We start from the raw sequence: 55,170 nt of genomic DNA on the forward strand, positions 1-55,170 counted from the left end.
TCACGTCGATCGCCGGTTCGCTCGCGGCCGGCTCCGATCCGAATACGTCCGCCGCGCCCTCCAGCAGCCGGGATCGCCACTGGTTGATGAGGTTTGGATGCACGTCATACTGCTGCGCCAACTCGGCCAGCGTCTTCTCACCCTTCACGGCAGCCAGAGCTACCTTGGCCTTAAACGCCGGGCTGTGATTCCGGCGGGGTCGCTTGCTCATCTTGCCTCCTGGGGCGGCCAACATGGCCGCGGTCAGATCGGCAATCCACTTATCCCCGCTGTTCAGATTTCCCGAGCCACCTCTCATCCCCGCTGCCGCCCGGCAACTCAATCCTTCGTCAACCGCGGCCAGTGCCTGCGAACGCAGATCCATCGATAATGGCTTACCCATCCATGCCGACCTCCATCCAGCCAGCATGCCGAATCAGATCGGCACGCCTATTGGATTCCCTGAGCCACTCATATCTTGCGAAAGCCGCTCTAACGAAACGCAAATGCGTCGAGCGAGCACCATCTAGTCCTATCGCGGCAAACCGGTCAAGCACCAGCCACTTATGGCGAAGTGAACTGACAACGTGTTATTCGCGGGTCACCCCGCGCTCCAGATCCCGCGGGTGTCGAGGATTGCCTTGCCGCTCCGCTCGCTCGCGGGGACCGCGCGGAAGACATCGTGATCGACCAGGACAATCATTACCGGGCATGTCTCCAGCGCAGTGTCGATGTCGATCAGCGTCGCGCCGTGGCGGGCGAGCGGGTCGGGCAAGCGATCGGTGTGCGGTTCGACGATGCGGATACGGTCGCCGAACCGCGCCGCCAGTGCCTCGACGATCTCGATCGCCGGGCTCTGGCGGAAATCGTCGATGTTGGCCTTGAACGCCAAGCCTAGGCACGCGATCGCCGCGTCGGGATGCGCCTCGGCCAGCGCGATCGCCTGATCGACGACGTGTCGGGTCTTGCCGTCATTGACGCCGCGGGCGGCGCGGATCAGCGGAGTTTCGGCGGGCGCGGCGTGGACCAGGAACCATGGGTCGACCGCGATGCAATGACCGCCCACCCCCGGCCCCGGCTGGAGGATGTTGACCCGCGGATGGCGGTTGGCGAGCTTGATCACTTCCCAGACGTCGACATCCAGTTTGTCCGCGACGATGCTCATTTCGTTGGCGAAGGCGATGTTGACGTCGCGATAGGCGTTTTCGACGAGCTTCGTCATCTCCGCCGCGCGGGCCGAGGTCGTGACGCAGGCGCCGCGCACGAACCGGCGGTACAGGCTCAGCGCCTGGCGCGCGCATCGCGGCGTGATCCCACCGATGACCCGATCATTGTCGATGAGCTCGACGAGGATGCGGCCCGGCAGGACGCGTTCGGGGCAATAGGCGATGGCGACATCGGGATGGTCGCCCGCCGCGCTGGGAAACCGCAGGTCGGCGCGCGCGGCGCTGAGCAGGTCGCGGACCTGTTCGGTGGTCCCGACCGGAGAGGTCGATTCGAGGATGACCGTATCACCCTTCTTGAGCACCGGCGCGATCGTCCGGCTTGCTTCCAGCACGTACGCGATGTCGGGGACATGGTCGGGACCGAACGGGGTCGGAACCGCGATCACGAACACGTCGGCGGGTTCGATCACCGTCGACGCGCGCAGGTCACCGCGCGCGACCACGCCCGAGACGAGCCCGTCCAAATCGACTTCCTCGATATGGACCTTGCCCGAATTGATCGTGTCGACGACGCTGGGCGATACATCGACGCCGAGCACCTGCGCGCCGGTCCGCGCGATCACCGCGGCGGTGGGCAGGCCGATATAGCCCAGCCCGATGACGACGACCTTGAGTTCAGCGTGCGACTTCATCGGTCGAGATCATCCCTGATTATCCGCGCGATCCGCTCGCTGGCGTGGCCATCGCCGAACGGATTGTGCGCGCGCGCCATCGCGGCATAGGCGGCGTTGTCGTCGAGAAGCGTGAAGACTTCGGAAACGATCCGGTCTTCGTCGGTGCCGACCAGCCTGGCGGTGCCCGCGGTCACCCCCTCGGGGCGTTCGGTCGTATCGCGCATCACGAGGACCGGCTTGCCGAGAGCGGGGGCTTCTTCCTGAACTCCCCCCGAATCGGTCAGCGCCAGATGACAAAGGTCGAGCGCGCGGATGAAATGCGGATAATCGAGCGGGGCGATCCGCGCGATCGCGGGATGATTGCCGAGGATGTCGTCCATCACTGCGCCGACATGGGGATTGGGGTGCATCGGAAAGAGGATCGCCGTATCGGATCGCGCGGCGATGCGGCGCAGTGCGCGCGCGATGTTGCCCATCGCGTCACCGAAATTTTCGCGCCGATGCGTCGTCACGAGCACCAGCTTCTTGCCCGCGAACCGGTTGGCGATATCGTCTAGGCCTGCGGCAAGCGATGGGTGGACAGCGATCCGCTCGCGCGTCCAATTCAGCGCATCGATGACGGTATTGCCGGTGACGTGGACCCCGCGGGTCACGTTTTCGCGCGCCAGCGCCGCAGCGGCGGTGGCGGTGGGCGCGAAATGCAGGTCGGCGATCGGCGCCACGACGCGGCGGTTCACCTCCTCGGGCCAGGGGTGATAGATATCCCCCGACCGCAATCCCGCCTCGACGTGCGCGACGGGAATCTTGCGGTAATAGGCGGCAAGGGCCCCCGCCATCGCGGTCGCGGTATCACCCTGGACGATCACGCGGGCGGGCGTTTCGCGGTCCATCACGTCGCCGAGTCCCGTCAACAGCCGCGCGGTGAGCCGATCGAGCGATTGGCCGGGCTCCATCAGATCGAGGTCGATGTCGGGGACTAGGTCGGCGATCGCGAGCACCTGGTCGAGCAGGCCGCGATGCTGCGCCGTGACACACGTCCGCACGGTCAGGCCGGCATGCGCCAGCGCGCGAACGACGGGGAACACCTTGATCGCTTCGGGACGGGTGCCGAATATGACGAGAATCTTGGTCATTCCTACCATCATAACCCGATATGCTTAAAGCTGTATTGGGGCCACACATCCGAAATCCGGGTTGTGGGATCGGGGCAACGACATCTCCCCCCAATACCTCTGTTGGGCGTTCTCGCAACCTGTCAGTATAGATCGGACATGACGATACGAATCGGGATCGGCGGCTGGACCTACGAGCCATGGCGCGGGACATTCTATCCCGACAAATGGCCACAGAAGCGCGAGCTGGAATATGCCGCGGGAAAGCTCACCGCGATCGAGGTCAACGGCACCTATTATTCGGGGTTCAAGCCCGCGACCTTCGCGTCGTGGCGCGACCAGGTGCCCGACGATTTCATGTTCGCACTGAAGGCGTCGCGCTATTGCACCAACCGCAAGGTTCTGGCCGAGGCGGGGGCGTCGATCGAGCGCTTCGTCGGACAGGGGATCGTCGAGCTTGGCGACAAATTGGGGCCGATCTTGTGGCAGTTCATGGCGACGAAAAAATTCGATGCGGCGGATTTCGGCGCATTCCTGAAGCTGCTCCCGGCGAAGCAGGACGGCATCGCGCTGCGGCACGCGGTGCAGGTACGCCATGAGAGCTTCGCGGTTCCCGAGTTCGTCGCGATGTGCCGCGCGGCGGGCGTTGTGATCGTCTATGCGCAGTCGAACGACTATCCCGCGATCGCCGATGTGACGGGCGATTTCGTCTATGCACGGCTCGAAACCGCGACCGAAGACGAGCCGCTGGGCTATAGCACGGCTGAGCTCGATCGTTGGGCGACAGCGGCGGAGACGTGGCAGGCGGGCGGTCGGCCCGACGACCTGCACTATATCAGCGAGGCGCCCGCGCGGATTGAACGCGATGTCTTTCATTTCTTCATTGCAGGCGCGAAGGTTCGCAATCCCGCAGCGGCGCAGGCGTTGATCGATCGCGTCTAGATCGCGGGTTCGGGCGCGGTCGTGCTCAGTTGCTGGGGATCGGTCGCCGTTCCCCCTGCCGGCGGGGGCGGAGGCGCGGCGGCTCGACCGAGGATGGCGGCATTCTCGATCAGGTCAAGCGCGTGGCGCGCGGTAACGTAGCGGTTCGCCGCAGTCGTCCAGTTGGCGGCATCGCTCGCGCCGGGCAGGCGTTTCACTTCGCCAAGCGCGGCTTCCACCTGTCCCCCCTCGAGCAGGCGTTTGGCGCGAGCGAGGCGGTCCGCCGGGAGCGGCGACGGTGTTCCCGCCTTGCGCAATACGACAAGGTTCGACAGTTCGCGCTGGAGGCTGCGCCACCAATTGTCCGCGCGCACGGTGCTGATGTCGGGGGCGATCGCGTCGAGTCCCTGGCGCAGATCCTCCAGCGTCACCGGGTTGCGCGATGCCTGGATCACGTAGATCACCGCGCGCGGCTGGACGCCGCCGAAGCGATTGCGGAGCTGATCCTCGATATAACCGAGGCCCAGTCCGCGATCTAGCGCCCGGCGCGCGGCGAACGCGATCAACAGCCCTTCCGCGCGGGTTGCCTGCCCCCGCGCGGCGGCGGCATCGGCGGACACACCGGCGGTGCGTGCCTCGAGCGAGGTGAGTTGCGCGGCGAGCGCAGCTTCGCGCGTCGCGAGCAGCACCGGATCGGTCGGCGATGCCACCGCGGGCGACTCGCCGTTCGCGTTGAGCGGCGCGGCGGGGCTGAACCCAGCCGCCTCATCGCGCGTCTCGTCGTCCTTGCCGGACGCGACCGCGCTGATCTTTGAGCGCGCGCCGCCGAAGAATGGCACGTGCTTCATCGCATAGCCCATCAGCACGAGCCCGGCGACGAACGCCACCACGAACCCCGCGATGATGAAGCCGGTTCGGTTGCCGCGCGGCGCTGCCGGGTCGGTCGACACATAATCTGCCATGCGCCCGCTTATCCTCGTCCCGGGCTGGCCGGTCAATCGCGTGCGGACCCTGTCGCGATCACGGCAGCGATGAGGGCGTCGTCGTCGGGGGTCGCGGCGACGTGGACCGCGCGCCATCGCGCACCCGCCGCCGCGGCGACCGCGCCGCTGAGTGCCGCGATTCCGATGCGCCTGCGGTCGAGGCCGTCGCGATCGACCAGCGCGGTGACATGACGCGCGGCGCGGGGCGAATGGAGCAGCACCGTCCGATCGACGAACCGCGCGGTGGCCTCGGCGTCGATGTCGATTGCGTCGCTGGCATAGACGATGATCGCGTCGACGCCGGGGAGATCCACCCGGTCCCGCCCCGCGAGATGGAGCAGCCGGTCGAAGCCTCGGGTCCGCGCCAGCGCGACAGCAGATGCGGCATCGTGCGTGCCAACCACCGCGACCTCGAACCCCGCCGACCGCGCCGCCACGGCGCTTGCCTCGCCGACCGCGACGACCGGCCGATCGCGCAACGTGGCAAGTCCGATACCCCCGTGGCGCATCGCGTTGGCGCTCGTGACCAATATCGCATCGATCCGGGTCGACGAGGGGCACGTCCAAGGAACGGGCGCAACCGCGAACAGTGGCATCGCGATGGCTTCGCGTCCCGCAGCGCGCGCGCGCGCGACCGTGGCGCTGAGCCCCGGTTCGGGACGCACCACGACGAGGTTGGTCAGGGGCAGAAGAGCTTCCGGATCGCTGCGGGCGCGCGCGTCAGCAAATCCTGTGCGAGGCGCGCGCCGATCTCGGCGCCGTCGGTCCCTTCGGCATGGCCTTCGACCTGCTCGGTGCCATCTTCTGACAGCAATTCGGCGCGCAGCGTCAGCATTTCACCCGCCAGGCTGGCGAGCGCGGCGACGGGAGAATGGCAATCCGCCCCCAGCGCGGCGAGCAGCGCGCGCTCGGTCAGCACACACGCGCTCGTCGCGGGATAGTCGATCGCGCCGACGATCATCGCGGCGGACTCGTCGTCGGCGCGGACCTCGATCCCGACCGCGCCCTGTGCGGGGGCGGGAAGCATCAGGTCGGTCGGGATTGCATGGCCGACCTCGCGTCCGAGCCGATCGAGCCCGGCGGCGGCGAGCAGCGTCGCGTCGGCCTCCCCCGCCGCCAGCTTGGCAAGCCGGGTATCGACATTGCCGCGGAACAACACGACCGTCAGGTCGGGGCGCAACCGCAACAGTTGCGCGCGGCGTCGCGGCGAACTCGTCCCGACGATTGCGCGCTGGCGCAGCGCCGCGACGCTGTCGGCGCCGATCAGCCGGTCGCGGACGTCGGCGCGGGGCAGCATCGCCGCGATCGCGATCATCGCCGGGCGGATCGTTTCGACATCCTTCATCGAATGGACCGCGGCGTCGATCTCGCGCGCCTCGATCGCGCGGTCGAGCTCCTTGGTCCACAGCGCCTTGCCGCCGATTTCGGCGAGCGCGCGGTCCTGGATCCGATCCCCCGTCGTGCGGATGATCACGGTCTCGACCTCGTCCGCGTGCCAGCCATGCGCGGCGCATAGCGCATCACGGACCATCGCCGCCTGTGTCCGCGCCAGCGGCGAACCGCGCGTCCCTAGCCTGAACCGGATCATCGCCGCGTCATGCAGAATCGTGCCCGGTTCGACAAGCGGGGGGCCAGGCAATAGGGCGGGGGCATGATCATCCTGGGCATCGAATCATCGTGCGACGAGACCGCGGCAGCGCTGGTGACCGGCGATCGACGGGTGCTCAGCCATCGGCTCGCGGGGCAGGAGGCGGCGCATACACCGTTCGGCGGGGTCGTCCCCGAAATCGCGGCGCGCGCGCATGTCGAGGCGCTCGAGCCGCTAATCGCGGCCGCGCTGGCGGATGCCGAGCTGACGCTGGCCGAAGTCGACGCGATCGCGGCAACCGCGGGGCCGGGGCTGATCGGCGGGGTGATGGTCGGGCTCGTCACCGGCAAGGCGTTGGCGCACGCGGCGGGCAAGCCGCTGATCGCGGTCAACCACCTCGAAGGCCATGCGCTGAGCCCGCGGCTGTCCGATCCCGATCTCGCCTTCCCCTATCTGCTGCTGCTGGTGTCGGGGGGGCATTGCCAGTTGCTGCTGGTCGAGGGGGTCGCGCGCTATCGCCGCCTGGCGACGACGATCGACGACGCCGCGGGCGAGGCGTTCGACAAGACCGCCAAGCTGCTCGGGCTCGGCTTTCCCGGCGGTCCCGCGGTCGAACGCGCGGCGGCGCTGGGGCAGCCGACGGTGCCGTTGCCGCGCCCGCTGAAGGGCTCGCCAGAGCCGCATTTCTCGTTCGCGGGGCTCAAGAGCGCGGTGTCGCGCGCTGCCGGGCAGCATCCGGCGGAAGATCTGGCGGCCTCGTTCCAGCTCGCGGTGGTCGAGTGCCTGATCGACCGAACCGCACAGGCGCTCCGATCACTGCCTGCCGGGGGTAAGCGCCCGACCGCGCTCGTCGTCGCGGGTGGGGTCGCGGCCAACATGGCGGTGCGTTCCGCGTTGCATACGCTGGCGCGCGAACATGATCTCAGGTTCGTGGCGCCGCCGCTGTGGCTGTGCACCGACAATGCCGCGATGATCGCGTGGGCGGGCGCCGAACGGTTCGCTGCGGGGCTGACCGATCCGCTCGATATCGCGCCGCGACCGCGCTGGCCGCTCGATCCGTCGGCCGAACCGGTCAGGGGCGCGGGGGTGAAGGCGTGAGGGCGAGGTCATGAAGATCGGGGTGATCGGCGGCGGTGCCTGGGGCACCGCGCTCGCGCAGGTCGCGGCGCATGGGAATCGCGACGTGCTGCTCTGGGCGCGCGAGCCCGATGTCGTCGCCGCGATCAACGATCGTCATGAGAACAGCAGCTTCCTCGCCGGGGTCGCGCTGTCGCCGACGATCCGCGCTATGGGCTCGCTCGGCGATCTGAGCGGGTGCGACGCGCTGCTGGTCGTCACGCCCGCGCAGCACGTGCGCGCGGTGCTCGCCGAGACCTCCGTCGGTGCGACTCCGCTGGTGCTGTGCGCCAAGGGGATCGAGGCGGGGACGCGGATGCTCATCGGCGAGGTCGCACGGCAGGTCCATCCGCACGCCCCCGTCGCGGTGCTGTCGGGGCCGACCTTCGCGCACGAGGTCGCCGCGGGGCTGCCGACTGCGGTGACGCTCGCTGCAGAAGACGACGACTTGCGCGCAGCGCTGTCGGATCGCCTCGCCGCACCGCATTTCCGGCCCTATGCGAGCAGCGATGTCGTCGGTGCGGAGATCGGCGGCGCGGTCAAGAACGTGCTCGCGATCGCGTGCGGAGTCGTCGAAGGCGCGGGGCTTGGCCAGAACGCGCGCGCCGCGCTGATCGCGCGCGGCTTTGCCGAGATGACGCGCTTCGGCCTCGCCCGTGGCGCGCGCGCGGAAACGCTCGCGGGGCTCTCGGGGCTCGGCGACCTCGTCCTCACCTGCTCCTCGACTAGTAGCCGCAATTTCTCGCTCGGCGTCGGCCTGGGGCGCGGCGGTTCGGCGGGTGCACTCATGGCGGATCGCCGCACCGTGGCGGAGGGCGCGTTCACCGCGCCGGTGCTGGCCGAGGCCGCACGCGAGGCGGGGGTCGACATGCCTGTCACCGATGCGGTGTGCCACCTGCTCGCCGGCGCGGGAATCGCTGACGTCATCGCCGACCTGTTGGCGCGACCACTCCGTGAGGAAGGCGCGTGAAGTGGGCGGCGCTGCTCCGCGGCGTCAACGTCGGGGGTAATCGCAAACTGCCGATGGCCGACCTGCGCAGCTTCGTCGAAGGACTGGGCTATGGTGAGGTGCAGACGCTACTCGCCTCGGGCAACGTCGTGTTCGAGACCGACGAGCGCGATGCCGCCGCGATCGAATCGACGCTCGCGACCGCGGCCACGAAGACGCTGCGGCTCGACACCGATTGGTTCGTGCGCAGCCACGCCGATCTCGCCGCGATCATCGAGGCCAATCCGTTTCCCGATGCGGCGGAGACGCGCCCGAACCATGTCTTGGTGCTATTTCATGCCGAGGAATTTCCGGCCGGCAAAATCGATGCGCTGGGCGAAGCCTATGACGGACCCGAACGACTCGCTGCGGTCGGCCGCGAACTGTTCATCGATTTCCCCGATGGGATCGGGCGTTCGACGCTCCATCCCGCGATGGCGAAGGGCAAGTTTCCCAAGGTCGCGACCGGGCGGAACTGGAACACGGTGACCAAATTGGCGACGTTGACCGCCTGACCTGTCCGGATCGCCGGTCAGAAATCGATCGCGATGCCCTTGAGCTCCCAGTCGCCATAGCGAACCGGATCGCGGTCGAGCGGATCGTCCTCGGGGCGCCGCATCGGCTCGGGATCGGGGACCGGTTGGGTCTTCGAAAGATAGGCGGGCGGTTTGACGTGCGGGGGGCGGGTGCCCATGGCTGATCTCCTCGTCTTCATATGGCTTTCGCTCAACTGTTTTCCACCCCAGATTGTTTTCCAGGAGTATCGCCACCCTGTCTCGCCCTCCCGCCATTCTGGGCGCACCCGCCCGCCTCGCCGCCTTGCGGCTGCTCGACGCGGTGCTGCGTCGCGGCGAGCCGCTCGAATCGGCGCTGACCGCCGCGACCCGCCACATCCACGGCCCCGATCGCGGGCTCGCGCATGCGATCGCGGCGGAGGTGCTCCGGCGGTTGCCTGATCTCGACGCGCTGATCGATTCGGTCACCGAGCGCGCGCTGCCCGACGATGCGAAGGCCCGGATGGCGCTGCGGATCGCGCTGGTCCAGGTGCTGGTGCTGGGCACGCCTCAGCACGCCGCTATCTCGACCGCGCTGCCGCTGGTCGAGGGTGGCCCGCGCAAGCTGGTCCATGGTGTCTTCAGCGCGATCATGAAGAGCGGGGTGCTGCTGCCCGAAGTCCCCGCGTTGCCCGCGCCGGTCGAATATCGCTGGGACGCCGCGTGGGGCGGCGAGGTGGCGGACGCCGCCGCGCGTGCGATCGCCGCGCCGCCGCCGCTCGACGTGACGCTCGCCGACTGGTCTTCGACCGCGCAATGGGCGGAACGGCTCGGCGGGATCAGCCTGGCGCCCGGCCATGTGCGCATCGCCGATCATGCGTCGGTGGTCGACATGCCCGGTTACAAGGACGGCGCGTGGTGGGTGCAGGACCTTGCCGCGACGATCCCCGCGCGGATCATCGGGACGGGACCCGAGGGGGGCGAGGGCACCGCGATCGACCTCTGCGCCGCGCCCGGCGGCAAGACGCTCCAGCTTGTCGCGCAGGGCTGGCACGTCGCCGCGGTCGATTCGTCGCAGGCGCGGATCAAGCGGCTGCGCGAGAATCTCTATCGGACGCACAGCAAGGCCGAAGTCGTCCATGGCGACGCGCTGCTCTGGTCGCCCGCCGCGCCGGTCGACGCGCTGCTGATCGACGCGCCGTGCAGCGCGACCGGGATTTTTCGCCGTCACCCCGACGTGCTTCATCGCGTCCGCCCGAGCGTAATCGCGGAAATGGCAGCGGTGCAGGCGCGGATTCTCGCGCGCGCCGCCGACTGGGTGAAACCGGGGGGCACATTGGTCTATGCGACGTGCAGCCTGGAGCCCGCCGAGGGAGAGGTGCAGCTCGATGCGTTTCTGTCGGCGCGCAGCGATTACGCGATCGACGCGCCCGATGCGGCGATGCTGCCCCCCGGCATACCGGTTAGCGACCGCGGCTATGTTCGGACCCTGCCGGGCATGCTGGAGGCCGAGGGTGGGTGCGATGGGTTCTTCGTCGCGCGGCTCAGGCGCGCGGCATAATCGCAACGCTTCCGCCGCGGCGCATCACACGCTAGAGCACGCGGTCATGAATCCCGTCCGTATCGCGCCTTCCATCCTCTCCGCCGATTTCGCCCGCCTTGGCGACGAAGTGCGCGCGATCGACGCGGCGGGGGCGGACTGGATCCATGTCGACGTCATGGACGGTCATTTCGTTCCCAACATCTCGTTCGGCCCGGCGGTGATGAAATCGGTCCGCGGGATGACGACCAAGCCGTTCGACGTCCACCTGATGATCAGCCCGGTCGACGCGTATCTCGATGCGTTCGCCGAGGCTGGCGCGGACACGATCACCGTCCATGTCGAGGCGGGGCCGCACATCCACCGCTCGCTCCAGCACATCAAGGTGCTCGGCAAGCGCGCGGGGGTGGTCCTGTGTCCCGGCACGCCCGCCAAGATGCTCGATTACCTGATCGATATGGTCGACCTGGTGCTGGTGATGAGCGTCAACCCCGGGTTCGGCGGTCAGCAATTCATCCCGAGCCAGCTCAAGAAGATCGCGGCGATCCGCAAGATGATCGACGCCAGCGGTCGTGCGATCGATCTCGAGGTTGATGGCGGGATCGACCCAGATACCGCGGCGCGCTGCATCGACGCGGGGGCCGACGCGCTGGTCGCGGGCACCGCGGTGTTCAAGGATGGGCCGCACGGCTACGCCGCCAACATCGCTGCCTTGCGGGGCCAATGACCGACACCCCCGACGCGGAGGCCATCGACCCGCAGGCATTGGATGGCGTCGAGGAGGGCAAGCGGCTGATCCGTCTGGGTGGCGACACCGGGCTCAGCCTCGCCGAGCGGCTGTCCGAACGATTCCAGCGGCTGACCTGGCGGACGCCGATTCACACGATGCGTCTGCGCGGGCGCTATCCGCTGAAGCTGATCGCGGTGCCCGGCGACCCCGTCATCGGCGACATCAAGCGCGGGCAGGCGCTGCTGGCCGGCACCGTGTCGTTCCAGGGCGAACATCACGCGCTCGATGCGCTCGATTTTGGTCGCCGGGACTGGTCGCGCCCGTTTGCGGATTATGTCCACAGCTTCGCGTGGCTGCGCGACCTGTCCACCGTCGCGACCCGCCCGCAGGGCGCGCCGATCGCCGAACGGCTGCTGGCGCGCTGGCTCGATGCTTATTCGGACAAGGTCGATGCGCTCGCGTGGCGCCCCGATCTGTGGGGGCGGCGCATCCTGTTCTGGACGTCGCACGCGCCGCTCATCCTGTCGTCGACCGACCTGGTGTACCGATCGAGCGTCCTCAACACGCTCGCACGCGGCGCGCGGCATCTCGATCGCGGTGCCGACAAGGCCGCGCCCGGATCTCGGCGGATCGCGGCGTGGTGCGGCGTCGTCGCGGCAGGGCTGCTAATTCCCGGCGGCGATCCGCGCAAAAGTTTCGGTGAGGCCGGGCTGGCGCGCGCGCTGGCGGGCGGGCTGAGCGACGATGGCGGCGCGGTATCGCGCAGCCCCGCGATGCTGCTCGATGCGATCATGCTGCTTGCGATGCTGCGTGAAACCTATGCGGCGCGGCGGCTCGAGCTGCCCGACCCGGTGCAGGCGGCGCTCGCGCGGATGGTACCCGCCTTGCTCGGCACGACGCACGGCGACCGTGCGTTGGCGAGCTGGCAGGGCGGCGGCCCCGCCACCGCCGACCGGGTCGCGGCGGTGATCGAAGCAAGCGGGGTGCGCACCCGCCCGCTTCGTCAGGCGCGAGACTGGGGCTATCAGCGGCTCGCTGCGGGCAGCGCGGTACTGATCGTCGACGCCGCCCCGCCCCCCGTCGCGCGGCTGGTCGAAAGCGGCTGCGCGTCGACGCTGGCGTTCGAGTTTTCCGACGGCACGGCCCGGCTGATCGTCAATTGCGGTGGATCGCAGGCGGCGAGCACGCAATTGCCGAAAAAGATTATCGGGGGCCTGCGCACGACTGCGGCGCATTCGACGCTGATCGTCGGCGATTCGAACTCGACCGCGATCCACCCCGACGGCACGCTGGGGCGCGGCGTCGCCGAGGTCGAATTGTCGCGCCAGGAATCGGCTGCGGCGAGCCGGATCGAGGCCAGCCACGACGGCTATGTTCGGCGCTGGGGATTCGTCCATCGGCGGCAGTTGATGCTGACCGGCGACGGACGCGAACTGCGTGGCGAGGATGCGCTGCTGCCGAGCGGGCGCAAGCGCAAGGCACCGACGACACCCTTCGCGATTCGCTTCCATCTGGGAGCGCGGGTTGAGGCGTCCGCGACTGCCGACGGACTCGCCGCGATCCTGCGGGTTCCCGGCGGCGCGCTGTGGCAGTTCCGCTGTCGCGGCGGCATGCTCACGATCGACGATTCGCTCTGGATCGATGGGCAGGGGCGCCCGATTGCGACCCAGCAGCTCGTCGTTGTCGGTGAGGCGGCGGCGGGCGGCGCCAGCGTTAGCTGGGCCTTGAAGCGCGCCGCCTGAACCGCCAAGGGCCACCGGCATGACCGATATCCCGATCCGCCGCGCGCTCCTCTCCGTGTCCGACAAGACGGGCGTCGTCGATCTCGCCAAGGCGCTCGCCGCCCGTGACGTCGAACTCGTCTCGACCGGGGGCACCGCAAAGGCGCTGCGCGAGGCCGGGCTTGAGGTCCGCGACGTCAGCGACCTTACCGGCTTTCCCGAGATGATGGATGGGCGGGTGAAGACGCTTCACCCGATGATCCACGGCGGCTTGCTCGCGGTGCGCGACGATGCGGGGCATGCCGCGTCGATGGCGGAGCATGGGATCGGCGGGATCGACCTCGTCGTCGTCAACCTCTATCCGTTCGAGGCGACCGTCGCGAAGGGCGAGGATCGCGCCACGATCATCGAAAATATCGACATCGGCGGGCCATCGATGGTGCGGTCGGCGGCGAAGAACCATGCCTATGTCGCGATTGTCACTGACCCGGCCGATTATGCGCTGGTCGAACCAGGAACGACCACGCTCGATGATCGCAAGCGGCTGGCGGCGAAGGCCTATGCGGCGACCGCCGTTTATGACGGCGCGATCGCGCAATGGTTCGCGTTCGCCGACCAGGGCGAGCGCTTTCCCGACACGCTGCCGCTGACGTTGAAGCGTGCGGGCGACGAACTGCGCTATGGCGAGAACCCGCACCAGGCCGCCGCCTTCTACGCCGCCACCGGTCCTGCCACGCGCGGCATCGGGCAGGCACGGCAGGTGCAGGGCAAGGCGCTGAGCTATAACAATCTGAACGACGCCGACGCCGCGCTCGAACTCGTCGCCGAGTTTCGCGACGCCGAACCGACCGTCGTCATCGTCAAGCACGCCAATCCGTGCGGCGTCGCGACCGCGTCGACGCTCGCCGAGGCATACGACGCCGCGTTCGCATGCGACACGGTGTCGGCGTTCGGGGGGATCATCGCACTCAATCGCCGCCTCGACGCCGCGACCGCGCAGGCGATCGTGGGCATCTTCACCGAAGTCGTCGTCGCGCCCGATGCCGACGAGGACGCGATCGCGCTATTCGCGGCGAAGAAGAATTTGCGGTTGCTGCTGACCGGCGACCTGCCCGATCCGGCGCGCGGCGGGATCGCGGCGAAATCGATCGCGGGGGGCTGGCTGGTCCAGTCGCGCGATAACGGATGCCCGGGCGACCTCAAGGTCGTGACGAGGCGCCAGCCGACGGACCAGGAACTCGACGATTGCCGCTTCGCCTGGACCGTCGCCAAGCACGTCAAGTCGAACGCGATCGTCTATGCCAAGGACGGCAGCACCGCGGGGATCGGGGCGGGGCAGATGAACCGCCTCGAATCGGCGCGAATCGCGGCGTGGAAGGCGAAGGATGCCGCGGCGAAGGCGGGCTGGGATGCGCCCCGCACGATCGGATCGGCGGTCGCGTCGGACGCGTTCTTTCCGTTCGCCGACGGGCTGCTCGCCGCGATCGAGGCGGGTGCGACCGCGGTGATCCAGCCGGGCGGGTCGATCCGCGATGAGGCGGTGATCGCCGCCGCCGACGATGCGGGGCTCGCGATGATCTTCACCGGCATGCGCCACTTTCGCCACTAGGTCAGCGGATCGGCGCACCCAGGTTGGGCAGCGTCGCTTCGTCCGCGCTCGGCATCTTGCGGAACAGCGCACGATCGGCGGGGCCGAATGCGAATTTCCACAGGATGACGAGATACGTCGCCGCGATCGCGGGCACTCCGAAGACGATTTCGGTCCAGCGATACTGGTCGGGGAGGGAGGTGAACACCGAACCCACCGCGATCGCCGCCAGCGCCGCCCAGACCAGCGGCCACCGCCACGCCGATACCGGTGCGCCGAGGATGTGGCGGAGTAATCGCGCCTTGACGATCGAAGTAATCCCGACGCTCAGCATCAACGCGACCGCCGGCCCCGCCGCCTGAAAGCTGGTCGGCCAATCCAGCGCGCGCATGCCCAGAATCAGAGCGAGGCTCAGCCCGATCTGGACGCCGAGCATCACGGTCGAGATCATCAGGTTGCGATGCCGCGCGGTATAGACCAGCGCAGATTCGCACACCGCGCCGGTCGACGCGAACACCTCGGCGGTCAGCAGGAACCCCAGCGCTGCGGTGCCCGCGACGAACTGCGGCCCGACCACCCCCATCACGGCCTCGCCGGGGATCGATCCCATCAGCGCGAGTCCGGCCTGCGCCGCCATGATCCAGAACGCGACCTGACGCACCTGGTTGGCGATCGCGGCGCGGTCGCCATTGGCCAGGCTCTGGGTGATGACCGGGCCGAGGATCGGGTCGAAGCTCGTCTTCAGCTTCTGCGGCAGAGAGGCCACCTGCTGCGCCATGTAATAGATGCCGACGACGCGCGGCTCGAACATCACGCCCAGGATGAAGCGATCGACATTGCGGCTGCCCCATTCCAGCGCGTCGGCCCCCGCGAGCGGCGCGTTGGCGCGCGCGAGCGCGGCGAGCTTGACCGGGTGCGGTGACCAGCCATGCGGCAGGCCGTAGCTCTTGAGGAACGGCACCAGGCTCGCGATCAGTGCCGCGGTCATCGACGCGACGTAACTGAGCACCAGCCCGTCCTTGATCGTGAATAGCGAAAACGCCCAGGCCGCGATGCTGATCGTCCACGGCTCGATCACTGCGCGCGCGGTCACCGCCGCCTTGACGTTCAATCGATAGGCAAGCGCGGCCAAGCTGACGTCGGACCAGGCGATCGCGACGATGATGCACGGGAAGAATCGGTCGAGCCCGCCGATCCCGCTGTTGGGGTACATGATCTGCGGAAACGCGATCAGCACCACGCTCGCCGCCATTGATGCGACGAACGCGAGCGCCAGCGCATCCCAGACGATATTGCTGGGCGGATCGTCCGATTGGCTGAGCGCCTGCGCCAGCCCGCGTTTCAACCCCAGCGTCGCGAGCAGCGCGGCGAGCTCGACGACGACGACCGCGAGCGCAAACCGCCCGACGAGATCCGGACCGTAGAGCCGACCCGCGATGAACAGGAACGGGATCCGCGCGGCCAGCCGCAGCACGAACCCCGCGATATTGGTGCGGCCGCCCTTGGCGAGCGTATCGATGTCGGCAGTCGGTGCGGTCACGATCGGTCGGACGCGGGGGGCGACGGGGTCAATGTGCCGCGCCCCAACTCGCGCCGGTGCCGATCTCGATTCCCAGCGGCACGTCGAGTGTAACCACCGGCGCCGCCGCGGTCGCCATCACGCGCTCGATCACGGGTTTCGCCGCTTCGACGTCGCGTTCGGGCAGTTCGAAGACGAGTTCGTCATGCACCTGAAGCAGCATGCTGACATCCGTCAGCCCCGCTGCGGCGAGTGCGGGCTCCATCCGGATCATCGCGCGCTTGATGATATCGGCGCTCGATCCCTGGATCGGCGCGTTGATCGCGGCGCGTTCGGCGCCTTGGCGCTCGTGCTGGACCTTCGACTTGATCCGGGGGAAATGCGTCTTGCGGCCGAACAGCGTCTCGGTGAAGCCGCGCTCGCGGACCTGGGTCAGCGTCTCGGTGATATAGCGGTTGATCCCGGGAAAGCGTTCGAAATAGCGGTCGATCATCGCCTGCGCCTCGTCGGCGGTCACGTCGAGCCGCCCCGCGAGCCCCCAGCGGCTGATCCCGTACAGGATCGCGAAGTTGATCGTCTTGGCGCGTCCGCGGGTGTCGCGGTTGACCTCGCCGAACAGTTCCTGCGCGGTCAGGTTGTGGATATCGACGCCGTCTGCGAACGCCTGTTTAAGCGCGGGGACGTCCGCCATGTGCGCCGCGAGCCGCAGCTCGATCTGCGAATAATCGGCGGCGAGGATGACGTTCCCCGGCTCGGCGACGAACGCGTCCCGAATCTGGCGGCCCACCTCGGTGCGGATCGGGATGTTCTGGAGGTTGGGGTCGGTCGAACTCAGCCGACCGGTCTGCGCGCCGGTCAGGCTGTACGAGGTGTGGACCCGCCCCGTCGCGGGATTGATCTGCGCCTGGAGCGCATCGGTATAGGTACTCTTGAGCTTTGACAGCTGCCGCCAGTCGAGCACCCGCGCCGCGATTTCTGCGCCTGGCAAATCCTTGTCGGCGGCGATTCGATCGAGTTCGTTGACGTCGGTCGAATAGACCCCGCTCTTGCCCTTGCGACCGCCCTTGATCCCCATCTGCTCGAACAGGATGTCGCCAAGCTGCTTGGGACTGCCGATCGTGAAGGGCTGGCCCACGATCCCGTGGATCGTTTTTTCGAGGTCGGCGATCTGCCCCGAAAATTCGGTCGACAAGCCGGCCAGCTTCGCCCGGTCGACCTTGATCCCGCGGGTTTCCATCCGCGCGATGACGGGGATCAGCGGGCGATCGACCATCTCGTACACGCGCGTCGCGCCCTCCGCGGGCAGCCGTGCCTTGAACCGTTTCCACAGCCGATAAGTGACGTCGGCGTCCTCGCCGGCGTAGCGGGTTGCGGCCTTCAGATCGATTTCGTTGAAGGTCCGTTGCGACTTGCCCGTCCCCACCACGTCCTTGAACGCGATGCAGCTATGGCTGAGATGCGTCGCGGCGAGTTCGTCCATCCCGTGACCGTGGAGCCCGGCATCGAGATCGAAGCTCATGACGATCGTGTCGTCGTGCGGCGCAATGGCGATTCCGCCCACCTCATCGCACAGTCCGAGCACGATCATGTCGTATTTCAGGTTATGCCCGATCTTGAGCACCGACGGGTCCTCGAACAAGTCCTTGAGCCTGGCGAGTGCCAGCGCGCGGTCGATCTGTGGCGGCACCTCGGCGAACATGTCGCTGCCGCCGTGGCCGAGCGGGACGTAGCAGGCGAGGTTGGGGTGGAGCGCCAGGCTCACCCCGACCAGTTCGGCGCGGGTGGCGTCCACTCCGGTCGTCTCGGTATCGATCGCGATCCAGCCCTGGTGGCGCGCGATCGCGATCCAGCGGTCGAGCGCGTCGAGGTCGCCCACGGTTTCATAACCGTCGTGATCGCACGGCGGGTCCTCCTCCATCGGCACGCTGGCGGGCTGGGGAACTGGCGGGTCGGCGGGGCTCGCGCCATTCACCCCGTCGAGCTTGGTCAGCAGCGACCGGAAGCCGTGATGATCGAGGAAGGCGCGCAAGGGGGCGTCGGGGATGCCCTTCAGCTCGAGATCGTCGAGCGGCTCGGGGAGCGCGACATCGCATTTGAGCGTCACGAGTATCTTCGACAGCCGCGCCATCTCGGTATGTTCGATCAGATTGTCGCGCAGCTTGCCCGCCTTCATCGCCGGTGCGGCGGCGAGCACGGCTTCGAGATCGCCATGTTCGAGGATCAGCTTCGCGGCGGTCTTGGGGCCGACCCCAGGCACGCCGGGGACGTTGTCGACGCTGTCGCCCATCAGCGCGAGCACGTCGCCGAGCTGCATCGGCGTGATGCCAAAGAATTTTTCCGCGACATGCTCAGCGCTGAGCCGCCGATTGTTCATCGTGTCGTACAGGTCGAGCCCGGGCTCGATCAACTGCATCAGATCCTTGTCGGAACTGACGATGGTGACTTCCCACCCCTGCGCCAATGCCGCCTTGGCATAGCAGGCGATGATATCGTCGGCCTCCAGCCCCTCGGTCTCGATACACGGCAGCGAAAACGCGCGCGTCGCGTCGCGGATCATCGGGAATTGCGGGACGAGATCCTCTGGCGGGGGCGGACGCTGCGCCTTGTATTTGTCGTAGAGGTCGTTGCGGAAGGTCTTCGACGACTTGTCGAGGATCACCGCCATATGGGTCGGGCCATCGGCCTTGTGGACCTCGTCGGCGAGCTTCCACAGCATCGTGGTATAGCCATAGACCGCGCCGACCGGCTCGCCATGCTTGTTGGTGAGCGGGGGCAGGCGATGATAGGCGCGGAAGATATAGCCCGAGCCGTCGACAAGATAGAGATGGGGCATCGTGGTCGGGGTCTAGCCGAGTGTGGCGGGGCGACCAACCGAATGTTCCCCCATGGCCACACACGGCCACCCACTGTGACCCGCCTGCATCGGTGAGGCGCTAGTTGGCCGTCCCGTTCGCGCCGCGATTGCCCGCATAGGTCGCGACCGCGTTGGCAACCGCCTGGATCAGTTGCTGGCGAGACCGCACCGATTCGCGGGTGTCGCCGATCATCACCGCGATCGTATAGCGGCGCCCGTCAGGCGCAGTGATCAATCCGACATCGTTGAACCCTGCGTTGCGACCGCTCAGATCCTGCCCGGTCCCGGTCTTGTGCGCGATGCCCCACCCGCCGGGCAGCGCGGCACGCAGCCGTGCCCGACCGGTGACCGAATTGCCCATCGTATCGAGCATGATCCGGGTCGAGGTCTCCGACAGCACCTCGCCGCGCGCCAGTCGCGCAAGCGCATCGGCGATCGCGATCGGCGCGGCGCCATCGGGCGGATCGGCGGTATAGGCGTCGAGCGCGGCGGTGCGCGCGGCGTTCGACAACCGCGAGCGCGCGATCATGAAGCCGTTGTCCTGGGCATAAGCCTGGGTCCAGGTCAGTCCCGCGGTCTTCGACTGGAGCAGGCGTTCGCCGGGGCCGAACCGGATATCACCCAACTGTTTGCGCTCGATCATCGCGCGCACCGCCTGCGGCCCGCCGACATAGCTCAGCAGGCGATCATTGGCGGTGTTGTCGCTATGGGTCAGCGCGCGGGTGAGCAGGTCGCCGACGGTGGTGTGATAGCCGTCGCCCTTCACCAGCCCCGCGATCGGCTGGTGGAACAATGTCAGATCCTCGGGGCGGACGACGATCGGGTCGTCGAGGCGTGCCTTGCCCTGGTCGCGCAGGTCGAGCAGCGTGATCGCCACCCACAATTTGCTCACCGATTGCTGCGGCAGCCGCTGGCGCGCGGTTTCCTCGACGGTCCAGCCCTCGTCGACCGCGCGAACCGCGATCCCGAACTTGCCCGAGAACCCGCGGGCGAGCGCATCGATCGCGCTGGTCAGTTGGGGTGGCGCCGCCGAGCGGCGCGGCGGCACGGGGGCAGGCACCGGGATCGAGACGAACACGGGGGGCGAGGGTGCCGGGGCGCTGGCGCTAGATCCCGGGCGCTCGTTCGACCCACACGACACCAGCGCCAGCGCGACCGCGCCCAGCGTCAAGAACTGCGGTAGTTTACACATCGTTGAGCAACATCACTGGCATTAGACCCCCGTTACGCCTTACCTGTGGCCAGAGCCGGGGTGGACACAACGTCCGACGGACCCGGATTGCGACGAGGCGTCTTGTCTATACGACCAAGCGTGAACGAGGGCTAAACGCGATGCAAGGCTTTGATTTTCCAACGTTGGGCGCGCTGTTGTTCGTCGCCGCGCTGGTCGCGATCGCGACGCACAAGTTGAAGCTTCCCTACAGCATCGGGCTGGTCGCGGCGGGGGTGGCGCTGGCGTTGATCGCGCCGGGGACCACGCCGCCGCTGACGCCGGAACTCATCTTCTTCGTGTTCTTGCCGCCGCTGGTGTTCGAAGCGGCGATCCAGATTCCATGGAGACCGCTGCGGCGCGAGATGCCGCTGCTGCTCGCGCTCGTGACGATCGGGGTCGTCCTGGCGGCGGGGGTGGTCGCGGTGGGTATGCATTGGTGGATGAAGTGGAGCTGGATCGGCGCCGCGCTGTTCGGCGTGCTGATCGCCGCCACCGACCCGGTCGCGGTGATTTCGGCGTTCAAGCAACTGCGCGTCCAGCCGCGGCTCCATCTGCTGGTCGAGGCCGAAAGCCTGCTTAACGACGGGGTCGCGGCGGTCGGCTTCGCGATTCTCGTGACGATTGCGGCGGGCGCCGATGCGAATGTCGGCACGATCGGATTCGATCTCGTCAAGACGGTGTTCGGTGGGATCGCCGCGGGCGCGGTCGTCGCGCTGCCGCTGATCCTGATCGCGGGGCGGACCCGCGATCGGCTCGTCGAGATCACGCTGACCATGCTGATCGCCTATGGCAGTTTCCTGCTCGCCGAGCATTTCCACGCCTCGGGGGTGCTCGCGACGCTCACCGCGGGGCTGATCGTCGGCAATTACGGTTTCCTGGGATCGATCAGCGACGATGGGCGACAAGGCGTGCTCCATCATTGGGAATTCGTCGCGTTCCTGATCAATTCGATGATCTTCATCCTGATCGGCGGACGCGAGGCGCATACCCCGATCCTGGCGCTGATCGAGGCGGCGATGGCGGCGACGCTGCTCAGCCTGGCGGGGCGTGCGGTCGCGGTTTATCCGGTGATGATGGCGTTCACGAAGACGCGGCTGTGCGTCCCCTGGGCCTATAAGCACGTGCTGTTCTGGGGGGGCTTGCGCGGAGCACTGGCACTGGCGCTGGCGCTCGCGTTGCCCGCGAGCGTTCCCGAGCGCGGCCAGATCATCACCGTCGCGTTCGCGGTCGTCGCGTTCTCGATCTTCGTCCAGGGGCTGACGATGCCGCTGATCATCCGCTGGCTCGGGTTGATCCGCGACGAGGGTGTCGAGCCGACCGACAAGGAAAAGCTTACCGAACCGGTCGGGTCGCCAGTCTGAGCAGGTCCGGTCAAGCGCCTTGTATAAAGGTGAAGCGATCATAATATACCCCCCGTGGGTATAGAATCGACCGTCAAACCTCACCGATCCGCCACGATCAATCGGCTCCGCCGGATCGAGGGCCAGGTGCGCGGTGTCGCATCGATGGTGGAGAACGATCGCTATTGCATCGACATTCTCCACCAGGTGCAGGCGGTGAAGGCCGCGCTCGCCAAGGTCGAGAGCGGCATCCTGAAGGATCATGCGGCCTGCTGTGTCGCGGACGCGATCGCGTCGGGCGATCCGGCGGCGCAACGCGGCAAGTTCGCCGAACTGGTCGATTTGTTCGAAAAGGTGAAACGATGACCACGACCAAGAAACGAGCCACCGTCCACCGGATGGTGATGGAAAAGCACGTCTGCCCGTGGGGACTCAAGACCAAGTGGCTGCTCGAGCACGAGGGCTATGACGTCGAGGATCATTGGCTGACGACGCGCGCGGAAACCGATGCGTTCAAGGCCGAATGGGATGTGAAGACCACCCCGCAGACCTTTATCGATGGCGAACGGATCGGCGGCTATGACGATCTGCGCCGGTATCTGGGCAAGCCGGTCAAGGATCCCGATGCGGTGACGTACACGCCGGTCATCGCGATCTTCGCGATGACCGCGCTGATGGCGCTGGCGGGAAGCTGGGCGACGCTCGGCGCGCTGCTCACCGTGCGCGCGGGCGAGTGGTTCATCGCGTTGTCGATGTGCGTGCTCGCGATCCAGAAGCTGCGCGACATCGATAGCTTCGCGACGATGTTCCTCGGTTACGACCTGCTCGCCAAACGGTGGCTGCCCTATGCCTATCTCTACCCGTTCGGCGAGGCGCTGGCGGGGGTGTTGATGATCGCGGGCGCGGCGATGTGGCTCGCGGTGCCGGTCGCGCTGGTCATCGGCGGGATCGGCGCGGTCTCGGTGTTCTACGCGGTCTACGTCCAGAAGCGCGAATTGAAATGCGCGTGCGTCGGCGGCAGTTCGAACGTGCCGCTGGGCTTCGTGTCGCTGACCGAAAATGTCATGATGGTCGCGATGGCGATCTGGATGATCGCGACGTGACGCGCACGCTGGTCGACGGCGAATTCGGCCTGCGATCACGGGATGACATCAGGCGCGAAATCGATGTCCCCTTGCATCTGGGCCGGATTATGCGCCAAGCGGCTTGCTCCTCCCCGGGTGTTACATCGACCATGCTATAGGTGTGGCGCCTGAAGGAGTGACGACATGACCGATTCCCCCATCGACCGAGCCGGGCTGACCGTGGCGGAGCCACTGGTGCGGTTCGTCGAAGAGCAGGCGTTGCCGGGGACGGGGATTGAGGCAAACGCGTTCTGGCGTGGGGTCGCCGATATTTTCGCGCGGTTCGCGCCGATCAATCGCGAACTGCTGGCGACGCGCGATGCGATGCAGGCCAAGATCGACGCGTGGCATGTCGCGCAGGCGGACGAGCCGATCGATCAGCGCGGCTATCAGGCGTTTTTGACCGAGATCGGCTATCTGGTCCCCGAACCCGCGCGGTTTGCGATCACCACCACCAACGTCGACCCAGAGATCGCGACGATGGCGGGGCCGCAACTCGTCGTTCCGGTGCTCAACGCGCGGTTCGTCCTCAACGCCGCAAACGCGCGCTGGGGCAGCCTGTATGACGCACTCTACGGGACCGACGCGATTCCCGGGAAGCCGGTGGGCAAGGGCTATGACGCGACGCGCGGCGCAGAGGTGATCGCGTGGGCGAAGCGGTTCCTCGATGCGGCGGTGCCACTGGCCAGCGGATCGTGGGCGGACTGGACCGGCGGCGAGCCGACGTTGGCCGATCCCGCGCAACTGGTCGGGCACGCGGGCGACAATCTGCTGCTGCGTCACCATGGCCTGCATCTCGAGGTCGTGGTCGATCGCACTCATTCGATCGGCCGGGACGACCCCGCGGGCATCGCCGACGTACTGCTCGAATCGGCGCTGACGACGATCGTCGATCTCGAGGATTCGATCGCTGCGGTCGACGCCGACGACAAGGTCGCGGCCTATGCCAACTGGCTCGGGCTGATGAAGGGCGACCTGTCGGCCAGCTTCGCCAAGGGCGGTGAGACGGTGACGCGGGCGCTGGAACCCGACCGGGATTACGTCGCCCCCGATGGCACTCGTTTCGCGCTCCCCGGTCGCAGCCTGCTGTTCGTCCGCAACGTCGGGCACCTGATGACGACCCCCGCCATCCTGCTGCCCGACGGCACCGAAGCGCCCGAAGGCATCCTCGATGCGATCATGACGAGCCTGATCGGCGTCCACGACCTGAGGCGACAGGGGAAATTCGTCAACAGCCGCGCGGGGTCGATCTTCATCGTCAAACCCAAGATGCACGGCCCCGACGAATGCGCGTTCACCAACGACCTGTTCGACGCGGTCGAGGATCTACTCGGGCTCAGCCGGCATACGATCAAGGTCGGGGTGATGGACGAGGAGCGCCGGACCAGCGCCAACCTCGCCGCGTGCATCCACGCGGTGAAGGACCGGATCGTCTTCATCAACACCGGCTTTCTCGATCGCACCGGCGACGAGATGCACACCGCGATGCGCGCGGGTCCGATGATCCGCAAGGGCGAGATGAAGAACGCCGACTGGATCAAGGCGTATGAGGATCGCAACGTCCAGATCGGGCTAGCCTGCGGATTGGATGGCAAGGCGCAGATCGGCAAGGGGATGTGGGCGGCGCCCGATAAGATGGCCGCCATGCTCGACCAGAAGATCGGCCACCCCAAGACTGGCGCGAACACCGCCTGGGTGCCCTCGCCGACTGCAGCGACGCTCCACGCGACGCATTATCATGGCGTCGATGTCTTCGCGCGGCGGCGCGAGCGCGCGGCGGAGGGCGTCGCGTCGCTCGACCGGCTGCTCGACGTGCCGGTCGCGACCGGGCGCAACTGGCAACCGCACGAGATCGCGGAGGAACTCGACAACAATGCGCAGGGCATCTTGGGCTATGTCGTGCGCTGGGTCGACCAGGGGGTGGGGTGTTCGAAGGTGCCCGACATCCACGACATCGGGCTGATGGAGGATCGCGCGACGCTGAGGATCAGTTCGCAGCATATGGCGAACTGGCTGCTCCACGGGGTCGCGACCGCGGCGGAGATCGACGCCGCGTTCGTCAAGATGGCGGCGAGGGTCGACGCGCAGAATGCGGGCGACCCGGCTTATCGGCAGATGGCGGGCAACGAGGCGCACAGCCTCGCCTATCAGGCGGCGCGCGCGCTCGTGTTCGAGGGGGTGGAGCAACCCAACGGCTACACCGAGCCGCTGCTCCATCAAGCGCGGGCGAAGGCCAAGACCGCCTGATCGCGGCGGCGGTCGCGTGCCGTGTTACGGCAGGTTGGGATTGGCGGCCTTGTCCGCGGACTTCTTGTCGCTGCGCGCGACCCTGGCCTGTTGCGCGAAACAGCCGAGCGACCCGCCGGCGCCGACCGCCGAGCAGCTGCCGATCGTGTCGACTCCCGATCCCGGCGTGCCGAGCGTCCCTTGTGCGCGCGCGGCCCAGCTTTCGTTCTCCGGGGTCACCGCGAATTCGCGCAATTCCTTGGGGACGCGATATTGTTCCTGCGCGTCGCGGCGTTCGCAGATCACGATCTCGTCGCCGTCGGTGTTGGTCGGGCAGCGTTCGTTGCCGTAGAGGACGAGCACGCCGTTGATTGGCGCGCGCTTGGCAACCTCGCCCACGCCCTTGGGTGCGGTGCGCGGCTTGACCCCGGGCAGCGCGGGTTGGGCGCTGACCTGGTGCGCGGCCACCGCGGCGGACGCCGAGGTATCGACCGGCGCGGGCGCCTGCTGCGCGAATGCAGGCGTCGCGGTAAGGATCAGGGCCGTCAACATCATACGCATCGCCAACTCCGTCAAATACGCTTCGCGGCGCCGATCGCCACCTTGCAGCCCAGGCGAATCAGCGCGCTGAGCACCGGATAGCCCGGTGTGTTCTCCGCCCCCGCCGCGATCGCATGATCGCGATGTTCGAGTTCTTCGGCCTGGAAATCGCGAATCGCGGCACCGAGTTCGGGATCGTCGTCGCCGAGCGTGTCGAGCTGTTCCTGATAATGCTGGTCGATCTCGGTCTCGACCGCGGCGGTGCATGCCATCGCGGCGTCAGGCCCCATCGCCGCGGTCGCCGCGCCGAGCGCAAACCCCGCGACAGTCCAGAACGGCTGGAGCAAGGTAGGGCGAACCCGCCGGTCCGCAATCATCGCGTCGAAGAACGCGCGGTGGCGTTCCTCCTGCGCGGCCATATGGTGGATCGCGCGCGACGCAGGATGACGATCGCCCAGGATCGCGAGCTGGCCCGCATAAATCCGGGTCGCGCCATATTCCCCCGCCTGGTCGACGCGCACCATCGCGTCGGTCGCGCGGGGAGCATCGCCGGGGCGCCAGCGCGTCATCGGCGTTTCCCGAGCAGGATCGCGATCGTCGCGGCAGTGCCGAGCGAGATGAGCGCGTTGAACCCCGCAAGCGAGATGCCGCCGAGTGTCCACTGCGCGACATCGCACGGGACGACCGGGGTGCCCATGATCCGATCGAGCCGTTGTGCCGGCGTTAGTCCGGCCAGATCGAGCGTGCCGGTGCAGGCGGTGACGCCGTGCCACCAGCGATATTCGACCCCCGCATGATACACCGCAATCACGCCGGAGATCGCGATCAGCAGCGCCGCGATCCCGACCAGTCCCTTGGTGACGCGCGGCGGCATCATGAATGCGAGCGCCGCGACGAGGATCGCGGCGTAATGCGGCCAGCGTTGCCACAGGCACATCTCGCAGGGGAACAGCCCGCCCCAGAGCTGGAAGCTCCACGCCCCCGCGAGCAGTGCCAGCGGGACGATCAGCGCCAACAGGCGCGCCTGGCGCTGGCTCCGGGTCACTTCGTCGCGGGCTTCGCGGCGGTCGGGTCAACGATCGGCTTGGTCGCCGCGGCGACCTGGGTCGGGCCGCCCAATCGCGCGATCGTCTTCAACGCATAATAGAGCTGGAAGTCGGGAATCCCCTGCTTCTTGAGCTGGTCGGCGGTCATGGTAAAGCGCGGATCGTCCTTGACGTCTTCCTCCAGCACCGCGTTGTCGGCCTTCACCTCGTTGATCAGGTGGCGGCGCAGGTCGGCTTCGCGGAAGACCGGGCGGGTCTTGTAATCGGGGTCGCTGATCTGCGGCACCGCGATGTCGGGGGCGATCCCGCCCTCCTGCACCGATCGGCCCGACGGGGTGTAATAGCGCGCGGTGGTGAGCCGGAGCGCACTGTCGGGGCCGAGCGGCAGCAGCGTCTGGACCGATCCCTTGCCGAAGGTGCGTTCGCCCATGATCAGCGCGCGATGATGATCCTGGAGCGCGCCCGCAACGATCTCCGATGCCGAAGCGGTGCCCGCATCGGTCAGCACCACGACGGGCAGGCCATGCGCATCGTCGCCAGCCTTGGCGTAATAGCGTTCGATATCGCTCTTCTCGCGCCCGCGCTGCGAGACGATCTCGCCATGGTCGAGGAACGCGTCGCCGACCGCGATCGCCTGGGTCAGCAACCCGCCGCCATTGTTGCGCAGGTCGACGACATAGCCGAGCGGGCGGTGGCCGAGCGACTTGTCGATCCCCATGATCGCGGCACGCGTGTCCGCGCCGGTGTTTTCCGAAAAGGTGTTGATGTTGATATAGCCGACATCGCCGCGGACTTCCCACTTCACCGGTTTCTGGACGATGACCTCGCGAATCATCGTAACGTCCAACGGCTTGTCGCGCCCGGGGCGGACGAGGCCGAGCGTGATCTTGGTACCCGGCTTACCGCGCATCAAGCCGATCGCGTCGTCGAGCGATTCGCCGTAAATCAGCTTGCCGTCGATGTGCGTGATGTAATCGCCCGCCTTCACCCCGGCGCGCGCCGCGGGCGTGTCCTCCTGCGGCGCGATGACCTTGACCGCGCCATCCTCCATCGAGACGGTGAGGCCGAGCCCGCCGTAGTTGCCCTCGGTCTGGATCTTGAGATTGTCGTAGTCGAGCGCGTCCATATAACTCGAATGCGGATCGAGGCTGGCGAGCATCCCCGCGATCGCGCCCTTGATCAGCTTCTGGTCGTCGACCTTGTCGACGTAATCCGCCTTGATCCGGTTGAATACGTCGAGGAACTGATCGAACTCGCGATAGGTGCTCGAATCGGCCGCCGCCATCGCCTGGGTGGCGAGGGGAACCAGCGTGAGGGTGCCGAGCAGGGCGGTCGCGGTGAGAAAAGGGCGGGCCATCGATAATCCTGAAGGCAGAGGGGCAATCGGCGCGTTCTAGCGGTAACGACGCGAGCTAGCAAAGCACTTGGCGGCTGAACGCCGCGTGAGCGGGGCGCGTGCTTTTCTTCACCCCGCCAGGCTGGCGATATCGACGGGCTCGCCGCGGCGGCGGAGTTCGACGGTGACCCGCGGTTCGTCGCGTCGCGCCGCGAGGCCGATCGGGTCGCCCATCGCGACGTGCGCACCCCTGGTGACGACGGTTTCCGACAGCCCGGTGACGAGCGTCGTCCAGCCATCGCCGTGGTCGAGGATCACGATCGTCCCATAGTCGCGAAAATGCCTCGCGAATCGCACCGTCCCCGCGGCGGGGGCGACGACCGGCGCGCCGGGGGCGACCGCGAAGGTGAGGCCGCGCGAGCGCACCCCCGCCTCCGAAATTTCGCCGAGCCCGGTCACCAGCCGTCCGGCCACCGGTAGGCGGTACACGCCGCGCAACGGCGCGGGCGGGGTCGCGTCGGGGGCGAGCGGGCGCGGATCGGGGCCGGGGAGCGCGACCAGCGTGGCGGCGGTGGCCTGCGCATTGCCGGTTTCCGCCATCCGGTCGACCAGATCGCGCGCCTGTTCGCCGAGCGCCAGCGCGCGATCCGATTCGCCGATCGCATTGCGTCCGAGGGCCTGGCTCTTGCGACGATGGTCGGCCTCGAGTCGGGCGAGTGCGACGCGATTCGATTCGAGGGTCGCGCGTCCCTGGCGCAGCGCGGTGGCGGCGAGCGCGGCGTTGCGCTGGAGCCGCCGGGTGGCGGCGACCTGGGTGCGGACGCTCGCGGTTTCGGCGCGAATCTTGGGAAGCGCGCTGCCCAGCACCGCGCGGACATGGACGAGGTCGTCGACCGATCCCGGCTGGGCGATCACCGCGATCGCTGGGCGGCGCGCAAGCGATTCGAGCGCAGCGAGCAGGCGCGCAGCTGGGGCCTGCGCCGCGCCCAGTTCGGCCTGGCGATCGGCGAGCAGCCCGGTGACGATCGCGCTGCGCGCTTCGGCGGTCGCCAGATCGGCGGCGCTCGCGGCGACGCGTGCGGTGAGCGCGTCCTCCTCGGCCTGCGCGCGTTCGGCGGCGGTGCGTTCGGCGGCGGCGAGCTTGTCCAATTCGCGCGCGCGCGCCGCGGCCCCGGCGGCGTCGCGCTTGGCGGCGACGAGCTTGGCCTGCTGATCCGCGAGTGAGGGCAGCTGCGCAGTCGCGCTCGACGCGAGTAATATCGTGAGGGCGAGGGCTGCGAACCGCATCGGGTCAACCTTCACGATGATAGGGATGGTTGGCAAGGATGCTGGTGGCGCGGAACAGTTGCTCGGCGAGCATCGCGCGCGCGAGCAGGTGAGGCCAGGTGGCGCGCCCGAACGACAGGAGCAGGTCAGCCTCGGCGCGGGTCGCGTCGTCGAAGCCATCGGCCGCGCCGATCAGGAACCGCGCCTCGCGGATGCCGTCGTCGCGCCAGCGCTCGAGTTGTTTGGCGAACTCGAGCGAGCCCAGCACCTCGCCCTTCTCGTCGAGCAGCACGCGTTTCGTACCGGAGTCGAGCGCGGGCATCTTGCCGCCACGGTCGGGCAACTCGCTGACGCGCGTCGGCCAGGCGATGCGTTTCAGGTAGCGGTCCACCAGCTCGGCCTCGCTCGATCGGCCGATCCGCCCGCGCGCGACGATGTGAAGGAGTATCTAGGCTGGCCTGGCATTGGCGGCGGTGAATGCGCCGACCTGCGACGGCGCATCGCCGAACTGCCACATGCGTTCGAGATTGTAGAAGCTGCGCACTTCGGGGCGGAACAGGTGGACGATGACGTCACCGGCATCGAGCAAAACCCAGTCGGCGGTCGGGAGCCCTTCGATCCGGGTGATCCGCCCGGTTTCAGCCTTGATCCGTTCGGCGAGCTTGCCGGCCATCGAGGCGACCTGCCGCGTCGACCGGCCACTCGCGATTACCATGTAATCCGCGATCGATGATTTGCCCGCGAGCGGAATCGAAATGGCCTCGACCGCCTGGTCGTCGTCGAGCGACTGCATCACGAGGGCGTGAAGCGCCTCGATCTCGTCGGGGGTGGACGCACGGGGCGCGGGGGTCGAACTAGCCAAGGGGTCTCCTGGGTATGCGGGATTGGTGGCGGAATTGCCGGGTCCAATCGGGATTCGCCGCGCGTGCGGCGGTCGCGGAGGTCGGGTCGGGGCGGAAGCGCAACAGCACGAGTGCCGGCAATCTCCACGTCGTCCAGCTCTTCGCCTGGTCTGCGGGCCGTTGGAAGCGTCGCAGCCAACCCATCGCGGGGGCCGCGTGGGCAACCGCATCATACCCCGGACGCGCGACAACCGCAATCGGGATCGTGCGCGCGATCCGCCGCCAATCGCGCCAGCGGTGAAATTGAGCGAGATTGTCCGCCCCCATCAGCCAGATGAATCGACGTTTGGGGTAACGACGCTGGAGCGCTAGGATCGTGTCGATCGTGTAACGCGTGCCCAGTTTCGCCTCGATATCGGTCGCGCGGATCGGCGCGCGCCGCGCCATCGCGCGCGCCGACGCGAGGCGGAGCGCCAGCGGTGCCATATCCCTCGCGCCCGCCTTCAACGGATTGCCCGGCGATACCAGCCACCACGCCCCGTCGAGCGCCAGTGCGCGGATCGCGGCGAGCGTTACTCCGCGATGCCCGCGATGCGCAGGATTGAAGGAGCCGCCGAGAAGGCCGGTCGTGCGCATGGCGTCCGCTACCATATCCGCTTGCGTAGAAGCGAGAGCGTCCTGCTCAGGGTTGCTACAGCCTGACTCGACTGTTCGACCTGACCCTAGCAACCCAGTCCGCTCGGCCCATCAGCAGGGGTATTTCTTCGCGATCACCCTCGCGTACCCGTCCTTGAGCGGCAGCTTCTTGTCAGTGGGGGACAGTGCGTCGAGCCCGGCCAGCATGTCCATGATCCCGACCGATTGCCCTTCGGGGATGCACGCGATCGGGGGCTTGCCCGCCGTGCGGCGCGCGACGCCGTCGGCCTTGAGCTGGCGGGTCGCGGCGTCCGCCTCCGCCTTCAGCGTCGTATAGTCGGGCGACATCAGCGCCAGCAGCGGATTGGCGCGCAGAGGCGCGGCCTTGGCGAGAAACGAATCGACCGTCATCGCGGCGTTGGCGGGGAGGGCCACACCGGCGGCAAGAACGAACGCGATCAACGGCTTGAACGACATCGGCTGCACTCCGAGAGGAATGCCGCCGACTAAGGTCGTCAAACTGACGCGAGGCTGAACGGACTTATGCGCCGAGCGGCGATGGGGCGCCGAACGGCCCGTTGGGACGCCGTGTCTTGGGGATCGAGGTGCCCGCGCGGGGCATGTTGCTCTTCGGATCGGCATCGATCCGCCCGATCTCCTCGCCCGCGATGAGCTTCTTGATCTCGTCGCCCGACAGCGTTTCATATTCGAGCAGCGCGCCCGCGAGCAGGTGGAGCTGGTCGATATGGTCGGTCAGCAACTGTTTGGCGCGGTTCAATCCACCCTCGACGATCATCTTGATCTCGTCGTCGATCAGTTGCGCGGTCTTGTTCGACATCCGCGCCGGCTGCGACGACGAATAGCCGAGATAGGTTTCGCCCTCGGGCTGCGCATATTCGACCGGGCCGACCTTGTCCGACATGCCCCATTTGGTGACCATGTCGCGCGCCAGCCCGGTGGCATATTGGATGTCCGACGACGCGCCGCTCGAGACCTTATCGTAGCCGAAGATCACTTCCTCGGCGACGCGCCCGCCCATCGCGACCGCCAAGTTCGCGTACATCTTGTCGCGGTGATAGCTGTAGCTGTCGCGTTCGGGTAGCCGCATCACCATGCCCAGCGCACGGCCGCGCGGGATGATCGTCGCCTTGTGGATCGGATCCGACGCCGCCTCATGGACCGAAACGATTGCATGGCCCGCCTCGTGATAGGCGGTCATCCGCTTTTCGTCCTCGGTCATGACCATCGACCGGCGCTCGGCGCCCATCATGACCTTGTCCTTGGCCTCCTCGAACTCGGCCATCGCGACCAGCCTTTTGCCCTTGCGCGCCGCAGTCAGCGCGGCCTCGTTGACGAGGTTGGCGAGATCAGCGCCCGAAAACCCGGGGGTGCCGCGCGCGATGACCCGGGGGTCGACGTCGGGCGCGAGCGGCACCTTCTTCATATGGACTTCGACGATCTTGATCCGGCCTTCGATATCGGGCCGCGGCACAACGACCTGGCGATCGAATCGGCCTGGGCGCAGCAATGCAGGGTCGAGCACATCGGGGCGGTTGGTCGCCGCGATGATGATGATGCCCTCGTTCGCCTCGAACCCGTCCATTTCGACCAGCAGCTGGTTGAGCGTCTGTTCGCGCTCGTCGTTGCCGTTGCCGAGGCCCGCGCCGCGATGGCGGCCGACCGCGTCGATCTCGTCGATGAAGACGATGCACGGTGCGGATTTCTTGGCCTGTTCAAACATGTCGCGGACGCGGCTGGCGCCGACGCCGACGAACATCTCGACGAAGTCCGAGCCCGAGATCGTGAAGAACGGGACACCCGCCTCCCCCGCGATCGCGCGCGCGAGCAGCGTCTTGCCGGTACCTGGTGCCCCGACGAGCAGCGCGCCCTTGGGGATTTTGCCGCCGAGCCGCGCGAATTTGGTCGGATCCTTGAGAAATTCGACGATTTCCTCGAGCTCCTCGCGGGCCTCGTCGATGCCCGCGACGTCCTCGAACGTGACCCGGCCTTCCTTTTGCGTCAGCATTTTCGCGCGCGATTTACCGAAACCCATCGCGCCGCCGCCGGTGTTCTTCTGCATCTGCTTCAACACGAAGAACGCGATGCCCAGGAACAGGATGAACGGCAGCGACTGGTAGAGCAGCATCATCCAGATCGACGTGGCTTCGTCGGGCTTGGCCGCGATCGTGACATTCTTGTCGCGCAGATGCGGAACCAGCGTCGCGTCCTGGATCGGATAGGATTTGAACTTTTCGCCGCTGGTATAGGTGCCGGTGATCACATCGCGACCGATCGCGACATCCTTGACCGTGCCCTCGTCGATCTTATCGAGGAACTGCGAATACGCGATCGTGTTGCCCGCATCAGCGGTCCCGCGACCGTCGAGCATCGTGACGAACAGCGCGAGCCCGAACAGGATGGCGACCCAGATGAGGAGGCTCTTCATCCAGGGGCTGGTGCCGCCGCCGTTGCCGGGCTGTTTGTCGTTATCGTTCATCGGTGACCTTTCAGCCGTCAAGATAGGCGCACCAACGTTAATGGCAATGGAACAAACCGCGCGCGGGTAAGCGATTGCGCGGAGTTAGCGGCCGCGGCGCGCCGGGGCGGGACGGAAGCGCCAGCGCCCGCCGCCCGGGGTCACCGAAACCCCCGATTGGGTGGCGCGCCGATCCTGCCCCAGAGCATCGAGCAGCGGTTCGACATTAGTCGATTCGGTGAAGTCCGGCTCGGTGATCGCGGCGGTGGCCCGCACCTGCGCCACGCCCCGTCGGACCAGGCGGCGGAGGAGTTCGCGCGGCAGGTCGGCGACATCGAGGTCGACCCCCTTTGCCGCGTACTGCGCGCGGGCGGTCCACAGCCAGTCGACCATCGCGCGCACATCGGCATCGGCGTCGGCCAGCGCGGCGGCGCTGCGCGCGATCTGCGCGGCGCCGAGCCATTCGTGGGTATCGAACAGGCGGCGGAACCGGGTGCGATCGTGCGCGGGATCGCGATTGGTCGGATCGTCGGCAAACGGCACCTCGCGGCGGCGGACGATCGCGCGCAATTCGGCGCGGCGCCAGTCGAGCAACGGGCGGACCACGGTCTTCCCCGCGATCGTCGTTCGCGCACGCACCCCCGCGAGCCCGGCGAGCCCCGATCCGCGCGCGGCGCGCATCAGAAAGGTTTCGGCCTGATCGTCTACGTGGTGCGCGGTGGCGATCGCGACTGCGCCGATGCTCCGCGCATGATGGCCAAGCAGCGCGTAGCGCGTTTTGCGCGCCTGCGCCTGAAGGCTCGCGCCCTCAATCGAGTCGGAGGGAACCAACGTCGTGTGGGACAGGCCGAGCCGCGCACAATAGGCCGCGACCATCGCGGCCTCCGCCGCCGCCGCGGTGCGCAGCCGGTGATCGACCGTTGCGACCGCAACGCCGCCGGGCAGATCGGCATCGGCGGCGAGCGTCAGCATTGCCATGCTGTCGGCGCCTCCCGACACCGCGAGGAGTACGGGACCGACCGCGTCGCCGAGGCTCGCGGTCAGGTCGTGGCGGAATCGTTCCGCCGCGGGGACCAGCGGATCAGCCGCATTTGGCGGCGGCCCGACCCTTCTCGACATCGGTCTTCATCCCTGCGGAAATCTTGCTGCCGTACACATCGGTCAGTTCGCCATAAACCTTGCAGGCGTCGGCGGGCTTGTTGAGCTTCATCAACGCCTGCGCGAGATAATAGAGGCTGTCGGGCGCGCGCTCGCCGTCGGGCATTTTCTTGTAATTGTCGTAGAACGCCATCGACGCGAGGCTGGGCTTGCCCTCGTCGAGATAGGCGCGGCCGAGCAGGTTTTGCGCGTAGCTCGCACGGCGGGTCTTGGGATAGGTCGCGACGACCTTCTTCAACTGCGCTTCCGCCGCAGGATAGTCCTTGGCGTCCCACAGCCGATAGCCATAGATATAATCGTCCTCGGCGGCGTCGCCAGTCGACGGCTTCTCGATTCCCGCGGCGCTCGCGACCTTGGGGGGTTCGATCCCTGGCTTCGGCCGGGCGAGGGCGGGCTTGGACGCGGTCGCCGGGGGCGTGTCGTCGGCGCGCGCGATCGGCGCGGGGCCTTGCATCAACCCCGCCAGCTTCGCGTCGGTCGTGCGCTTGTAGGTTTCGAACTGATCCTGCAGGCGGCGCTGATTGTAGCCGCTCTCTTCGACCTGGTTGGTCAGCCCGGCGAGCTGCTGTTCGAGCGCGGTGATCCGGTTCGACAGATCGGCGACCGCGCTGGTCGCGGGCGTTCCGCCGATCGGGCTGGTGCTCGTCGGTGCGACGATGTCGGGCATCAGCGTGCCCGCGCCGCCCGCGAACACCTTGCGCTGGACCGCGCGCATCTCGCTTTCGAGCTTTCCGACTCGGCCGTCGAGATTCTGCGCGAACGCGGTGGCAGGAATCAGGCTGGCGGCACCCGCCAGAACGACGATCAGTTTACGCATGGGTCGGACACCCCCCGGTGCAACGATGGTTAACGGATAGTACCATAGCCACAACCGCGACTCGTGCGCCAGCCTTTGCCACGATTAGTTGGTGGCCCTGCGCAGGGCCCCCGCCGATGCAAGATTGGCGCGCTGGGTTTCGGTCAGTCGCGGGGCGGCGGGGATGCGCGCCGTCACTCGCGCGGCAGGGCGCGCGTTGCGGGTCGGGCTCGACGGTGCCAGCGCGGTCGAATTGCCGGTCGCGGCGCTGGGGGCCGGTTCGGGGGTGCCGTTCAGCCGCGCCGCGATCGCCGCGCCGCTGACCCGGACGTCCTTAATCGGGCGGTCGCCGGTGCCGAGCGGGGGAACCGACGACCCGTTGAGCGTGATCTGAAGCTTGTCGGGACGCCCGACGTTGATCATCGGGTCCTTGGCATCGGCGGGCACGTCGAACCGATCGCCGGGCTTCATCGTCCCCAGGAACAGTGTCTTGTCGTCGGCATCATAAACCCGCAGCCACACCTCGTCGGTCGCGGCCAGCGTGACCTGGCCGCCGGTCGGCGGGGTCGTCGCGGCGGGGCTCTGCGCCGCTGGTACCGCGGCGGGCGCGGTGGCGATCTGGTCGACCGCCGCCTGATCGCCGGCCGAACCCCCGCGGAACAGGTCGGTGCCGTAGAGCAGCCCGACCAGGATCAGGATCGCGAGCGCGACCCCGACGCCGACGATCGCGACGCCGCGCGACGGCACCCGCGCGGGATCGGCGGTTTCATAGGGGACATATTCGGGGGTTCGCGGTCCGAGTTGATTGAGCTCGGCACGGACCTGACGCGCGATCGCGACCTCGTCGGCACCGGTCGCGCGGGCGTGGGCGCGCGCGAATCCGACCGCGTAGGTGGGGGATGGCAGACCGGCGTAATTGCCCGCCTCGATCGCCTCGAGATGGCGGATCGGCACCCGGGTGCGCGCCGCGATCTCCGCGAGCGTCAGGCCACTGGCCTCCCGCGCGCCCTGCAGCATGGCCTTCGCGTCGCGCGGCGGGGCTGGGGTAGCAGGCTGACCGGACTCGACCTCGTCCATTCTATTCTCCACCGCGGGCGAGTGGGCCTCCCGCATCGTTCATGTCCCAGAGGGACCGACCCGTGTCAACGCGCAGCCCCGCGCGAATCCGTCGATTACGCCAGTTCGACCCCTGTGCGGGTTGCCCAGTCCGCCAGTGCGCCACGCATGTCGCGGGGCGGGTTGGCAAGGAGGCCGGTCATGAAAGTTTCGATCGCGCCGCGGTCCAGGCTGCGCAGCATCGCCTTGATCGGCCCGACCGCGGCGGGGGTGATCGACAGCCGGTCGATCCCGACCCCGATCAGCGCCATCGCCTCCAGCGTTCGCCCGCCCATTTCGCCGCACACCGCCAGCGCCACCCCGGCCTCGCGGCACGGCCCAACGACTCGCGCGATGAAGCGCAGGATCGACGGGCTAAGCCAGTCGTAGCGTTCGGCGAGCTTCGGATTGGCGCGATCCGCGGCGAACAGGAACTGGGTGAGGTCATTGGTCCCGATCGACAGGAACTCGAGCTTGGGAAGCAGCAGGTCGAGCTGTTCGGCGAGCGCGGGCACCTCGAGCATCGCGCCGTAGCGGACCTCGAGCGGTAGCTTGCGTCCGCGGCCCTGGATCCAGGCGCGCTGCGCCTCGAACAGCGCCTTCGCCTCGTCGAATTCCCACGCCTCGCTCACCATCGGGAACATGACGTTGAGCGTGCGGCCCGCCGCCGCTTCGAGCAGCGCGCGCGCCTGCGCCTTCATCAACCCACCGCGTTCGAGCGCAAGACGTAGCGCGCGCCAGCCCATCGCGGGGTTTTCCTCCTCACCATTGTCGTGGGTCAGATAAGGTAGCGCCTTGTCGCCGCCGATATCGACGGTGCGGAAGATGACCGGGCGATCCCCAGCGGCGTCGAGCACTTCCTTGTACAGCCGCTGCTGGCGCTCGCGCTGGGGCAAGGTGGCGGACACGAGGAACTGGAATTCGGTGCGGAACAGCCCGATCCCATCGGCCCCGGTGATGTCGAGCGCGGCGACGTCGTCGCGCAGCCCGGCGTTGACCATCACCGTGACGCGGTGGCCGTCCCTGGTAGTGGGCGGCACGTCGCGCAGCGCCGCGAACGCGGCCTTGCGCTTCTGACGGAGCGTCAGCCGCGCCTCGAACGCCTCCTCCATCGTCGACGAGGGACGCGCGAACACCGCGGCTTCCGACACGTCGAGCAGCAGCAGGTCGCCCTCTGCCACCGATCGGCGGATGCCCCGCGCGCGGCCGAGCACCGGAACCCCCATCGCGCGCGCGACGATGGTGACGTGCGCGGTGAGCGACCCCTCTTCGAGGATCACGCCCTTCAGGCGGCGCTTGTCATATTCGAGCAATTCGGCGGGACCGAGGTTGCGCGCGATCAGGATCGTGTCCTGCCTCAGCCCCATCTGCGCCGCGGTGCCCATCTGACCCGACACGATGCGCAGCAGCCGGTTCGCCAGATCCTCGAGATCGTGCATCCGGTCGGCGAGCAGCGGGTCGTCGATCTGGCGCATCCGCTGGCGGGTCCGCTGCTGGACGCGCTCGATCGCGGCCTCCGCGGTCAGCCCCGAATCGATCGCCTCGTTGATCCGCCGCGCCCAGCCTTCATCATAGGCGAACATCTTGTAGGTCTCGAGCACCTCTTCATGCTCGCCGCCGCCGCCGAATTCGGCCTGCGCGGTCATCTTCTCGATCTGTTCGCGCATCTTGTCGAACGCGGCATAGACGCGGTGGCGTTCGGCATCGGTGTCCTCGGCGACGGTGTGTTCGATGTGAACGCGCGGCTGGTGATAGACCGCGAACCCCGAGGCCATGCCATCGACCAGCTTCTGCCCCGCGATCCGCACTGCGGCGGTCGACTGGACCCGGTCGGTACCGGTGGCAGTGGTGTCGATCAGCCCGGCGTTGGCGATGAGTTCGGAGAGCACCATCGCGACGGTCTGGAGCGCCTCGATCTCGACGTCCTGATAGCCGCGCTGGTCGATGTGCTGGACCGCGAGCACGCCGACTGCGCGTTCGCGGCGGATGATCGGCACCCCCGCGAAGCTGCGGAACCGTTCCTCGCCGGTTTCGGGGCGATAGGCGAAATCGGGGTGGCTCGCGGCCTCGTCGAGGTTGAGCACCTCGACGTCCTCGGCGATCGTCCCGACCAGCCCCTCGCCCAGCGCGAGCTTGGTGACGTGGACCGCCTCTTCCGACAGCCCGCGCGTGGCGTAGAGTTCGAGCACGCCTTCGCGCAGCAGGTAGATCGAACAGACCTCGCTATCGAGTGCCTCGGCGATGATCGCGACGACCGCGTTCAGCTTCGCCTGCGCGGGGTCGCGCCCCGCCATCACGTCGTGGAGACGGGTCAGGATTTCGCGGGCAGAGGCGACGGCCGAGGGCATGCGTGACCGCTACCAGATCAGGCCGGAGCCCGCCACGCCGCATCTACTTGATGTCGAATAACCCGTCCTGCGACTCCGCAGGCGGGTTGAGCCCGAGATGCTTCCAGCCGCCCGCGTTCAGGCAGCGTCCGCGCGCGGTGCGGGCGACTAGGCCGAGTTGGATCAGGAACGGCTCGATCACCTCCTCGATCGTATCGCGGGGTTCGCTGAGTCCCGCCGCCAGCGTTTCGACGCCGACCGGGCCACCGCGATAAATGTCGGCGATCATCATGAGGTAGCGGCGGTCCATCGCGTCGAGCCCGAGCGCATCGACCTCGAGCCGGTTGAGCGCCGCGTCGGCGGCGGCGGCATCGACAGTGAGCGTGCCCGCGACATTGGCGAAGTCGCGCACCCGCCGCAGCAGCCGCCCCGCGATCCGCGGCGTGCCGCGCGATCGGCGGGCGATCTCGGTGGCACCGTCGGGGGAGACATGGAGATCAAGCAGCCCCGCGGCGCGGGTGACGACGCGGGTCAGTTCCTCGACGGTGTAGAATTGCAGGCGGATGGGAATGCCGAAGCGATCGCGCAGTGGCGTCGTCAGCAGCCCCTGCCGCGTCGTCGCGCCGACCAGCGTGAAGCGCGGCAGATCGATCCGCACGCTACGCGCACTCGGTCCCTCGCCGATCATCAGGTCTAGCGCGCGGTCCTCCATCGCGGGGTAGAGCACTTCCTCGACCGCTGGCTGGAGCCGGTGGATCTCGTCGATGAACAGGACGTCGCCGTCTTCGAGATTGGTCAGCAGCGCGGCGAGGTCGCCCGACTTGGCGATCACCGGGCCGCTGGTCGCGCGGAACCCCACCCCCATTTCGCGCGCGACTATCTGCGCCAGCGTGGTCTTGCCGAGTCCGGGTGGACCGAAGAACAGGACGTGGTCGAGCGCCTCGCCGCGGGTCCGCGCCGCTTCGATGAACACGCGCAGATTTTCGCGCGCGGCGCGTTGCCCGACGAAATCGTCGAGCGTCTTGGGACGCAGCGCCGCGTCGACATCCTCGGGCTTGCGCGCGGCGGTCAGCAGGCGGTCGTCGGTCATGACGTGAGCGTCTCCGGGTCAACACGACGCGCGTGGTGGAGAATGCGCATGATCCGCACCGTAATCCCGTCCAACCGGTAGAAGATACGATGGCTGCCTTGGGTAAAGCGCCGGACGGCGGGGCCGAACTCGGGCTGGACGGCACCGATCGACGGCTTGTCGGCCAACAGGGCGAACAGATGCTTAAACCCTAGAAGATAGCGATCAGCCGCGGTGCCGCTAAAATGGGCCAGGCTGTAGCGGCGGATATCGGCGAGATCGGCGCGGGCGGCGGCGCTGAGCCGGACCTCAGCCATCGCCCGCGGGCAGTTCGGCGATGATCTCGTCAATGATATCGTCCGGATTCGCGTCGAGGTAGCCGGACGCCTCTCCTTCCGCGATCATCATTCGTACCCAGCGAACATCCTCGGCCTGATCGCGGCGGATCAGATCGCGGAGATACTCGGCCGCGTCGGCGTACCGCCCTTCGGACAGGCGCGCGTCGACCCAGTTCTGGAGTGCGGGCGGCATCGAAACGGAGAGCTCGGTCATCGGGCCAATATCGTCGAACATGTCGCGTCGGACAAGGCGTCGCTCATCGCGCCAGCGCCTGTTCGACGCGCGTCCACAGTGCCGCGACCGCCTCGACCCCGATCGACGCGCGGGCGGCGAATTCGCCGAGCGGCGCGCGGCGATCGGTCATCTGTTCGAACGCGCTCGCCATCGGGATGGTCGGCCAGTCGGGCTGCGCGGCGAGCGCAGCGCGGTGGAGCGCGCGGCGGCGGTCGACCATCGAGAACACCGGCGCCAGCACGACGCGCGGGCCTTTCTTGGCGGCGATATGCCCCGCGATCACGTCGAGCGCGCGGCGCGACAGCGGGGAGGGGATGACGGGGACGACGACGAGGTCGGCGGCGCGCATGATCTGGTCCGACGTGTCGGTCAGCCCTGGCGGGCAATCGATCACGATCCGGTCGTAATCCCCCGCGAAGCCGTCCGCGATCTTGGCGAGGCGTTTCTTGCGATCGAGCGCGTGGAAGGCGATATCGAGTCCGCGCAGCGACGCGTCGGCGGGAAGCAGGTCGAGCCGCTCGATCGCGGTCGTCCGGATCAGCTTCCGGGCATCGATATCCCTGGTGATCGTCCGCTGCGCTGCGGCACTGGTCTGGCCGTCATGCCCGAGGATATAGGTTGCCGCCGCCTGCGCATCCAAATCCCACAGCAGCGTCCGTCGCGCCGACAGCGTCGCCGCCGCCCAGGCGAGATTGACCGCGAGCGTCGTTTTGCCCACCCCACCCTTGAGGCTGTAGACCGCGACGATCTTGCCGCTACTCATCGGCTAGCCTTTCTGAGCGCGAGGCGAACGAGCGCGTCGAGGGTGACGTCAGGGCCGAGTTCCTCCTCCGCCGAGGCGACCGCGGCGCTCGCTTCGGGGGCGCGGAAGCCAAGGTTGAGGAGCGCCGAGACCGCGTCGGCGGCAGCGCCGATCGGGGCGTTGACCACGCCCGGCCCGAGCGCCAGCGCGATGCCGCCGACCTTGTCCTTCAACTCGCGGACGATGCGCTCGGCTAGTTTCGGTCCGACACCGTTGGCGCGCGCGACCATCGCCTTGTCCTGGCTGGCAATCGCGCGGCTGAGGTCGACCGGTTCGAACGCCGACAGGATCGCAAGCGCGACGCGCGCGCCGACGCCCTGGACCCCGGTCAGCAAGCGGAACCAGTCGCGCTCGGCGGCGCTGGCGAAGCCGACGAGACGGATGAAATCCTCCGCAACGAGCATTTCGGTGTGGAGCATGCACGCCTCCCCCACCGCGCCGATCGCCGCCAGCGTGCGCGATGAGGCTCCGACGAGATAGCCGACCCCGCCGACGTCGATCACCGCATGATCGACACTGGTCGAATCGAGGCGGCCCTTGAGGTGCGCGATCATCGCGGCTGCCGATGAGCAAAGGTAACGAAGGTAACAGGACGTTGGGGCGAAACTGCGACGAACCGAGTGGCTTCGGCGCCGGATTGGCCGCGATCGGCAAGCGCGCTGGCAGCGGGAACGGGGTGGCTCACACCGGGTGCATAGGCGGAACGGCGCGTGTAGGAAAGCGCGTCACGCCATCCGGCGCGCGCTGGCGAGATGATGCGCGTGGGTGATCGCGACCGCTAGCGCGTCGGCGGCATCGGGGCCGTCGATCGCGACCCCGGGCAGCAGCCGCGCAACCATCGCGTGGACCTGCGCCTTGTCCGCGTTGCCGACGCCGACGACGGCCTTCTTGACCAGGCGCGCGGCATATTCGCCCGGATCGATTCCCGCGCGCGCGACCCCGAGCAGGATGACCCCGCGCGCCTGGCCGAGCTTCAACGTCGATTGCGGGTTGGAGTTGACGAACACCTCCTCGACCGCGGCGGCATCGGGGGCATGATCCGCGATCAACGCGGCGAGCTGGCTGTCGAGATGCGACAGGCGGCGTGCGAGCGGATCGGCGGGTGCGGTCCTGAAGCGGCCGTTGGCGAGGTGCGACAGCCGGTTGCCCTCGGCACGGATCACCCCCCAGCCGGTGGTGCCGAGGCCTGGGTCGAGGCCGAGGATGATCATTTCGCGCGAAGCCTGGCCTGAGCGCCGCCGCAGGCGGCGTCGAAGGGACGCGAAGGCGCGAAGAGATTGGTTCGCGCAGAGGCGCGGAGGACGCAGAGGAGTCGCGGAGCCTGGCATTCGTCCCGCGTCAGCGAAAAACATTGCATATCGCTGCCACGAAACGATCGATCTCGCTTACGCGAGGCAGTCAATACGAACGCCGCTCCTCTGCGTTCTTCGCGCCTCTGCGCGCAAACCGTTTCGCGCTTTCGCGTCCCTTCGACGCCGCCTGCGGCGGCGCTCAGGACAGGCTTCGCGTGAGCCGACTTAACCGAGCTTCTCCATCACCTCGTCGGAGACTTCGTAATTGCCCCATACCGTCTGGACGTCGTCGTCGTCGTCGAGGACGTCGATCAGCTTGAACAGCGTTTCGGCATCGCCCTCGGCGACGTCGACCGTGGTTTGCGGGCGCCAGGCGAGCTTGGCGCCTTCGGGTTCGCCGAGACTGTCTTCGAGATTCCTGGCAACCTCGTGGAGGTCCTCCATCGCGGTCCAGATGTCGTGGCCGTCCTCGCTCGACGTCACGTCTTCCGCGCCGGCGTCGAGCGCCGCCTCGAACACCTTCTCGGCATCGCCGACGCTGGCGGGATAGCTGATGAGGCCTTTGCGATCGAACCCATGCGCGACCGATCCCGGCGCGCCGAGATTGCCGCCGTTGCGGCTGATCGCGGTGCGTACGTTGGTAACGGTGCGGTTGCGGTTGTCGGTGAGCGTTTCGATGATCAGCGACACGCCGCCGGGGCCGAACGCCTCGTAGCGGATTTCCTCGTAATTTTCCTCGTCGCCCTTGGCGGCCTTGTCGATCGAGCGCTGGATATTGTCCTTGGGCATCGACTGCGCCTTGGCGGCGTTGACCGCGGCGCGCAGCCGCGGGTTCATGTCGGGATCGGGCAGGCCCATTTTTGCCGCGACCGTGATTTCGCGGCTCAATTTGGAGAACATGCCCGAGCGCTTCTTATCCTGCGCGCCCTTGCGGTGCATGATGTTCTTGTATTTGGAATGACCTGCCATGGATGCCTCTAGAGGGGGATTTGCGCCTGCTCTTACGCAACGGCGCCGGGTTGCGCCAGACCGAGCCATTCGGCGCTTGCCCCCGCACCGCGGCATCGGCCACAGACGCGGGCATGACCGTCAGCGTAGACATGGGAGCGGACGCGTCCGGCGCCCCCGTGACCATGGATCTCGAAGAACTGCTCGCCACCCGGTTGCTCGTCCAGGGCAATTCGGGGTCGGGTAAGTCGCATCTGCTGCGCCGCCTGCTCGAACGATCGGCGGGGCAGGTCCAGCAGGTGGTGATCGATCCCGAGGGTGATTTCGTGACGCTGTCCGACGCGTACGGCCATGTCGTGGTCGAGGCGGCGGACTATTCGATCGCGGAGATCGCGCGGATCGCGGGGCGGCTGCGCGAACATCGCGCGTCGGTGGTGCTGAGCCTGGAGGGGCTCGAGGCGGAAGGGCAGATGCGCTGTGCCGCGGCGTTCCTGTCGGCGCTGTTCGATGCGCCGCGCGAACATTGGTATCCCGCGCTGGTGGTGGTCGACGAGGCGCAATTGTTCGCGCCCGCAGGCGGCGGGGAGGTGGCGGAGGACGTGCGCCGCGCGTCGCTGTCGGCGATGACCAATTTGATGTGCCGGGGGCGCAAGCGTGGTCTCGCGGGGGTGATCGCGACGCAGCGGCTGGCGAAGCTCGCCAAGAACGTCGCGGCGGAGGCGTCGAATTTCCTGATGGGGCGTACCTTCCTCGATATCGACATGGGGCGCGCCGCCGATTTGCTCGGTATGGAGCGGCGCCAGGCCGAGGCGATCCGTGACCTGGCGCGGGGCAGTTTCCTGGCGCTGGGACCCGCGGTATCGCGGCGGCCGATCACGGTCAGGATCGGCGATGTCGCGACGAGCGCGCGCAGCGGCAGTCCCAAGCTGGTGCCGCTGCCGACCGCGTCCGCCGATATGGAGCAGCTGTTGTTCGCGCCACCCGCCGCGCCGACCTTCGCGTTCGTCGACCCGGTGCCGCGTAAAGTGCCCGCCGAGGAGCTGCTCGCGGACCTGTCACGCCCCGCGCCTGAGGCCGCCGCGCCCGACAAATCCGCCGATGAGGTCGAGGCGGTCTATGCGCAGGTGATGCGCGATATCGTCGCCGATGAAGAGGCCGCGACCCGCCAGCCCGCGGTGCTGTTCCAGGATTTCCAGGTGCGATGCCGGATGGCAGGACTGGCGCGCCCCGCGCTCGACATCGCCGATTTCACCCGGCGGCTGAGCTGCGCGCGCGCCGGGCTGTTCGACGTCAGCGCCGAGGAATGGGCCGAGGCGCTACGGTTGGCGACCGCGCTGCCCGACGACATGCTCGGGGCGTTCCTGCTGGTGGCGCGCGCGGCGCGCGAGGGCGCGCCCTGCCCGTCGGATGCCGCGATTGCCGCGACCTATGGCACCAGTTCGCTCGGGCGGGTGCGGCGGCTGATCGGCTATATCGAAGCGCGCGAGCTGTTCGTCACGCGGACCGACCTGGCGGGGAAGCGATCGATCACGATCCCGCGGCTGGGCTGGACGACCGGGGCGGCCGAAGCGGCCTAGTTGCCGCCGAGCGCGTGTTCGGCCGCGGTGAGCGGGCTGGCGAGCATCGTGTAGACCGATGAGGCCGCCCAGCCCGATGCGCCCAATGCCGCCGCAACGAGCACGACGAACTGGAAGGCGGAGGCGAAGCGGCGGCTGCGATCCTGGCGTTCGGCGATGTCGCCGGGGCTGCCGCGGCGGGAATCGCGGCGGCGGTCCGCGGTCGACACGGTCTCGGCGATCGCGACCTGCGGGCGGCTCGTCAGCCGGGGTTCGGTGATGATCCGCTGGACCGGGAGTTTTTCTTGCGAGCGCAGGCCGCAATATTGCCCACGGGTCCACATCGCGCGCGCGACGATGATCTGGGTGCCGCGCCGGATTTCGACATAGCTGCCGAGCGGCGGCGGGGTGATCGACGCGACGAGCAGCCCGCGCGACGAGATGTTACGGATGCACACGTCGGTCCAGCTGTTGTCGACGCGCATCCGCGACGGGATCACGACGCTGATCCGCTCCTCGCGCTGGTATTCGCCCGGCCGATCGCCGCCTGTCCCCATGGTCGCCCTGCCCCCCGATCGATGTTATCGAACGGGGTAGGGAGCGAGGGATAACAGCCGGTTAAGGATGCTCTCAGGCGGCCCGCAGCGCCGCCGCAGCAGCGCGCTCGCGGTCGGCCAGCGCGGCGTTCCCCATCGCGCGGTGGATCGCGCCGCGATTGTCGCGGTGGTCGGGATCGTCGTCGAGCGCGACCACCACATCCATGTCCGCCAGCGCGGCGGCATAGTCCGCACGCCGATAGCGGATCACCGCGCGGTTGACGCGCGCCGCGACCAGATCGCGGTCGATCGCCAGCGCGGCGTCGAGATCGGCGAGCGCGGCGTCCTCACGCCCCAGCGTCTCGGCGGCTTCCGCGCGCAGCACCAGCACATCGGGCTGGTCGGGATCGAGGTCGAGGCTGCGGGTTAGGCTGGCGGCGGCGGCGTCCCACGCGTCAAGTCGCGCCTCGCAGACGCCGCGATTGTGGAACAGTTCGGGATAGGGCGCGCTGTAGCGGTCCGCCGACGCATAGGCGGCGAGCGCCTCGTCGTACCGCTCCTGGCGCTGGAGCACGTTGCCGACCTCGTTGTAATATTCGGAATAATAGGGGTCCATCTCGATCGCGCGCGCGTAGAATTCGAGCGCCAGGTCGAGCTGGCCGAGCATGGTGCAGACCTGCGCGCTGTTGTACTGGAGCACCGAGCGATGGAGCCGGTGCTTGTCCTCACCCAGTGTCTCGGTCAGGCGGCGATAGCCGTGCTGGCACAGCGCGAGCGCCTCGTCGCGCCGCCCCTGGCGAACCCGCAGGAATGCCAGGCCGTTTTCGATGAACACCGTCAGGAACGCGTCGTCCGATTCGGGGATCGTGCCACGCGCGCGCGCCAGATCGGCGAGCGCGGCGTCGAGATGCTGCTCGGTCGCGGCCAGATCGGGGGCATCGGCGTAGCGCAGATGCGCCATCGCGAGCAGATAATGCATTTTCGCGCGCAATTCGGGCCGCGACAGCTGGGCAGCGGCGCGCGCCTCGACGATACCGCGCGCCTCGTCCGCGCGCCCGGTCATGACGAGACCCTGATAGATGTTGCCGAGGTAGTTCCAGCGCGAATCCTCGTCGTCGCCGACGATGGCGTCGAAATAGGGCAGCACCCGGTCCACGAACCCCGCGGATTCGTGATAATAGCCGAAATGGTTGAACAGGCAGATCATCCGGAGCGCGGTGCGCGCGGCAAGCAGGTCGTCGCGGTTCGCATCGTGCATCGCCAGGATTGCGGGGCCATGGCGATCGACCAGCATCATCTGCGACAACAGGTCGGGGTGATCGCGCAGTGCCTGCGCCGCCGTCGCCAGATCGTGATCGGGCAGGTCCACCGTCGCCTGGCGCGCCAGCTCGGCAGGAACGGCGCGGTCGGGCGCGCCCAGCCACGCGGTGCCGCCCGCGGTCTGCGCGAGCACGTCGATCCCGATCGCCGCGCCGCGCCGCGCGAGTTCGTGGAAGAAGCGTGTCGCCAAGTTCTGCGCCTCGTCGAACCGCTGCGCGACGATCGTCCAGCGTGCCGCCTCACCGGTGTCGACGCGCCATGCGAGGATCAGATCGACCAGCGCGTGGCCGATGCGATAGGCGCGGTCGAGCGGGAAGTTGCGGGTGCGCTCGACCCCCGCGGCGAGATCGGTGAGCGAGGCGTAGCGGATCGGGATCGCGTCGCGATGACGCCGCAGCACCATGTGCAGCGCATATTCGTTGCGCGCGAGCAGATCGACGCGACCCCGGGCGCGCAAATCATGCCACGCCATCTCGATGAGCTGCTCGACCCCGGCCCACGCCCCGCCGTGCGCGAAGCGCGCGTCGAGCAGCACGAGGCGACCCGGCGGCTTCAGGGCGACATCATTGGCTCTGGCGGCGCTGGTCGTCGCGGTGATCATCGTCATCCTTCCTCTCCGAACGCGGATCGCGGGCGATGCCTGATCCATAGAAACACGCCGATTGCGACCAGCAGCGCCGAGAGGACCGCGAACGCGCCCAGATCATAGGCAGTCGCGCGCGAGGCCGCGGGATCCTGGAACGCGCGCCACGCCTTGCGCGCATAGGCCCACAAGGTCGGCAGCACGACGACCACCATCATCGCCAGCGCGGCGATCCGCCCGATCACCCAGATCGCAGCGAACGCCCGAACCATCGCCAGATTTCTGAACGCCTGCGGCGCGCTGGCGCGCCCGAGCCGCCCGAAACTCGCGCGTGCCAGGAGCGCGGCGAGATACGCCCGCGCCTCGGAATCGAGATCGGGGTGGCCGAACCATGTGCACAGGATGAAATAGACGTCGGTGCGCAGGAAGATGTTGAACTGCCACAGCAAGGTCACGACGAGCTGGAGCGCGAGCGCTTGGAGCAGCACGACGATGAAGCCATGATCGCCGTGGCGGACCAGCGCGGTGATCGCGAGCGTGATCAGTGCGATGTTGAGGATATCGACGATCATCCCCGCCGCCAGCGGCACGTAGCGCTGGCGCTTGGGCAGCGCCATGATGCCCGACAGATCGGCCTCCGCGACGATGATCCACAGCCGCATGCCGAACCCGAGCCGCGACACCACGCCATGCGCGGCGGCGGCGAGCATATGCCCGAGTTCATGGAACGCAGTCGTCGCCGAGGACGCGATCAGCAGCAGGATCAGCGTCGCGGCGAGATGGTCGTCGACGACGAAGGCGTCGCGCTGCAGCCGCGCATCGGGATAGGCGCGCGCACGCGATCGCGGCGCCGACGATCAACACATAGGCCATCAGCATCGCGGGCGAGAAGATCGCGGCGGCGACGCGGCGGTTCGCGCGGAACACCAGCCGCCGATCGCGGGGTGCAGCGGCGACGCGCTCGGCATGGCGCTCGTCCATGCGCGGTGCATCCGAACCGGGATAGACGAACCCGACCTCGATCATCGAATCGACGAAATCGGCGACGTCGATCGGGGCCTCGTCGCGGTCCGCGAACGAGGCGGCGATGGCGTCGAGCGTCGCGCCGTCGCGCAGCATCGTCAGGATGCGGACGCCCTCGGCGGGGAGCTGGAAGAATTCTTCGAGATCGGCGTTGCCGACGAGAAAGTCGTCGCCTTCGGGCTGCACCGACAAGGGCACGACGGTGTAGCGCTGCCCGACGGGCTGATCGGGCGCGGCGGTCACGCGGCGCAGCCCCCGCCAGACCACGGCGCGCGACGCGGCGCGATCAGTGCGGGGGCGGGCTGCCTGGGGGGGTGCGGATCGGGGTGAATTGCGCGGAGACCAGTTTCCACATCGTGCCGTAGCGCCGCGCAACATAGCCGCCGCGCAACGCGCGGGTCGGCGGAGGCGAAGTCGCCGCCGCACCCGTCGGCGGCACCATCGTATAGGTAATTCTGGCGGTCATCAGCGCCAGATCGCCGATCCGGCGCACGCTCGTCTCGCTGACCGCGACGGTCGGCGCCGGGACCTTGTTTTCGGGGGCGTAGAAGCCGAGCATCGCGGCGCGCGCATCGACATCGCCCACCGGCGAAATCTCCTGATAATCGGGGGCGGTGAGCGCGGCCAGCGTCGGCTGGTCGAACGCCACTACCGCCTTCGCCTGGTCCTCGATCAGCCGCACCAGCGCCGGATCGGCGGGCGCCGCATCGGCAGACTGCGCATTGGCCGGGCTGGCCATCGCCATCAACACCGCGCTCGCCGCCAGCCACCACGATATTGCCATCGTCAGCGTCCTCCCTGACGCAATCGCCACGCGATCCGCCGTTCCAGCCAATCCCATCGATCGACACGTGCATCAGACGCAACGAATCGCTCCCGGTCAAGTCAAAGCGTCCGCCGCCGCAGCGTCGGTCGCCTTGCCGTCCAACATCGTCATTAAACAGGTATCGCGTCACCGATCGTGATCACGATGTCGCGATACCCCGGTTCAGTGCCGACTTAGAACGGCCAGCACACGAAGATCGGATAGGCCGCCGCTGCGGTGGTCTTGAGTTTCTGGACCCGGACGATCGAGATCTTCTTCATGACGTTTCCTTTCGGGTGCGTGACGACAGCGTCGATGCCGGAATGGTATCGCCAGTGTCGCGATGATTCATCGATCGTCCTCGCATCCGTTGCAGAATAGCGACCGCGAACGGTGAACCAGCCGCACCCTAACAGGCCGGTTTTACTCGAATAGCCTCAAGCCCATCAACAATGATGCTTACGCGCGGCATTACACCGCGGCGCAGGCGCGCGTTAACTCCGATTTGGAGCAAGTTGGCGGGAGGCCACGGATCGGCGTGGAGGCGGCCGGATCGAGCCGAGTCGGGAGTCGGCGATCACGGCGGGGCGCGGTAGAGCAGGAGTCGGTGGCCACGACGGACCACCGACGCAGTCGGTCAGATCATGCCCAGCGCGTGCATGTACGTTTCGAGGATCGCTTCCTCCTCCTGATATTCTTCCTTCTTTTTCTTGCGGATCGACAGGATCTTGCGAATCGCCTTGGGATCGTAGCCGCGGCCCTTGGCTTCGGCCATCACGTCCTTGATGTCGTCGGCGATGCCCTTTTTTTCTTCCTCGAGCCGCTCGGCGCGTTCGATCAGCAGGCGCAGTTCGTCCGCCGCGACCTGTCCGCCGCCCATGCCTTCTTGACGTTCTTCAGCCATGATCTTCCCCACCCGCGCTGCCGCGGGCCTTCCTGTGGTTCGTGAATCGGATGCCGCGGGTTGCGGCGCGGTCGCAGGCCCTAGGGCGTTCACCCCGATCCCTCAACCCGGTTAGCGGTTGGGTTCGGTCATCGCGGGCGGATCGGACGCGGGAAAGCTGTCGGCGAGCGCCGCGTCGAGTGCCCCCTCTAGAGCATCGTCGCGCGCGGCGTTCTTGGTCATGCTCTCGGCCATTCGCGCGAGTTGTTCGGGGGTCGCCTCCTTCTGGTGGCGGGTCTTCCATTCGGATTGCGGCATGCCGTACACCGTCTCGCGCGCCTCGGCCTTCGACAGGTCGCTCGCCTCCTCGATCCAATCGCCGAGGCAATTGCGGCAGAATCCCGCAAGCCCCATCAGGTCGACGTTCTGCGCGTCGGACCGCTGGCGCAGGTGCCGGACCAGGCGGCGGAACGCGGCGGCGGCGACCCTGTCGTCCAGCGTTTCGAGTTTATCGGTCATGCGCAGCGCTCCCGTGGTTGATCGTGTCGAGATAGGGACTAGGAGTGCGCTCGGCCATTCCCCAGGAGCCTGTCATGTCAAAAGCCATCGCCCCACGGGCGCGGAAAGTGCGTATTCTCGCCACACTTGGTCCCGCGAGCAACACCCCCGACATGATCGAGACGCTGTTTCAGGCGGGGGCGGACGCGTTCCGGATCAACATGAGCCACGGCGACCAGCAGTCGAAGGTCGCGGTGATCGCGGCGATCCGCTCGCTCGAAAAGAAGCTGGGGCGACCGATGACTATTCTCGCCGACCTGCAGGGCCCCAAGCTCCGCGTCGGCAAGTTCGAAGGCGGCAAGACCCGGCTCGACCATGGCGCGACCTTCGTGCTCGACCGGTCGACCGCCAAGGGCGACGCCACCCGCGTCGAATTGCCGCACCGCGAGATCTTCGCCGCGATCGAGCCCGGCGCGCGGCTGCTGCTCGACGACGGCAAGCTGGTACTGCGCGTCACCGATCACGGCCTCGACCGGATCGAGACGATCGTCGAGGTCGGCGGACCGCTGAGCGATCACAAGGGGCTGAACGTCCCCGATGTCGTCGTGCCGATGGCGGCGCTGACCGACAAGGACCGTAGCGACCTGGCCTTCGCGCTCGACCAGGGGGTCGACTGGATCGCGCTGAGCTTCGTCCAGCGCCCCGAGGATCTGTGGGAGGCGCGCAAGCTGATCGGTGGCAAGGCGGCGTTGCTCGCCAAGATCGAGAAACCCGCCGCGATCGAACGGCTCGAGGAACTGGTCGAGGCGTGCGACGGGGTGATGGTCGCACGCGGCGACCTGGGGGTCGAACTGCCGCCCGAACAGGTGCCGCCGCTCCAGAAGCGGATCGTCGAGACCGCGCGGCGGCAGGGGCGACCGGTGGTGGTCGCGACGCAGATGCTCGAATCGATGATCACCAGCCCGTCGCCGACCCGCGCCGAGGTCTCCGACGTCGCGACCGCGGTCTATGACGGCGCGGATGCGATCATGCTGTCGGCGGAAAGCGCGGCGGGGGAGTGGCCGGTGCAATCGGTCGCGATGATGAACGCGATTGGTGTCTCGGTCGAGGGCGACCCGATGCATGGCGACCGCATCCACTTCACCATCACCCGCCCCGATCCGACCACCGCCGATGCGCTGGCCGAAGCGGCCAAGACGATCGCCAAGACGGTGTCGGCGGCGGCGATCATCTGCTTCACGACATCGGGGTCGACCGCTCGCCGGATCGCGCGCGAACGCCCGTCGGTGCCGATCCTGGTGCTGACCCCGAAACTGGAAACCGCGCGGCGGCTGGGGCTGTTGTGGGGCACCCACGCGGTCCACACCCGCGATGTCGATTCGTTCGAGGAAATGGTCGCGAAGTCGAAGCGCACCGCGCTGCGCCACGGCATCGCGAAGGCGGGCGACCGCGTGATCCTGATGGCGGGCGTGCCGTTCCGGACGCCGGGATCGACCAACGTGCTCCACGTCGTGCGGATCGTCGGCGACGAGCTGAAGGGTTACAGCTGAAGGGCTATGGCCGCAGCGCGAGCGGGTGGTCGAGGAGCGTGCCGTCGCGTGTCAGCAGTTTGGCGCGCAACTCCTGGGCGTGGACGAGGAGAAGCTCGTCGAACGGATCGCGATTGGCGGTGGCCGCTTCCAGGCTCGCGACGGCGATATCTTCGTCAAGGCGGGCAATCATTATCTCGCTCGACCTGACGAACGCCAGCGCAGCGCGTGGATCGACGCTACCCTTGCGCCGCCCCCGGCGGTCGATACTTTCCCATTTGATGCGGATTTCCCACAGCGAAACGACCGAAATATAGGTCGAATGTTGTGCGCGTTCGAGGATGCGGCGTTCCGCGCGATCAAACCGACCGGGCGCTTCGATCAACCAGACGAGAACATGCGTGTCGAGCAGGACATTCATTTGATCGCTTACTGGCCATCATCGAAGTAGTCGGGGCCGAATATCTCTCGCGTCCATGCGGGGTCGTTGAAATCCGCGAGCCACTCGTCAGCGGTTCGGGAATCGGGCGGAAGCTGATCGAGGCCGAGTTCGCGGCGCGCCGTCTCTAGCTGTGCCCAAAAAGCCTATCCCGACAGGTGATTGCGGGACTCTGGCTGAGGCGGCCCCAGTTCGGCGATCGGCTTGCCGTTCTTGGTGATCGTCACCCGCTCGCCGCGCTTGGCGGCGGCAAGCGCGGTGGCGAATTGGGCACGCGCCTCGCGGACCGAGAATTCCATTACGGGCTCCAATCGTGTACACAATGTACACAACGGCAATCAGTCAAGCAAGCCCAGATTGACCAGGTCCCGGCGCAGCGCGGGTTCATCGGTGAAGTGCAAGGCAATCAGGCCGACCGCGGCGGCGCCCGCGACATTGGCTTCGCTGTCGTCGATGAACACGGTGTGCTCCGCCGCGAGCCCGAAGCGAGCGAGCGCAAGGTGGTAGATCGCCGCGTCGGGCTTGGTCAGCTTTTCATCGCCCGACACGACGATGTCGCGGAAGCGATCGAACATCGCGGCTTCGCGGGCGCGGAACGGCGGCCAGAATTCCCCCGAGAAGTTGGTGATCGCATAGAGTGGCACGCTCCGTGCCTCGAGTTCGTCGACCAGCGCGGGCATTCCGGTGACCGCTGGCCCGATGCTGTCGATGAAGCGCGGCCCCCATTGCGCGATCAATGCGGCATGCTGCGGATAGGCGGCGACCAGTTCGGCGGAGGTGTCGGCGAAGGCGCGCCCGGCGTCGTGCTGGAAATGCCATTGCGGCGTGACGACATCGCGGAGAAACGCATCGAGCGCTTGCGTCTCCGGGATGAGACGCTCGTAGAGAATCCGCGGATCCCAGTGATACAGAACCCGACCGATGTCGAAAATGACGGCGGTCGGCTTGACCGAGCGACCGTCGGACTCCCCGTAAAGTACCACTTTACGGGGTGACGTCAGCCCTGGCGTGCCTTGAAGCGGCGGTTGGTCTTGTTGATCACATAGGTGCGCCCACGACGGCGGATCACGCGGTTGTCGCGATGGCGGCCCTTGAGCGACTTCAGGGAATTGCGGATCTTCATGACTCGGGCGCCTGGTTACGGTGTTCTGGAAAGCGCGAGCGCCTATCGACGCGGTCTCCGATAGTCAAGCAACACCCGCCCCGCTAGAGCGTTACATCAGCGTCACCGTCGCAGGAAACCAAGCGCCATGTCGTTCCGTCTGTTATCGATCCTCGCCCTCGCCGCGATCGGCGCCACCGGCCTTGCCGGCTGTGCGACGATGGCGCCGCTGCCACCCACCCAGGTGCTACGCTATCATCTCGACGCGCCGATCCCGCGCGGCACGATCGCGGTCGAGCCGCTGACCGGGGGCGACGCGCCCGCCAGCCTGGAATTCAAAACCTATGCCGCCGCGGTCGAGGGCGAGTTGATCAAGCTCGGCTATGCGATTCCCGCGCAGGGCCAGCGCGCGGATTATATCGCGAGCGTATCCTTCACCCGCACCAACGCGCTGGGGCCACCGCGGCGCGCGCCGTTCACGCTGGGGATCGGCGGGGGCAGTTATAGCGGCGGGTATAATGGCGGGGTCGGCCTCGGCGGCGGGGTCGGGATCCCGTTCGGCGGCGCCAAGCGGAGCGACGTGCTGGTCGCCGAACTCGCGGTGACGATCAAGCAGCGCTCCGACATGTCGCCCTTGTGGGAAGGCCATGCCGAGGGCGTCAGCGACATCAGCGGCGCGGATCAGCAGGCGAACAAACTCGCTGCCGCGCTGTTCACCGGCTTTCCGGGCGAATCGGGACGGACGGTCATCGTCAAATGAGCGATATCCACGTCAATGCCGGGTTCGACGGCGGGAATATCCGGCTCATTGGTATCGACGGCGAGCGGGTCGACCTGGAAATCGTCAACGATCACGACTCCGATTTCTACCAGTGGTTCTATTTCCGCGTCGCGGGCGCGAAGGGGCGGACGCTGACGCTGCGAATCGTCAATGCGGGCGGATCGGCCTATCCGTTCGGCTGGCCGGGGTACGAGGCGCGCGCCAGCACCGATCTGGCGGCGTGGCGGATGGCCGACACCGGCTATGCCGACGGCGTGCTGACGATCACCCACGCGTTCGACACCGACCTGGCATGGTTCGCCTATTTCGCGCCCTATACGATGGCGATGCACGAGGCGCTGATTGCGCGCATCGCGCTGGAGCCCGGCGTCGCGCATCGCCAGATCGGCACCACGCTCGACGGGCAGGGCATCGATTACCTGCGGATCGGGACGGGTGCCAAACAGGTGTGGCTCTACGCGCGCCAGCATCCCGGCGAATCGATGGCCGAATGGTGGATGGAAGGCGCGCTCGACTGGCTGACGAGCGATGCCGCCAGCGACCTGCTCGCCAAGGCGACGGTTCATGTCGTCCCCAACATGAACCCCGACGGCACCCGGCGCGGGCATCTCAGGACCAACGCGGTGGGGACCAACCTCAACCGCGAATGGCACGCGCCCTCGGCGGACAAGAGCCCCGAGGTATTGTGCGTCCGCAATCTGATGGACGAGACCGGGGTCGATTTCGCGCTCGACGTCCATGGTGACGAGGCGATCGCGGCGAACTTCATCGCAGGGTTCGAGGGGATTCCAAGCTGGACCGAAGCGCAGGGACAAAAATTCACTGACTTTGGCGATCGCCTGGCCGCTGCGACCCCCGATTTCCAGACCGAAAAGGGCTATCCCAAGGCGAAGCCCGGCAACGCCAACCTGTCGATGTCGACCAACCAGCTCGCCGAGCGGTTCGGCGCGGTGTCGGTAACGCTGGAGATGCCGTTCAAGGATCACGATCCCAATGCCGACCCCGAATTCGGGTGGAGCGGCGAGCGATCGAAGCGG

Annotated in this window: 58 protein-coding genes (1 of these 58 only partly in view); 16 read left to right on the forward strand and 42 right to left on the reverse strand. The window is 67.7% G+C overall.

Annotated features, from left to right (window positions below; translation table 11 throughout):
* The 3 genes from EAH84_RS12315 to wecB form a co-directional block, all read right to left on the reverse strand.
* The coding region (locus tag EAH84_RS12315) for a transposase (protein WP_140868377.1) at positions 1 to 211 on the reverse strand (211 nt) is incomplete at its 3' end.
* Positions 212 to 580: 369 nt separating this feature from the next.
* Positions 581 to 1,837 carry a UDP-N-acetyl-D-mannosamine dehydrogenase gene (wecC, locus tag EAH84_RS12320; protein ID WP_140872318.1) on the reverse strand — a complete coding sequence of 419 codons (1,257 nt, stop codon included), beginning with the start codon at positions 1,835 to 1,837 and terminating at the stop codon, positions 581 to 583.
* Entirely contained in the window at positions 1,834 to 2,952 is a 1,119-nt protein-coding gene (gene wecB / locus EAH84_RS12325) for a non-hydrolyzing UDP-N-acetylglucosamine 2-epimerase (protein ID WP_140872319.1), read from the reverse strand. Before wecB ends, wecC begins: the two co-directional genes overlap by 4 nt.
* Positions 2,953 to 3,090: 138 nt before the next feature.
* Here wecB and EAH84_RS12330 point away from each other — a divergent pair, with 138 nt between their 5' ends.
* Positions 3,091 to 3,873 (forward strand): DUF72 domain-containing protein, encoded by a 783-nt coding sequence (locus tag EAH84_RS12330; protein ID WP_140872320.1) that lies wholly within the window; start codon positions 3,091 to 3,093, stop codon positions 3,871 to 3,873.
* Here the strand turns inward: EAH84_RS12330 and EAH84_RS12335 are convergent.
* Genes EAH84_RS12335 through hemC form a run of 3 tightly spaced genes read right to left on the reverse strand, consistent with a single transcriptional unit; the run spans position 3,870 to position 6,423 of the window.
* Entirely contained in the window at positions 3,870 to 4,814 is a 945-nt protein-coding gene (locus EAH84_RS12335; RefSeq protein ID WP_140872321.1) for a hypothetical protein, read from the reverse strand. The genes EAH84_RS12330 and EAH84_RS12335 overlap by 4 nt on opposite strands.
* 32 nt (positions 4,815 to 4,846) lie before the next feature.
* Positions 4,847 to 5,500: a uroporphyrinogen-III synthase gene (locus EAH84_RS12340; protein ID WP_241656588.1), complete on the reverse strand. Its 654-nt coding sequence runs from the start codon at positions 5,498 to 5,500 to the stop codon at positions 4,847 to 4,849.
* 14 nt (positions 5,501 to 5,514) lie between these two features.
* Positions 5,515 to 6,423: a hydroxymethylbilane synthase gene (gene hemC, locus EAH84_RS12345; RefSeq protein ID WP_140872323.1), complete on the reverse strand. Its 909-nt coding sequence runs from the start codon at positions 6,421 to 6,423 to the stop codon at positions 5,515 to 5,517.
* Between the two features lie 63 nt (positions 6,424 to 6,486).
* Here hemC and tsaD point away from each other — a divergent pair, with 63 nt between their 5' ends.
* The 3 genes from tsaD to EAH84_RS12360 are packed head-to-tail and all read left to right on the forward strand — an operon-like array spanning position 6,487 to position 9,042.
* A complete protein-coding gene (gene tsaD, locus EAH84_RS12350) occupies positions 6,487 to 7,521 on the forward strand; it encodes a tRNA (adenosine(37)-N6)-threonylcarbamoyltransferase complex transferase subunit TsaD (protein ID WP_140872324.1) in 1,035 nt (344 codons plus the stop codon).
* A 10-nt stretch (positions 7,522 to 7,531) separates the two neighbouring features.
* Positions 7,532 to 8,509 (forward strand): NAD(P)H-dependent glycerol-3-phosphate dehydrogenase, encoded by a 978-nt coding sequence (locus tag EAH84_RS12355; RefSeq protein ID WP_140872325.1) that lies wholly within the window; start codon positions 7,532 to 7,534, stop codon positions 8,507 to 8,509.
* A complete protein-coding gene (locus EAH84_RS12360; protein ID WP_140872326.1) occupies positions 8,506 to 9,042 on the forward strand; it encodes a DUF1697 domain-containing protein in 537 nt (178 codons plus the stop codon). Before EAH84_RS12355 ends, EAH84_RS12360 begins: the two co-directional genes overlap by 4 nt.
* Before the next feature lie 17 nt (positions 9,043 to 9,059).
* Here EAH84_RS12360 and EAH84_RS12365 read toward each other — a convergent pair whose 3' ends face one another.
* The gene (locus tag EAH84_RS12365; protein WP_140872327.1) at positions 9,060 to 9,221 is read right to left on the reverse strand and encodes a DUF1674 domain-containing protein; all 162 of its coding nucleotides are present in this window, start codon (positions 9,219 to 9,221) and stop codon (positions 9,060 to 9,062) included.
* Positions 9,222 to 9,289: 68 nt separating this feature from the next.
* Here EAH84_RS12365 and EAH84_RS12370 point away from each other — a divergent pair, with 68 nt between their 5' ends.
* The 4 genes from EAH84_RS12370 to purH are packed head-to-tail and all read left to right on the forward strand — an operon-like array spanning position 9,290 to position 14,621.
* Positions 9,290 to 10,582, forward strand: coding sequence for an RsmB/NOP family class I SAM-dependent RNA methyltransferase (locus EAH84_RS12370; protein ID WP_140872396.1), 1,293 nt, complete (start codon positions 9,290 to 9,292; stop codon positions 10,580 to 10,582).
* Between the two features lie 46 nt (positions 10,583 to 10,628).
* Positions 10,629 to 11,288 (forward strand): ribulose-phosphate 3-epimerase, encoded by a 660-nt coding sequence (gene rpe / locus EAH84_RS12375; RefSeq protein WP_140872328.1) that lies wholly within the window; start codon positions 10,629 to 10,631, stop codon positions 11,286 to 11,288.
* The gene (locus EAH84_RS12380; protein ID WP_140872329.1) at positions 11,285 to 13,033 is read left to right on the forward strand and encodes a heparinase II/III family protein; all 1,749 of its coding nucleotides are present in this window, start codon (positions 11,285 to 11,287) and stop codon (positions 13,031 to 13,033) included. The genes rpe and EAH84_RS12380 overlap by 4 nt, the downstream gene beginning before the upstream one ends.
* A 19-nt stretch (positions 13,034 to 13,052) precedes the next feature.
* Positions 13,053 to 14,621, forward strand: a complete 1,569-nt coding sequence (purH, locus tag EAH84_RS12385) for a bifunctional phosphoribosylaminoimidazolecarboxamide formyltransferase/IMP cyclohydrolase (protein ID WP_140872330.1) — start codon at positions 13,053 to 13,055, stop codon at positions 14,619 to 14,621.
* A 1-nt stretch (position 14,622) separates the two neighbouring features.
* On the opposite strand, the gene EAH84_RS12390 is transcribed toward purH, so the two are convergent.
* From EAH84_RS12390 to EAH84_RS12400, 3 genes are all read right to left on the reverse strand, one after another.
* The gene (locus EAH84_RS12390) at positions 14,623 to 16,140 is read right to left on the reverse strand and encodes a lipopolysaccharide biosynthesis protein (protein ID WP_140872331.1); all 1,518 of its coding nucleotides are present in this window, start codon (positions 16,138 to 16,140) and stop codon (positions 14,623 to 14,625) included.
* 28 nt (positions 16,141 to 16,168) lie between these two features.
* A complete protein-coding gene (polA, locus tag EAH84_RS12395; protein ID WP_140872332.1) occupies positions 16,169 to 18,952 on the reverse strand; it encodes a DNA polymerase I in 2,784 nt (927 codons plus the stop codon).
* A 100-nt stretch (positions 18,953 to 19,052) separates the two neighbouring features.
* Positions 19,053 to 20,165: a serine hydrolase gene (locus tag EAH84_RS12400; protein ID WP_140872333.1), complete on the reverse strand. Its 1,113-nt coding sequence runs from the start codon at positions 20,163 to 20,165 to the stop codon at positions 19,053 to 19,055.
* A 140-nt stretch (positions 20,166 to 20,305) separates the two neighbouring features.
* Here EAH84_RS12400 and EAH84_RS12405 point away from each other — a divergent pair, with 140 nt between their 5' ends.
* The 4 genes from EAH84_RS12405 (at position 20,306) to EAH84_RS12420 (ending at position 24,897) form a co-directional block, all read left to right on the forward strand.
* Positions 20,306 to 21,547, forward strand: a complete 1,242-nt coding sequence (locus EAH84_RS12405) for a cation:proton antiporter (RefSeq protein WP_140872334.1) — start codon at positions 20,306 to 20,308, stop codon at positions 21,545 to 21,547.
* Positions 21,548 to 21,601: 54 nt separating this feature from the next.
* Entirely contained in the window at positions 21,602 to 21,892 is a 291-nt protein-coding gene (locus EAH84_RS12410) for a metal-sensitive transcriptional regulator (protein ID WP_241656590.1), read from the forward strand.
* Complete coding sequence (locus EAH84_RS12415) at positions 21,889 to 22,629, forward strand: MauE/DoxX family redox-associated membrane protein (protein WP_140872336.1); 741 nt, start codon at positions 21,889 to 21,891, stop codon at positions 22,627 to 22,629. The genes EAH84_RS12410 and EAH84_RS12415 overlap by 4 nt, the downstream gene beginning before the upstream one ends.
* A gap of 165 nt (positions 22,630 to 22,794) precedes the next feature.
* Positions 22,795 to 24,897, forward strand: a complete 2,103-nt coding sequence (locus tag EAH84_RS12420; protein ID WP_140872337.1) for a malate synthase G — start codon at positions 22,795 to 22,797, stop codon at positions 24,895 to 24,897.
* A gap of 24 nt (positions 24,898 to 24,921) precedes the next feature.
* Here the strand turns inward: EAH84_RS12420 and EAH84_RS12425 are convergent, their stop codons facing one another.
* The 21 genes from EAH84_RS12425 to EAH84_RS12525 form a co-directional block, all read right to left on the reverse strand.
* Positions 24,922 to 25,437: a hypothetical protein gene (locus EAH84_RS12425; protein ID WP_140872338.1), complete on the reverse strand. Its 516-nt coding sequence runs from the start codon at positions 25,435 to 25,437 to the stop codon at positions 24,922 to 24,924.
* A gap of 11 nt (positions 25,438 to 25,448) precedes the next feature.
* Entirely contained in the window at positions 25,449 to 25,985 is a 537-nt protein-coding gene (locus EAH84_RS12430; RefSeq protein ID WP_140872339.1) for a demethoxyubiquinone hydroxylase family protein, read from the reverse strand.
* Complete coding sequence (locus tag EAH84_RS12435; protein WP_241656591.1) at positions 25,982 to 26,431, reverse strand: disulfide bond formation protein B; 450 nt, start codon at positions 26,429 to 26,431, stop codon at positions 25,982 to 25,984. Before EAH84_RS12435 ends, EAH84_RS12430 begins: the two co-directional genes overlap by 4 nt.
* A gap of 26 nt (positions 26,432 to 26,457) precedes the next feature.
* Positions 26,458 to 27,819 (reverse strand): S41 family peptidase, encoded by a 1,362-nt coding sequence (locus EAH84_RS12440; protein WP_140872341.1) that lies wholly within the window; start codon positions 27,817 to 27,819, stop codon positions 26,458 to 26,460.
* Positions 27,820 to 27,927: 108 nt separating this feature from the next.
* Entirely contained in the window at positions 27,928 to 29,085 is a 1,158-nt protein-coding gene (locus tag EAH84_RS12445) for a murein hydrolase activator EnvC family protein (protein WP_140872342.1), read from the reverse strand.
* A 4-nt stretch (positions 29,086 to 29,089) separates the two neighbouring features.
* Positions 29,090 to 29,512: a 23S rRNA (pseudouridine(1915)-N(3))-methyltransferase RlmH gene (locus tag EAH84_RS12450; RefSeq protein ID WP_140872343.1), complete on the reverse strand. Its 423-nt coding sequence runs from the start codon at positions 29,510 to 29,512 to the stop codon at positions 29,090 to 29,092.
* Positions 29,513 to 29,926: a ribosome silencing factor gene (gene rsfS / locus EAH84_RS12455; protein ID WP_425326459.1), complete on the reverse strand. Its 414-nt coding sequence runs from the start codon at positions 29,924 to 29,926 to the stop codon at positions 29,513 to 29,515.
* A complete protein-coding gene (locus EAH84_RS12460) occupies positions 29,919 to 30,542 on the reverse strand; it encodes a nicotinate-nucleotide adenylyltransferase (protein ID WP_140872344.1) in 624 nt (207 codons plus the stop codon). Before EAH84_RS12460 ends, rsfS begins: the two co-directional genes overlap by 8 nt.
* A gap of 111 nt (positions 30,543 to 30,653) precedes the next feature.
* Complete coding sequence (locus EAH84_RS12465; RefSeq protein WP_241656592.1) at positions 30,654 to 31,019, reverse strand: hypothetical protein; 366 nt, start codon at positions 31,017 to 31,019, stop codon at positions 30,654 to 30,656.
* Positions 31,020 to 31,083: 64 nt separating this feature from the next.
* Positions 31,084 to 33,039 (reverse strand): ATP-dependent zinc metalloprotease FtsH, encoded by a 1,956-nt coding sequence (gene ftsH, locus EAH84_RS12470; RefSeq protein ID WP_140872345.1) that lies wholly within the window; start codon positions 33,037 to 33,039, stop codon positions 31,084 to 31,086.
* 84 nt (positions 33,040 to 33,123) lie between these two features.
* Positions 33,124 to 34,137, reverse strand: coding sequence for a tRNA lysidine(34) synthetase TilS (tilS, locus tag EAH84_RS12475; protein WP_140872346.1), 1,014 nt, complete (start codon positions 34,135 to 34,137; stop codon positions 33,124 to 33,126).
* Positions 34,100 to 34,993: a tetratricopeptide repeat protein gene (locus EAH84_RS12480; protein WP_140872347.1), complete on the reverse strand. Its 894-nt coding sequence runs from the start codon at positions 34,991 to 34,993 to the stop codon at positions 34,100 to 34,102. The genes tilS and EAH84_RS12480 overlap by 38 nt, the downstream gene beginning before the upstream one ends.
* An 84-nt stretch (positions 34,994 to 35,077) precedes the next feature.
* Entirely contained in the window at positions 35,078 to 36,049 is a 972-nt protein-coding gene (locus tag EAH84_RS12485) for a helix-turn-helix domain-containing protein (RefSeq protein WP_140872348.1), read from the reverse strand.
* 95 nt (positions 36,050 to 36,144) lie between these two features.
* Positions 36,145 to 38,415, reverse strand: coding sequence for a phosphoenolpyruvate--protein phosphotransferase (gene ptsP, locus EAH84_RS12490; protein ID WP_140872349.1), 2,271 nt, complete (start codon positions 38,413 to 38,415; stop codon positions 36,145 to 36,147).
* Between the two features lie 43 nt (positions 38,416 to 38,458).
* Positions 38,459 to 39,484: a Holliday junction branch migration DNA helicase RuvB gene (gene ruvB / locus EAH84_RS12495; RefSeq protein ID WP_140872350.1), complete on the reverse strand. Its 1,026-nt coding sequence runs from the start codon at positions 39,482 to 39,484 to the stop codon at positions 38,459 to 38,461.
* Positions 39,481 to 39,780 carry a type II toxin-antitoxin system RelE/ParE family toxin gene (locus tag EAH84_RS12500; RefSeq protein WP_140872351.1) on the reverse strand — a complete coding sequence of 100 codons (300 nt, stop codon included), beginning with the start codon at positions 39,778 to 39,780 and terminating at the stop codon, positions 39,481 to 39,483. The genes ruvB and EAH84_RS12500 overlap by 4 nt, the downstream gene beginning before the upstream one ends.
* Positions 39,773 to 40,015 (reverse strand): ribbon-helix-helix domain-containing protein, encoded by a 243-nt coding sequence (locus EAH84_RS12505; RefSeq protein ID WP_140872352.1) that lies wholly within the window; start codon positions 40,013 to 40,015, stop codon positions 39,773 to 39,775. Before EAH84_RS12505 ends, EAH84_RS12500 begins: the two co-directional genes overlap by 8 nt.
* A 43-nt stretch (positions 40,016 to 40,058) precedes the next feature.
* Positions 40,059 to 40,799, reverse strand: coding sequence for a ParA family protein (locus tag EAH84_RS12510; RefSeq protein WP_140872353.1), 741 nt, complete (start codon positions 40,797 to 40,799; stop codon positions 40,059 to 40,061).
* Positions 40,796 to 41,392, reverse strand: coding sequence for a Holliday junction branch migration protein RuvA (gene ruvA / locus EAH84_RS12515; RefSeq protein WP_140872354.1), 597 nt, complete (start codon positions 41,390 to 41,392; stop codon positions 40,796 to 40,798). The genes EAH84_RS12510 and ruvA overlap by 4 nt, the downstream gene beginning before the upstream one ends.
* A gap of 171 nt (positions 41,393 to 41,563) precedes the next feature.
* A complete protein-coding gene (ruvC, locus tag EAH84_RS12520; RefSeq protein ID WP_140872355.1) occupies positions 41,564 to 42,049 on the reverse strand; it encodes a crossover junction endodeoxyribonuclease RuvC in 486 nt (161 codons plus the stop codon).
* A 306-nt stretch (positions 42,050 to 42,355) separates the two neighbouring features.
* A complete protein-coding gene (locus EAH84_RS12525) occupies positions 42,356 to 43,099 on the reverse strand; it encodes a YebC/PmpR family DNA-binding transcriptional regulator (RefSeq protein ID WP_140872356.1) in 744 nt (247 codons plus the stop codon).
* Positions 43,100 to 43,212: 113 nt separating this feature from the next.
* Here EAH84_RS12525 and EAH84_RS12530 point away from each other — a divergent pair, with 113 nt between their 5' ends.
* Complete coding sequence (locus EAH84_RS12530; protein ID WP_140872357.1) at positions 43,213 to 44,655, forward strand: ATP-binding protein; 1,443 nt, start codon at positions 43,213 to 43,215, stop codon at positions 44,653 to 44,655.
* Here the strand turns inward: EAH84_RS12530 and EAH84_RS12535 are convergent.
* The 7 genes from EAH84_RS12535 to EAH84_RS12565 all read right to left on the reverse strand — a co-directional run bounded on the left by EAH84_RS12535 (position 44,652) and on the right by EAH84_RS12565 (position 50,303).
* Entirely contained in the window at positions 44,652 to 45,191 is a 540-nt protein-coding gene (locus EAH84_RS12535; protein WP_140872358.1) for a PilZ domain-containing protein, read from the reverse strand. The genes EAH84_RS12530 and EAH84_RS12535 overlap by 4 nt on opposite strands.
* A gap of 73 nt (positions 45,192 to 45,264) precedes the next feature.
* On the reverse strand, positions 45,265 to 47,097 hold the full coding sequence (locus EAH84_RS12540) for a tetratricopeptide repeat protein (RefSeq protein ID WP_161978391.1): 1,833 nt from the start codon (positions 47,095 to 47,097) through the stop codon (positions 45,265 to 45,267).
* The gene (locus tag EAH84_RS12545) at positions 47,094 to 47,783 is read right to left on the reverse strand and encodes a hypothetical protein (RefSeq protein ID WP_140872360.1); all 690 of its coding nucleotides are present in this window, start codon (positions 47,781 to 47,783) and stop codon (positions 47,094 to 47,096) included. Before EAH84_RS12545 ends, EAH84_RS12540 begins: the two co-directional genes overlap by 4 nt.
* A gap of 10 nt (positions 47,784 to 47,793) precedes the next feature.
* Complete coding sequence (locus EAH84_RS12550; RefSeq protein WP_140872361.1) at positions 47,794 to 48,339, reverse strand: hypothetical protein; 546 nt, start codon at positions 48,337 to 48,339, stop codon at positions 47,794 to 47,796.
* Positions 48,340 to 48,382: 43 nt separating this feature from the next.
* Positions 48,383 to 48,880: a nuclear transport factor 2 family protein gene (locus EAH84_RS12555; protein WP_140872362.1), complete on the reverse strand. Its 498-nt coding sequence runs from the start codon at positions 48,878 to 48,880 to the stop codon at positions 48,383 to 48,385.
* Positions 48,881 to 49,538: 658 nt separating this feature from the next.
* The gene (locus EAH84_RS12560) at positions 49,539 to 49,781 is read right to left on the reverse strand and encodes a DUF2312 domain-containing protein (protein ID WP_206663968.1); all 243 of its coding nucleotides are present in this window, start codon (positions 49,779 to 49,781) and stop codon (positions 49,539 to 49,541) included.
* A gap of 135 nt (positions 49,782 to 49,916) precedes the next feature.
* Positions 49,917 to 50,303 carry a DUF1244 domain-containing protein gene (locus tag EAH84_RS12565; protein ID WP_140872364.1) on the reverse strand — a complete coding sequence of 129 codons (387 nt, stop codon included), beginning with the start codon at positions 50,301 to 50,303 and terminating at the stop codon, positions 49,917 to 49,919.
* Between the two features lie 74 nt (positions 50,304 to 50,377).
* Between EAH84_RS12565 and pyk the strand changes: the two genes are divergently transcribed.
* On the forward strand, positions 50,378 to 51,832 hold the full coding sequence (gene pyk, locus EAH84_RS12570) for a pyruvate kinase (protein WP_140872365.1): 1,455 nt from the start codon (positions 50,378 to 50,380) through the stop codon (positions 51,830 to 51,832).
* A 4-nt stretch (positions 51,833 to 51,836) separates the two neighbouring features.
* Here pyk and EAH84_RS12575 read toward each other — a convergent pair whose 3' ends face one another.
* From EAH84_RS12575 to ykgO, 4 genes are all read right to left on the reverse strand, one after another.
* Positions 51,837 to 52,232, reverse strand: coding sequence for a type II toxin-antitoxin system VapC family toxin (locus EAH84_RS12575; protein WP_140872366.1), 396 nt, complete (start codon positions 52,230 to 52,232; stop codon positions 51,837 to 51,839).
* Positions 52,233 to 52,396: 164 nt separating this feature from the next.
* Entirely contained in the window at positions 52,397 to 52,549 is a 153-nt protein-coding gene (locus EAH84_RS12580) for a type II toxin-antitoxin system Phd/YefM family antitoxin (RefSeq protein ID WP_140872367.1), read from the reverse strand.
* Between the two features lie 39 nt (positions 52,550 to 52,588).
* Complete coding sequence (locus EAH84_RS12585) at positions 52,589 to 53,233, reverse strand: HAD-IA family hydrolase (RefSeq protein WP_140872368.1); 645 nt, start codon at positions 53,231 to 53,233, stop codon at positions 52,589 to 52,591.
* Between the two features lie 14 nt (positions 53,234 to 53,247).
* Positions 53,248 to 53,373 carry a type B 50S ribosomal protein L36 gene (gene ykgO, locus EAH84_RS12590; protein WP_004210176.1) on the reverse strand — a complete coding sequence of 42 codons (126 nt, stop codon included), beginning with the start codon at positions 53,371 to 53,373 and terminating at the stop codon, positions 53,248 to 53,250.
* Between the two features lie 127 nt (positions 53,374 to 53,500).
* Here ykgO and EAH84_RS12595 point away from each other — a divergent pair, with 127 nt between their 5' ends.
* A complete protein-coding gene (locus EAH84_RS12595; protein ID WP_140872369.1) occupies positions 53,501 to 54,112 on the forward strand; it encodes a DUF4136 domain-containing protein in 612 nt (203 codons plus the stop codon).
* Positions 54,109 to 55,170, forward strand: the 5' portion of a protein-coding gene (locus tag EAH84_RS12600) for a M14 family metallopeptidase (RefSeq protein WP_140872370.1). 51 nt of this gene lie beyond the right edge of the window; only the first 1,062 of its 1,113 coding nucleotides appear in the window; the start codon lies at positions 54,109 to 54,111; its stop codon lies off the right edge, out of view. Before EAH84_RS12595 ends, EAH84_RS12600 begins: the two co-directional genes overlap by 4 nt.

Origin of the sequence: Sphingomonas oligophenolica (genome assembly GCF_006438955.1) — a bacterium.
Classification (GTDB): domain Bacteria; phylum Pseudomonadota; class Alphaproteobacteria; order Sphingomonadales; family Sphingomonadaceae; genus Sphingomonas; species Sphingomonas oligophenolica_A.

Coding starts and splice junctions, on each gene's coding strand:
- polA (WP_140872332.1), bottom strand. CDS start 18,952: ATGCCCCATCTCTATCTTGTCGACGGCTCGGGCTATATCTTCCGCGCC.
- EAH84_RS12425 (WP_140872338.1), bottom strand. CDS start 25,437: ATGCGTATGATGTTGACGGCCCTGATCCTTACCGCGACGCCTGCATTC.
- EAH84_RS12525 (WP_140872356.1), bottom strand. CDS start 43,099: ATGGCAGGTCATTCCAAATACAAGAACATCATGCACCGCAAGGGCGCG.
- EAH84_RS12335 (WP_140872321.1), bottom strand. CDS start 4,814: ATGGCAGATTATGTGTCGACCGACCCGGCAGCGCCGCGCGGCAACCGA.
- EAH84_RS12465 (WP_241656592.1), bottom strand. CDS start 31,019: ATGTCGTTCAAGCCGTTGATCGCGTTCGTTCTTGCCGCCGGTGTGGCC.
- wecC (WP_140872318.1), bottom strand. CDS start 1,837: ATGAAGTCGCACGCTGAACTCAAGGTCGTCGTCATCGGGCTGGGCTAT.
- EAH84_RS12480 (WP_140872347.1), bottom strand. CDS start 34,993: ATGCGTAAACTGATCGTCGTTCTGGCGGGTGCCGCCAGCCTGATTCCT.
- hemC (WP_140872323.1), bottom strand. CDS start 6,423: ATGATCCGGTTCAGGCTAGGGACGCGCGGTTCGCCGCTGGCGCGGACA.
- EAH84_RS12365 (WP_140872327.1), bottom strand. CDS start 9,221: ATGGGCACCCGCCCCCCGCACGTCAAACCGCCCGCCTATCTTTCGAAG.
- EAH84_RS12580 (WP_140872367.1), bottom strand. CDS start 52,549: ATGGAATTCTCGGTCCGCGAGGCGCGTGCCCAATTCGCCACCGCGCTT.
- EAH84_RS12560 (WP_206663968.1), bottom strand. CDS start 49,781: ATGGGCGGCGGACAGGTCGCGGCGGACGAACTGCGCCTGCTGATCGAA.
- EAH84_RS12510 (WP_140872353.1), bottom strand. CDS start 40,799: ATGAGTAGCGGCAAGATCGTCGCGGTCTACAGCCTCAAGGGTGGGGTG.
- purH (WP_140872330.1), top strand. CDS start 13,053: ATGACCGATATCCCGATCCGCCGCGCGCTCCTCTCCGTGTCCGACAAG.
- ruvA (WP_140872354.1), bottom strand. CDS start 41,392: ATGATCGCGCACCTCAAGGGCCGCCTCGATTCGACCAGTGTCGATCAT.
- EAH84_RS12430 (WP_140872339.1), bottom strand. CDS start 25,985: ATGACGCGCTGGCGCCCCGGCGATGCTCCCCGCGCGACCGACGCGATG.
- EAH84_RS12565 (WP_140872364.1), bottom strand. CDS start 50,303: ATGACCGATAAACTCGAAACGCTGGACGACAGGGTCGCCGCCGCCGCG.
- EAH84_RS12420 (WP_140872337.1), top strand. CDS start 22,795: ATGACCGATTCCCCCATCGACCGAGCCGGGCTGACCGTGGCGGAGCCA.
- EAH84_RS12485 (WP_140872348.1), bottom strand. CDS start 36,049: ATGGACGAGGTCGAGTCCGGTCAGCCTGCTACCCCAGCCCCGCCGCGC.
- EAH84_RS12500 (WP_140872351.1), bottom strand. CDS start 39,780: ATGGCTGAGGTCCGGCTCAGCGCCGCCGCCCGCGCCGATCTCGCCGAT.
- EAH84_RS12535 (WP_140872358.1), bottom strand. CDS start 45,191: ATGGGGACAGGCGGCGATCGGCCGGGCGAATACCAGCGCGAGGAGCGG.
- EAH84_RS12405 (WP_140872334.1), top strand. CDS start 20,306: ATGCAAGGCTTTGATTTTCCAACGTTGGGCGCGCTGTTGTTCGTCGCC.
- EAH84_RS12555 (WP_140872362.1), bottom strand. CDS start 48,880: ATGGCAATATCGTGGTGGCTGGCGGCGAGCGCGGTGTTGATGGCGATG.
- EAH84_RS12440 (WP_140872341.1), bottom strand. CDS start 27,819: ATGGCCCGCCCTTTTCTCACCGCGACCGCCCTGCTCGGCACCCTCACG.
- tsaD (WP_140872324.1), top strand. CDS start 6,487: ATGATCATCCTGGGCATCGAATCATCGTGCGACGAGACCGCGGCAGCG.
- ykgO (WP_004210176.1), bottom strand. CDS start 53,373: ATGAAGATCCGCAATTCCCTGAAGTCGCTCAAGGGCCGCCATCGCGAC.
- EAH84_RS12355 (WP_140872325.1), top strand. CDS start 7,532: ATGAAGATCGGGGTGATCGGCGGCGGTGCCTGGGGCACCGCGCTCGCG.
- ftsH (WP_140872345.1), bottom strand. CDS start 33,039: ATGAACGATAACGACAAACAGCCCGGCAACGGCGGCGGCACCAGCCCC.
- ruvB (WP_140872350.1), bottom strand. CDS start 39,484: ATGACCGACGACCGCCTGCTGACCGCCGCGCGCAAGCCCGAGGATGTC.
- EAH84_RS12330 (WP_140872320.1), top strand. CDS start 3,091: ATGACGATACGAATCGGGATCGGCGGCTGGACCTACGAGCCATGGCGC.
- EAH84_RS12400 (WP_140872333.1), bottom strand. CDS start 20,165: ATGTGTAAACTACCGCAGTTCTTGACGCTGGGCGCGGTCGCGCTGGCG.
- EAH84_RS12545 (WP_140872360.1), bottom strand. CDS start 47,783: ATGCTCGCCGCCGCCGCGCATGGCGTGGTGTCGCGGCTCGGGTTCGGC.
- EAH84_RS12415 (WP_140872336.1), top strand. CDS start 21,889: ATGACCACGACCAAGAAACGAGCCACCGTCCACCGGATGGTGATGGAA.
- EAH84_RS12380 (WP_140872329.1), top strand. CDS start 11,285: ATGACCGACACCCCCGACGCGGAGGCCATCGACCCGCAGGCATTGGAT.
- rpe (WP_140872328.1), top strand. CDS start 10,629: ATGAATCCCGTCCGTATCGCGCCTTCCATCCTCTCCGCCGATTTCGCC.
- ruvC (WP_140872355.1), bottom strand. CDS start 42,049: ATGATCATCCTCGGCCTCGACCCAGGCCTCGGCACCACCGGCTGGGGG.
- EAH84_RS12575 (WP_140872366.1), bottom strand. CDS start 52,232: ATGAATGTCCTGCTCGACACGCATGTTCTCGTCTGGTTGATCGAAGCG.
- ptsP (WP_140872349.1), bottom strand. CDS start 38,415: ATGCCCTCGGCCGTCGCCTCTGCCCGCGAAATCCTGACCCGTCTCCAC.
- wecB (WP_140872319.1), bottom strand. CDS start 2,952: ATGACCAAGATTCTCGTCATATTCGGCACCCGTCCCGAAGCGATCAAG.
- EAH84_RS12530 (WP_140872357.1), top strand. CDS start 43,213: ATGACCGTCAGCGTAGACATGGGAGCGGACGCGTCCGGCGCCCCCGTG.
- tilS (WP_140872346.1), bottom strand. CDS start 34,137: ATGTCGAGAAGGGTCGGGCCGCCGCCAAATGCGGCTGATCCGCTGGTC.
- pyk (WP_140872365.1), top strand. CDS start 50,378: ATGTCAAAAGCCATCGCCCCACGGGCGCGGAAAGTGCGTATTCTCGCC.
- EAH84_RS12460 (WP_140872344.1), bottom strand. CDS start 30,542: ATGCGCACGACCGGCCTTCTCGGCGGCTCCTTCAATCCTGCGCATCGC.
- EAH84_RS12445 (WP_140872342.1), bottom strand. CDS start 29,085: ATGCGGTTCGCAGCCCTCGCCCTCACGATATTACTCGCGTCGAGCGCG.
- EAH84_RS12505 (WP_140872352.1), bottom strand. CDS start 40,015: ATGACCGAGCTCTCCGTTTCGATGCCGCCCGCACTCCAGAACTGGGTC.
- EAH84_RS12540 (WP_161978391.1), bottom strand. CDS start 47,097: ATGACGATGATCACCGCGACGACCAGCGCCGCCAGAGCCAATGATGTC.
- EAH84_RS12595 (WP_140872369.1), top strand. CDS start 53,501: ATGTCGTTCCGTCTGTTATCGATCCTCGCCCTCGCCGCGATCGGCGCC.